Source organism: Pseudomonas sp. SWRI111, from assembly GCF_014268555.1.
GTDB lineage: Bacteria > Pseudomonadota > Gammaproteobacteria > Pseudomonadales > Pseudomonadaceae > Aquipseudomonas > Aquipseudomonas hamedanensis.
The window spans coordinates 346030-403700 of the sequence record NZ_JABWQQ010000001.1; the positions used below are offsets into that span (position 1 = coordinate 346030).

Annotated in this window: 46 protein-coding genes and 3 pseudogenes (2 of these 49 only partly in view); 27 read left to right on the forward strand and 22 right to left on the reverse strand. The window is 55.1% G+C overall.

Annotated elements, in window-relative coordinates:
• On the forward strand, positions 1–578 hold the 3' portion of the coding sequence (locus HU755_RS01415; RefSeq protein ID WP_186630324.1) for an HAD family hydrolase. 67 nt of this gene lie to the left of the window's left edge; the window shows 578 of its 645 coding nt (coding positions 68–645); the start codon falls outside the window, past its left edge; its stop codon occupies positions 576–578.
• 100 nt (positions 579–678) lie between these two features.
• Here the strand turns inward: HU755_RS01415 and HU755_RS01420 are convergent.
• Together HU755_RS01420 and HU755_RS01425 are read right to left on the reverse strand one after the other, a co-directional pair.
• Positions 679–1125 (reverse strand): annotated as a pseudogene (locus tag HU755_RS01420) (substrate-binding domain-containing protein); the annotation flags it as partial.
• 713 nt (positions 1126–1838) lie between these two features.
• Positions 1839–6320: a sacsin N-terminal ATP-binding-like domain-containing protein gene (locus HU755_RS01425; RefSeq protein WP_186630326.1), complete on the reverse strand. Its 4482-nt coding sequence runs from the start codon at positions 6318–6320 to the stop codon at positions 1839–1841.
• A gap of 182 nt (positions 6321–6502) precedes the next feature.
• On the opposite strand from HU755_RS01425, the gene HU755_RS01430 reads away from it, so the two are divergent.
• Positions 6503–7207 (forward strand): hypothetical protein, encoded by a 705-nt coding sequence (locus tag HU755_RS01430; RefSeq protein WP_186630327.1) that lies wholly within the window; start codon positions 6503–6505, stop codon positions 7205–7207.
• Entirely contained in the window at positions 7198–8166 is a 969-nt protein-coding gene (locus tag HU755_RS01435) for a hypothetical protein (protein ID WP_186630328.1), read from the forward strand. Before HU755_RS01430 ends, HU755_RS01435 begins: the two co-directional genes overlap by 10 nt.
• A gap of 267 nt (positions 8167–8433) precedes the next feature.
• Here HU755_RS01435 and HU755_RS01440 read toward each other — a convergent pair whose 3' ends face one another.
• Together HU755_RS01440 and HU755_RS01445 are read right to left on the reverse strand one after the other, a co-directional pair.
• Positions 8434–9072, reverse strand: a complete 639-nt coding sequence (locus tag HU755_RS01440) for a hypothetical protein (protein WP_186630329.1) — start codon at positions 9070–9072, stop codon at positions 8434–8436.
• Positions 9073–9183: 111 nt separating this feature from the next.
• The gene (locus tag HU755_RS01445; RefSeq protein WP_186630330.1) at positions 9184–10167 is read right to left on the reverse strand and encodes a tyrosine-type recombinase/integrase; all 984 of its coding nucleotides are present in this window, start codon (positions 10165–10167) and stop codon (positions 9184–9186) included.
• 163 nt (positions 10168–10330) lie between these two features.
• Here HU755_RS01445 and HU755_RS01450 point away from each other — a divergent pair, with 163 nt between their 5' ends.
• The 3 genes from HU755_RS01450 (at position 10331) to HU755_RS27385 (ending at position 12425) form a co-directional block, all read left to right on the forward strand.
• Positions 10331–11320 (forward strand): DNA-binding protein, encoded by a 990-nt coding sequence (locus tag HU755_RS01450; protein ID WP_186630331.1) that lies wholly within the window; start codon positions 10331–10333, stop codon positions 11318–11320.
• A gap of 109 nt (positions 11321–11429) precedes the next feature.
• Positions 11430–11849 carry a GMC oxidoreductase gene (locus HU755_RS01455; protein ID WP_346655421.1) on the forward strand — a complete coding sequence of 140 codons (420 nt, stop codon included), beginning with the start codon at positions 11430–11432 and terminating at the stop codon, positions 11847–11849.
• Between the two features lie 351 nt (positions 11850–12200).
• Entirely contained in the window at positions 12201–12425 is a 225-nt protein-coding gene (locus HU755_RS27385) for a hypothetical protein (RefSeq protein ID WP_238349933.1), read from the forward strand.
• A gap of 120 nt (positions 12426–12545) precedes the next feature.
• Here the strand turns inward: HU755_RS27385 and HU755_RS01465 are convergent, their stop codons facing one another.
• Together HU755_RS01465 and HU755_RS01470 are read right to left on the reverse strand one after the other, a co-directional pair.
• Entirely contained in the window at positions 12546–13829 is a 1284-nt protein-coding gene (locus HU755_RS01465; RefSeq protein WP_186630332.1) for a hypothetical protein, read from the reverse strand.
• A gap of 335 nt (positions 13830–14164) precedes the next feature.
• Positions 14165–14341: pseudogene (locus tag HU755_RS01470) on the reverse strand (carbohydrate porin); the annotation flags it as partial.
• On the opposite strand from HU755_RS01470, the gene HU755_RS27665 reads away from it, so the two are divergent.
• On the forward strand, positions 14279–14530 hold the full coding sequence (locus HU755_RS27665) for an SDR family oxidoreductase (RefSeq protein ID WP_346655419.1): 252 nt from the start codon (positions 14279–14281) through the stop codon (positions 14528–14530). The pseudogene HU755_RS01470 and the gene HU755_RS27665 sit on opposite strands and share 63 nt — an antisense overlap.
• A 605-nt stretch (positions 14531–15135) precedes the next feature.
• Here the strand turns inward: HU755_RS27665 and HU755_RS01480 are convergent.
• Entirely contained in the window at positions 15136–16044 is a 909-nt protein-coding gene (locus tag HU755_RS01480; RefSeq protein ID WP_186630334.1) for a hypothetical protein, read from the reverse strand.
• A gap of 129 nt (positions 16045–16173) precedes the next feature.
• Between HU755_RS01480 and HU755_RS01485 the strand changes: the two are divergent.
• Positions 16174–16425 (forward strand): annotated as a pseudogene (locus tag HU755_RS01485) (aminotransferase class I/II-fold pyridoxal phosphate-dependent enzyme); the annotation flags it as partial.
• A 583-nt stretch (positions 16426–17008) separates the two neighbouring features.
• On the opposite strand, the gene HU755_RS01490 reads toward HU755_RS01485, so the two are convergent.
• Complete coding sequence (locus tag HU755_RS01490) at positions 17009–17263, reverse strand: hypothetical protein (protein ID WP_186630336.1); 255 nt, start codon at positions 17261–17263, stop codon at positions 17009–17011.
• A gap of 399 nt (positions 17264–17662) precedes the next feature.
• On the opposite strand from HU755_RS01490, the gene HU755_RS01495 reads away from it, so the two are divergent.
• The 3 genes from HU755_RS01495 to HU755_RS01505 all read left to right on the forward strand — a co-directional run bounded on the left by HU755_RS01495 (position 17663) and on the right by HU755_RS01505 (position 22917).
• A complete protein-coding gene (locus HU755_RS01495) occupies positions 17663–19729 on the forward strand; it encodes an AAA family ATPase (RefSeq protein WP_186630337.1) in 2067 nt (688 codons plus the stop codon).
• Positions 19726–21714, forward strand: coding sequence for a UvrD-helicase domain-containing protein (locus tag HU755_RS01500; protein WP_186630338.1), 1989 nt, complete (start codon positions 19726–19728; stop codon positions 21712–21714). Before HU755_RS01495 ends, HU755_RS01500 begins: the two co-directional genes overlap by 4 nt.
• 93 nt (positions 21715–21807) lie before the next feature.
• Positions 21808–22917 (forward strand): hypothetical protein, encoded by a 1110-nt coding sequence (locus HU755_RS01505; protein WP_186630339.1) that lies wholly within the window; start codon positions 21808–21810, stop codon positions 22915–22917.
• A 128-nt stretch (positions 22918–23045) separates the two neighbouring features.
• On the opposite strand, the gene HU755_RS01510 is transcribed toward HU755_RS01505, so the two are convergent.
• Positions 23046–23996 carry a hypothetical protein gene (locus tag HU755_RS01510; RefSeq protein WP_186630340.1) on the reverse strand — a complete coding sequence of 317 codons (951 nt, stop codon included), beginning with the start codon at positions 23994–23996 and terminating at the stop codon, positions 23046–23048.
• A gap of 273 nt (positions 23997–24269) precedes the next feature.
• On the opposite strand from HU755_RS01510, the gene HU755_RS01515 reads away from it, so the two are divergent.
• Positions 24270–24962: an ImmA/IrrE family metallo-endopeptidase gene (locus HU755_RS01515; RefSeq protein ID WP_171884528.1), complete on the forward strand. Its 693-nt coding sequence runs from the start codon at positions 24270–24272 to the stop codon at positions 24960–24962.
• Between the two features lie 134 nt (positions 24963–25096).
• Here the strand turns inward: HU755_RS01515 and HU755_RS01520 are convergent, their stop codons facing one another.
• The 4 genes from HU755_RS01520 to HU755_RS01535 all read right to left on the reverse strand — a co-directional run bounded on the left by HU755_RS01520 (position 25097) and on the right by HU755_RS01535 (position 29381).
• A complete protein-coding gene (locus tag HU755_RS01520) occupies positions 25097–25465 on the reverse strand; it encodes a histone-like nucleoid-structuring protein, MvaT/MvaU family (RefSeq protein ID WP_186630341.1) in 369 nt (122 codons plus the stop codon).
• 222 nt (positions 25466–25687) lie between these two features.
• Complete coding sequence (locus tag HU755_RS01525; RefSeq protein ID WP_186630342.1) at positions 25688–27736, reverse strand: DUF3732 domain-containing protein; 2049 nt, start codon at positions 27734–27736, stop codon at positions 25688–25690.
• The gene (locus HU755_RS01530; RefSeq protein WP_186630343.1) at positions 27733–28194 is read right to left on the reverse strand and encodes a three component ABC system middle component; all 462 of its coding nucleotides are present in this window, start codon (positions 28192–28194) and stop codon (positions 27733–27735) included. Before HU755_RS01530 ends, HU755_RS01525 begins: the two co-directional genes overlap by 4 nt.
• On the reverse strand, positions 28191–29381 hold the full coding sequence (locus HU755_RS01535; RefSeq protein WP_186630344.1) for a hypothetical protein: 1191 nt from the start codon (positions 29379–29381) through the stop codon (positions 28191–28193). Before HU755_RS01535 ends, HU755_RS01530 begins: the two co-directional genes overlap by 4 nt.
• Before the next feature lie 386 nt (positions 29382–29767).
• Between HU755_RS01535 and HU755_RS27390 the strand changes: the two genes are divergently transcribed.
• On the forward strand, positions 29768–30085 hold the full coding sequence (locus HU755_RS27390; RefSeq protein ID WP_238349934.1) for a hypothetical protein: 318 nt from the start codon (positions 29768–29770) through the stop codon (positions 30083–30085).
• 702 nt (positions 30086–30787) lie between these two features.
• On the opposite strand, the gene HU755_RS01540 is transcribed toward HU755_RS27390, so the two are convergent.
• Together HU755_RS01540 and HU755_RS01545 are read right to left on the reverse strand one after the other, a co-directional pair.
• Complete coding sequence (locus HU755_RS01540) at positions 30788–31300, reverse strand: hypothetical protein (RefSeq protein ID WP_186630345.1); 513 nt, start codon at positions 31298–31300, stop codon at positions 30788–30790.
• 185 nt (positions 31301–31485) lie between these two features.
• Positions 31486–31833 carry a hypothetical protein gene (locus HU755_RS01545; RefSeq protein WP_238349935.1) on the reverse strand — a complete coding sequence of 116 codons (348 nt, stop codon included), beginning with the start codon at positions 31831–31833 and terminating at the stop codon, positions 31486–31488.
• A 276-nt stretch (positions 31834–32109) separates the two neighbouring features.
• Here HU755_RS01545 and HU755_RS27400 point away from each other — a divergent pair, with 276 nt between their 5' ends.
• Together HU755_RS27400 and HU755_RS01555 are read left to right on the forward strand one after the other, a co-directional pair.
• On the forward strand, positions 32110–32325 hold the full coding sequence (locus HU755_RS27400) for a hypothetical protein (protein WP_238349936.1): 216 nt from the start codon (positions 32110–32112) through the stop codon (positions 32323–32325).
• Positions 32326–32653: 328 nt separating this feature from the next.
• Complete coding sequence (locus HU755_RS01555) at positions 32654–32872, forward strand: MbcA/ParS/Xre antitoxin family protein (RefSeq protein WP_186630346.1); 219 nt, start codon at positions 32654–32656, stop codon at positions 32870–32872.
• Positions 32873–32944: 72 nt separating this feature from the next.
• Here HU755_RS01555 and HU755_RS01560 read toward each other — a convergent pair whose 3' ends face one another.
• The 3 genes from HU755_RS01560 to HU755_RS01570 all read right to left on the reverse strand — a co-directional run bounded on the left by HU755_RS01560 (position 32945) and on the right by HU755_RS01570 (position 37362).
• Entirely contained in the window at positions 32945–34822 is a 1878-nt protein-coding gene (locus HU755_RS01560; protein ID WP_186630347.1) for a chemotaxis protein, read from the reverse strand.
• Positions 34819–36579, reverse strand: a complete 1761-nt coding sequence (locus HU755_RS01565; protein ID WP_186630348.1) for a hypothetical protein — start codon at positions 36577–36579, stop codon at positions 34819–34821. The genes HU755_RS01560 and HU755_RS01565 overlap by 4 nt, the downstream gene beginning before the upstream one ends.
• A 459-nt stretch (positions 36580–37038) precedes the next feature.
• Positions 37039–37362 carry a hypothetical protein gene (locus tag HU755_RS01570; RefSeq protein WP_186630349.1) on the reverse strand — a complete coding sequence of 108 codons (324 nt, stop codon included), beginning with the start codon at positions 37360–37362 and terminating at the stop codon, positions 37039–37041.
• Between the two features lie 834 nt (positions 37363–38196).
• Between HU755_RS01570 and HU755_RS01575 the strand changes: the two genes are divergently transcribed.
• Positions 38197–38559 carry a hypothetical protein gene (locus HU755_RS01575; protein WP_017135702.1) on the forward strand — a complete coding sequence of 121 codons (363 nt, stop codon included), beginning with the start codon at positions 38197–38199 and terminating at the stop codon, positions 38557–38559.
• A gap of 523 nt (positions 38560–39082) precedes the next feature.
• Here the strand turns inward: HU755_RS01575 and HU755_RS01580 are convergent.
• The 4 genes from HU755_RS01580 to HU755_RS01595 all read right to left on the reverse strand — a co-directional run bounded on the left by HU755_RS01580 (position 39083) and on the right by HU755_RS01595 (position 44942).
• On the reverse strand, positions 39083–40393 hold the full coding sequence (locus tag HU755_RS01580; protein ID WP_186630350.1) for a hypothetical protein: 1311 nt from the start codon (positions 40391–40393) through the stop codon (positions 39083–39085).
• A gap of 1174 nt (positions 40394–41567) precedes the next feature.
• Complete coding sequence (locus HU755_RS27405; RefSeq protein ID WP_238349937.1) at positions 41568–41729, reverse strand: hypothetical protein; 162 nt, start codon at positions 41727–41729, stop codon at positions 41568–41570.
• Between the two features lie 284 nt (positions 41730–42013).
• Positions 42014–43870 carry a hypothetical protein gene (locus HU755_RS01590; protein WP_186630351.1) on the reverse strand — a complete coding sequence of 619 codons (1857 nt, stop codon included), beginning with the start codon at positions 43868–43870 and terminating at the stop codon, positions 42014–42016.
• A gap of 55 nt (positions 43871–43925) precedes the next feature.
• Positions 43926–44942: a LecA/PA-IL family lectin gene (locus HU755_RS01595; RefSeq protein ID WP_186630352.1), complete on the reverse strand. Its 1017-nt coding sequence runs from the start codon at positions 44940–44942 to the stop codon at positions 43926–43928.
• Positions 44943–45821: 879 nt separating this feature from the next.
• Between HU755_RS01595 and rfaH the strand changes: the two genes are divergently transcribed.
• The 11 genes from rfaH to HU755_RS01650 all read left to right on the forward strand — a co-directional run.
• Complete coding sequence (gene rfaH / locus HU755_RS01600) at positions 45822–46355, forward strand: transcription/translation regulatory transformer protein RfaH (RefSeq protein WP_186630353.1); 534 nt, start codon at positions 45822–45824, stop codon at positions 46353–46355.
• Positions 46356–46391: 36 nt separating this feature from the next.
• Positions 46392–47552: an outer membrane beta-barrel protein gene (locus HU755_RS01605; protein WP_186630354.1), complete on the forward strand. Its 1161-nt coding sequence runs from the start codon at positions 46392–46394 to the stop codon at positions 47550–47552.
• A 12-nt stretch (positions 47553–47564) separates the two neighbouring features.
• Positions 47565–48098 (forward strand): polysaccharide biosynthesis/export family protein, encoded by a 534-nt coding sequence (locus HU755_RS01610; RefSeq protein ID WP_186619755.1) that lies wholly within the window; start codon positions 47565–47567, stop codon positions 48096–48098.
• 2 nt (positions 48099–48100) lie between these two features.
• Positions 48101–50422 (forward strand): GNVR domain-containing protein, encoded by a 2322-nt coding sequence (locus tag HU755_RS01615; RefSeq protein ID WP_186630355.1) that lies wholly within the window; start codon positions 48101–48103, stop codon positions 50420–50422.
• A 147-nt stretch (positions 50423–50569) separates the two neighbouring features.
• Positions 50570–51961 (forward strand): undecaprenyl-phosphate glucose phosphotransferase, encoded by a 1392-nt coding sequence (locus tag HU755_RS01620; RefSeq protein WP_238349938.1) that lies wholly within the window; start codon positions 50570–50572, stop codon positions 51959–51961.
• 68 nt (positions 51962–52029) lie between these two features.
• The gene (locus HU755_RS01625) at positions 52030–53370 is read left to right on the forward strand and encodes a UDP-glucose/GDP-mannose dehydrogenase family protein (RefSeq protein WP_186630356.1); all 1341 of its coding nucleotides are present in this window, start codon (positions 52030–52032) and stop codon (positions 53368–53370) included.
• Between the two features lie 13 nt (positions 53371–53383).
• The gene (locus HU755_RS01630; protein ID WP_186630357.1) at positions 53384–54088 is read left to right on the forward strand and encodes a WecB/TagA/CpsF family glycosyltransferase; all 705 of its coding nucleotides are present in this window, start codon (positions 53384–53386) and stop codon (positions 54086–54088) included.
• Between the two features lie 2 nt (positions 54089–54090).
• Positions 54091–55173, forward strand: a complete 1083-nt coding sequence (locus HU755_RS01635) for a glycosyltransferase (RefSeq protein WP_186630358.1) — start codon at positions 54091–54093, stop codon at positions 55171–55173.
• Positions 55170–56282, forward strand: coding sequence for a glycosyltransferase (locus HU755_RS01640; protein WP_186630359.1), 1113 nt, complete (start codon positions 55170–55172; stop codon positions 56280–56282). Before HU755_RS01635 ends, HU755_RS01640 begins: the two co-directional genes overlap by 4 nt.
• Positions 56279–57592, forward strand: a complete 1314-nt coding sequence (locus HU755_RS01645; RefSeq protein ID WP_186630360.1) for an O-antigen ligase — start codon at positions 56279–56281, stop codon at positions 57590–57592. Before HU755_RS01640 ends, HU755_RS01645 begins: the two co-directional genes overlap by 4 nt.
• Positions 57593–57609: 17 nt before the next feature.
• Positions 57610–57671 carry the 5' portion of a glycosyltransferase gene (locus tag HU755_RS01650; RefSeq protein ID WP_186619760.1) on the forward strand. Its footprint extends 892 nt past the window's final position, so the window shows 62 of its 954 coding nt (coding positions 1–62); it begins with the start codon at positions 57610–57612; the stop codon falls past the right edge of the window.

The window sequence follows — 57671 nt, forward strand, 5'->3', positions numbered from 1 at the left end:
ACCGACAGCTCCTGCGCTTGGGCTCCCAGCAGGGCCGAGTTGCTGCGCGAGAAGACATGCGGTGGATCATGACCAATGACTGTGAGGTTGCAGAGGCTGCCGATCATTTCGGAATTCGACTCACACCCGCTCAGCTTTCATCTGTCCAGGATGCGCTGGATCGAGAGCTTGAATCACTTAATCTTTTTCAGGATGCTGAGCCGGCGATTGAGCAGCTGCGCAGCCACGGGGTGAAAGTCGGCATTTGCTCCAATTTAGCGGCCCCATACTGCAAATCCGTAAGGTTGCTTATTCCTGGACTGGATGCCTATTGCTTTAGCTCCGAAGTGGGCCTGATGAAGCCAGATGCTGGGATCTACCTCAGCATTTGTCACATGCTTGGCTTCGCTTCTGATCAGTTCTTGGGCGCCAGCCCTGAGCGGGTAGTGATGATCGGAGACTCTCGAAAATGCGACCAGAACGGCCCGCGTCAGATTGGCATCGAGGGCTTTCATCTTGATAGGGCTGGGGCAGGGCGCTTTGGTAATCTACTACGGTTCGCGCACGTGATGACCGATACAACAGGCCTCGACCAGTGAGAGAATTCTAGTCTCACAGCGGGATAGTCTCACCACCTCTTCGCCCGTACTCTCATACAGCAATGATCTTCGGCCCGAGGTTATGCGCTGCCAGGTGGGATCAAGAAAGCTTGTTTTTCAGTTGCTCAATAAGCCACTGGCCTGCGGGCCCAAGTGGACGATCGCGCGACCAGACGACATCAATCTCCACGCCCCGCGGATAACCAGGTGCCTTGAGCTCTACCAGGTCTCGGCCGAATCTTGCGACCAGATGGCGCGGTAGCTCAGCCCAGCCGAAGCCTCCGACTGCGAATTCCATCAATGTGAGGTAGTCAGGCGCAGACCATGCCAGCCCTCTACCGTCCCTGATACTCGGCGCGTAGGTCTTGATGTAGAGACGCCGGACGGACTCAAGCTCCTCCAGATTGATATTCTTAGCCTTCGCCAAACTATGGTGCTTGCTGACATAGAGCCCAAACTGCGAACGCTCTGGCAGGCGTATGACGGTGACATCTGCGGGGTATGAGGGTTGTGCTGCGAGAATGCCAATATCCACCATGGCCTCCTGGCAACGTATGCCAAAAGCCTCCGCCTATCGTTGCTGATTTGGCAATCGCGGCGTGGCCTGGCGTTATCCAATAGCGCGACTAGCCGGGTTCCGGAGCTGGATTTTCAGTCACTTCGAGTGGTCGATGACGGCTGGCCCCACCATTCACCGTGCTGAAATTTCATTACATCCAAATTTTCCTGCTCTCACCTGTCTACGCCTTATCGCTCGCAGGTGGGAGCGTTGGCTCCCGGGGTGGATGCCTTAGCGCTCGGTGCGGGATGTGAAGTGAAGTGATGAAGCCCGATCAGGCCATCTATCAGAACTATTTTGCGGCGCATAGGTGGTATCAGCGTCCTTTAGAATTCCCATTGCCTGAGCGGCCGCAGGGTGGCCCCTGATCGGGTTGGGCTCACCCTTACTGTGAATATTTCTGTCCACTTTCAAACCCTCAATTTCGCCGCGGAGTGCGTCAATTAGGTCAAATAGAAGAGCATCCGGTCGTGAGCAACATCAATGGACTCTATTCCACCTGTTGGCTCACTGAACGCCTAGGGTTGGAGGGCGTCTCCAGCTTCCGCACGGCACGCTACTGAGATAAGGGCAAGAGTGCTTTTCAACTGGTGGCGACTGCCAGGGCGATCCTCGCTGACCCGAACCTCTCATCGCCACTACAGACCACTCTCTACGCCTGGTCGCCAACGGTGGTCACCCCCTTGTACTACCCCGGAAAATCAATCCATCGACTGCCTCAGAATTAATGCTGCGCCCCTTGCCAGCCCGCCGATCGAGACTGAACCCTTCGGCGTCCAAGGAAAGTGTCTCGTTGGGTTTATGTAGATCCGAATCTCAGTTTCGTATCCTTCCTCCAGTCCCGACACGATGACCAGATAGAATGTCGATGTACTCTCGTGCGCACGACGAAATTCTGCCTCGGTAAGCATGATCTCTGAGGGGGAGCCGCGGGCAAAAGATTTCATTTCAACGAATGTCGATTTGTCTAAGGCACCATCTGCCCCGATGCCGCGATACGCCTGCAGGTCAGCCAGGACAGCGTCTTCCCGCTGGAGCACTACCTCGATGTGAGCCCACGCCTTTGCTTGCAACTCTGCCGAGGAATACTGCCGATGGGCGCTCTCTGGTACCGGTTTGGGATTGGGGCGCGGCCCAGTCGTCGGAGGGGGCAATAAAGGCTTCGTACTGCGTTGCTGGGGGCCACTACCAACTGACTCATCCGCATCCTTGATCACGGTGGTAAAGGTAAACTCTTCCGGTAAAGGTTTCAGTCGACGGGTAGGGGGTGTATTGAGTTGACCGTTGCTGCCACCTGTGGCACTTGAGTCGCGCTTGATGATCTTCCGCTTGCCTGAACTTCCAAGCCGCTCGCGCTCTTTGATCAAGGTATCCAGGTCAGTATCCTGCGCTTCGGTTGCCAGTGTTATGTCTGGTGTGAAAAGGCAGTCTTCGCTAGCTGACCAGGCTGCACCCCACGCAAGCGCGATGGCGCGCACCCGGTCGCCACTTCCGAAACTGGCGATCGCTGCTCCCCCGAAATCGACTCTTCCGATCAACCTCACATCGTCAAAATGTACTGCACAACGATGGGTGTCCGCGTGAGCGTGAACGGACAGAGGGACGGAGCGCATGCCTGTGGGGGTGGCGTTCACAATAAGTTGTCCTGTTGGGTGCAAGTGCACATCAGCATTGTCAAATCGATCCCAAGGCGACATGGCTGTGTACGAACGTTCATCTTCGCGGGCGAGGTCAGTTTTTAAGATGCGTAGTGCGCACTGAAAGCGTGAACGAATTTCATCGGCGGCCAGAGTGCTGTTTGAGCTAGGTAATGGGGCGAATGGCAGTCGTTCCACGCTTGCAGCCCGTAGGAAATTAGGAATGCTGTCCGGCGCGCAGGGTGGCTCCCACAATGTGATCTTCGTGGAGTCGACACCCTGGTAGTTGCAGTGATACATAGGCCGTTTGGTTGACCATGTATCGTTTGAGCGAAGAGGCACGGTATTGAGGCTTCGGCGATCTGCCGCGGTTGCCTTCTCCAGTAACCCATCCATGTGCCTGTAGATGTCGATCAACAAGGCATCCAACTGGGGCTGATACTCCATTTTTGCCAAAGATTCCAGCTCGCGAACGCAGCTCGCCAAATCAGGGCTGCGGATGCCCAATGCGTTCCAGAGTGGCATGAGTTGACGATCATGGAGCACAAAGGGTTGTCTGGCATGGAAGACGTCTTTGCCTGCAAAAACTCCCCTGGGGCTGAACCATTGCTTGCTGTCACGCTGGGTCGTAACGCACGGCGCTATCAGTCCCCGTGCCCGGGATAATCCAAATTTTCCCCTCAAGCTCGCGATCGGTATGTCCCCAATCATTGACGCTTGGGATAGGGCCGCAACGCTCTGAGGGCAGTGCCCTGCCAAGGCTTTGTAAAGGCGCATTAGATTCGCTTCATCAGGACTGTTGCCATGGCGCTCGCGCTCAAGAGCTGCCACCAGACCGGAGACGGGCGGATTGACTTCCATGTAAAGCGCGCGAGCGAACTCACTGTTGGCGTCAGCTTCATGCAAGCCATCGGCGAAGTTCGTATGGTCTTCGTACATGGCGAACGTGACTTTGGTTTCGACGACCAAGGTTCTGGGTATGCAAAGCGAGCCCGCAAGGTTGGGAAACCATGGGCTGTCAATCAGTCTGGCAAGCCAGGTGGTGGGTACCGGAGAACTGTCGGTTCTTCCGTTCTCACGGTAGGCGTAGGTTCGACTTTGCGACTCCAGAGATGGCCAGCTCGCGTCAAGGCAGCGGAAGAGTGCAATAGCTCGATCCGCGGCAGTTAGAAGGGTTCGAGGCGTACTCACCGCTCGCCTTTTCTTACTCTTTTGCAGTTCCGTCGACGGGATAGCGCTTTGCAGAATGTCCTGCAAGACAGCATCCAGATCAGGAGAAGTAAAATCGCGCCTCAGGCCCCCTTTTGCTCTGCCAAGATAGGTTCGCGCGGACTTGTGTGAGGGCAGCATTGAGGGTGGAGTACCGGTAACTGCGGCAACGAGCCGAGGCGAGGTCTCTGCCCCCAGTAGACTTAGGAACCGTTTCACACCACGTTTTCTGCTTGTGGTCAGGTGATCGACTGAGTTGCCCTCGTTTTTTGTACGCTTGGTCTTGAACAATTCCGAATAACTGGCGGATGCCCAGAAGATGCCAGGAGTCGATGCAGCTGCTTTTGACCAGGCATCCTGAGAGTCGGCGATAGACGCCGGCAGATAAATCTCGACTGGCGACCTCAGCGATTTCTGCTGTTTGACCTGGCCGCCGAACTCAAAGCTGAAGGATTCGATGAGTAAGGCTACGCCGACCTCATAGCCCAGAGTGCTGGACTTGGTATCGACATGCTCGAAAAGGTCGCGCAGATCTAGTAGATCTTTCTGCTGTGCAGCCCAAGGCGCGTCCGCATATCGTCTGGCGAAAGCCTCCAGCGTGTGCTGCGCAGATAGCTCGTTCTTGTAGTTCGCATTCTCCGATAGCCAATCAACTAATGCGGCATAGGGTGGGGTGAGGAGCAATGGGTGGACGATCTCTGTCAGCGCGTGGCGCAATGCAAGGTCGTTCTCTGGACTCTGGCTGACCAGCCAGCTATCTGCCTCCGAGTCCCAAATGGCTTTCGCTCGAGCGCCGTTAGCCAGAGGTACCCACTTGGTGCCTAGCATCGGATCTTCGTCATAGCTCTCCAAGCAGCGCAGAGCCATCTCCATAAACCACTGCGCAGGTTTTTGCGAGAAGCCATCCGCGTCACAGTGAGTGAAAACGTCCTGCAGACTCACTGAGTGCGAAACCGAAAGGTTGTCTAGTACCTCTCGCCAACGGCCCAGCGGGTCTCTCATCCCGACGGGCAGTATTGGCGCCTCGCAGATTTCCACGTGGTCGGCATCGGTTAACAGTTCATCTATCGAAGCATCGCAGTACGAAATCTGGCTCAGCGAATAGCGCCCATCAATCAGTGTTGGGCATGTCTTGAACGCCTCAATGGCCTTGACCCACTCTTCGCTGAACAGCTTATTGAGCCAGTCAGAACTGCTATCTGTCCTAGCCCCGAGAGGCACCACATGCCACGCAAGAGTATTACGCTGCTGTGCCAAGTGGATTGCCAATGCGCCTATGATTTGGCCAGAGGCCTCCGTAAGCCAGTGGTTCCATGGCCCTTGGATCATATCCTCTCGCGATGTAGAGGGATCGAATTGAGCATCCACAGAGAATGAAGTATTGGTGTGGATTTTCGTGGGAAGGGCTACGTGCAGGCGACCACGAGCATTACCATCTAGCGGTAAGGCAATACCGATAGGGGTGAAATCACCCGTAGCTTTTGCAGCCCGCTCCTTCCCTGGGGGTACTTTTACCCTGCAAACGAAGCGCTCCCACCTAGCGTCATCAATCACGAATGTGAAGTGGGTGACCTTGCTTGGCTGCTTTCCTAGCGTCACAGAGAATTGCCGCGGTTGTTCGGCGACCTGTATTGCTAGCTTCTTAAGCACAGTGTGCTCGTCCAGATCGACCAGGCTTATGGTTCGTACGTGATCCAAGAAGATCAGGTCGCTGGGTTCCCAGTCGTCAAACCAATGCGTCAGCGAGGCAAGGCTGTAGTCCTGGTAGAGATCAACCGTAATCAGCGTCTGGTCGTCGAGTGGATCGTAGAAGCCTTCTATGGGGCTGGCTTCCTCCACTCGTGCCACATGATCATCTCGCGATCCAAAATGAAACGGGGCACTGTGCACAGATAGGTGTTCACCCAGCTGCGTCAGTGTCTTAAGTCCGATGCCGAACCGTCCCTTGAGCTCAGCTGATTTCTGTTTCGTTGAGTAGAAGGGGTAAATCATTGGTACAACATGGGTGAGCTCAACCGGCAGGCCGTTGTGAACGATGGCCAACTGTTTGCGGTTCTCAACGGTGCGTACGCCAAATTGAACGCAGCTTGCCTTGAGATCATCGGCATTCTGAATAACCTCTCGTAGCCCTTGGTAGGGGTCGGTGTTGAGCAGCTTTGCGCCTTGATTACCGCCTGTTAACAGTGTGCTCAGAATCTCCGGCTGCTTGAGCTGCAGCTTCACGAACTCCTCAATCGCAGCGTTCGCATACGCTTTTGTCCGAAGGGTTGGCTCGTTGAAAGTCGAAGCGGAGTGGAACCACGCTGCAGCGTGTTGACGTCCGAGTTGCTCATCCATGAAAAATGACCCCGTGCAGGCATTTTGAGATCGCTCGATCATAGACCTCGGATCAGAATCGCTCCATCCCTACCTTTGAGCTGCAGAGAAGACACCGTAGGAGCGACCCGCTAGAATCTGGATAACTTATGGTGGCTCAACGCGATCATCGCGGGGCCGGATCAAAATCCTACGGAGGTAACATGGAGTTCGTTGTTCCGCGGAACAGATCTCTGGTCGACCTATTGTCGAATGCGTCAAGCGCCGACCTGGACGTCTTGGCCGACCTGATAACAGATAACGGCAAGGGAAGGGTGGCCCTCGACAGCAAGGTCAAAACCACCATCATCAGCCGAAAAAGCCAGGGCAAGCTCCAATCTATTCCAGAGGTGATGGAAGCCGAAATCCGCTCGTTCGGGAGCAACAGCATCGCCACACTATTCAGATCTAGTGGAGTGGACTACACGGAACTCGCGACAGATGTGGCGAAGAAACTTGATGGAAAACCCGGCTCCTCCGATGACATCTATGCCATCGAAGAGCAGATTATTGGCCTGGCGGTCAAGAAATACATCGGGGATGAGGTGTCCGTGGACTATCGGGATGTCGCAAAACTATCGGCATACATCGCCCAGATTGTTAGAGGGTTGATCTCCGCAGCGGGCGCTATCGGTGGTATTGCGGCTACCGGTGGAGCTGCAGGCATGGCGGGGGCTATAGGTGGGCGCCTGCTTTCGCTCGCAGCCCCTCCGTTGGCGATTGGCGCTGCCGGGGCTGCAATCTACCAAGCCACCTCTCCTGCATTTCGCATTACCACTCCCGCGGTGCTCCAGGTGGCCAAGATCCGCCGCACCCGATATGAAGTCGATTTTGCTGATTACACAAGGAAACTACGCGCATGCCTGTGATGAATGAGGAGCTGCTGCGCTCTCTTCCGAACCTTCCTGATATCTTGGCCAAGCTCAAAAGCGGGGAGTACGATTTATTTGGGGGTGTAGTTCGCCATGCCAAAGGTACCGAGAAGGGCGGGCAGATTGTTGGGCACCTCCTTTTTCCCGGGGATAGCCAACAAACGCATGCGCAGCTCCAACAGCTCCAGGATGCCCTGTCGAACGGCATGGGTTCGCTCCAGACGGGCATGGAGCACCTTCAGCAAAGCATGAACGTGCTGCAGAGCTTGCAGACAGCCAATCTGGTCATGACCGGCCTGAACCTCGCGGTGACCACTGCGGGTTTCGTGATCGTATGTCAAAAGCTGAACAAGATCAGCGCGCAAATCCAGGCTCAATCTCAGACCATTGCAGAGACTTGGAGGCTGGTCAGTGAGGCTCATGAGCGCGGTCAGCTAACGGATGAAGCGCAGTTCCGATCCTTGCTGCTTTCTGCCCGGCAGTTCTGTGAGGAAGGTGATGTTCAGCAGCTCAAAGCGCTCATTCCTGACTTCCATAAGGAGTATCAATTCACGAAGCTCGTGCTTGAGCGTCATGCCGCTATACCTGCAAGCGCCACTCAACGCCTGAGTGACGTCAAGTTACTGCAAGATCGCTTGATCAACCTTGGCCTTGCGTTATCACATGTTCAGGCAAAGTCAGGTGCGGTGAAATACGCTCACGAGTCCCTCGCCCAGCTTGAATCGGACATCCGCGTGTTGAACGCGCAACGCGTTGAGGGACTGTCCAGTGATCGTGCCACTGCGTCCCGGATCACCCATGAGCAATTTGCTGGCCTGACGAACTTCTTGCAACACGGAAAACAGATGCTGCCCGCGCTGGCCTATCAAGCCGAGGTCATCGCGCTGGAGTCTAGGCATCCAGGCGTACTGCAGCGGGCATCCGGGTCGAAAGAAATTATGTTCCTGGCAGCCTGAACCAATTAACCTCAGAGCCAGCTTTGCAGGGTTGGGGGCGAGGACGGTTGTATTCGATAGAATACTATCTACCACCTTCACCGTTTGAGGCGATTCCGAGCAAGTACTCAAAGTAGCCCCTGACAGCGCCGGATAAGACGACGCCGATGGTCACGGAAATGAGTGCGCTGTGAATCGCCCCTGCTGCGTACGTCACCACCTAAGAGCGCATGCCCGATAGCTCGCATTTCAGCACGCTAGCCGTTGCTAGCCATTGCTAGCCTTAGGTCACAGCTCCTCGAACATCAATGTATGCGGTTCGAGTGTCCCATCGAAGGTAAAATTTCGCTGCTGCCAGATAACGTCGATGAGATGAGGATCTCTCGCTTCTCGAAGGTTTTTCATTTCTGCTAGCTGCTCGTCGATAGCCTTGCCGTGCTCAGTTGTGAGTAAGTTGGCCTTGACTTTACTTATTGTGATTAGCATTGGCATTGAAGGTTTTTCGAACAGTTTTGTTAGCGGGTGCGCGCAATGGAGCAATTGGCTTGCGGCATCAGGATCCACCGATTTAAGTTCTTCATATGCCCAAAAAATATGCGAGATTATCTCAGAGCCTTTAGGGCTTTTTGCGTACATTTGGGCCGTCTGCCGAGAAGCAGAAAGGTAAATTCCGCCATACCTGAAGTTGAATCCACCACCAGTTACGTTCTGATCAATCATCGCCTTGACGATAAAATCATTCATTTGCCACCAGGTACTCTTACTCTTCTGTGCATCAAGCAGTTTTGCAAGCTGCTCCAGAATTTCGAAGTCGAACAATGAGGGATCGCGTACCGCACCAAGCCCCTGCTTTTCAATGGAATCTCGGTAAAGTGTCGACGTCCCGTGATAGAGGGGGAAAGTGAGGTAACCATCTTGGTCGATCATAAGGCTTTCCTATTATCTATATTAGTCATTGCGGTAAAGCAGGATTCCATTTAGGTACGCTCATAACCCTATGGGAATTTCAGGGGCAACCTACGCGCAGGATCAAGAATCTCATCCATCCAGTTTTCTGATGAGCCCACCAAACTGTTGAGCCGGTTCCACATAGCGCAGCGCGGACTTCAGGTCGCTCCAGCCAACGTACTCCATGAGCGTTTTGATGTCCCAGCCTGAGCTCGCGGCCCAAGTGGCAAACCCGCGTCGGATTGAATGAGCACTGTAGATTCCGGACGGCAAGCCGCACCTATCCAGTGTGTCGCGAAGCAGGGGAATAAGACTATGGGCCGCAATCGGGCGATCACTGATGTTGCCCCAGCGATCAATCCTCCTGAAGACACCACCGCGGGTTAGGCCGGCTGCTTCAATCCAGTTCAGGTAAGCCTCGACCGGGCAGAGTTTGCTCAACGACGGAGTCTTGTACTCGCGGCCAATGTTCTGCCGATCCCCTTTACTGAAACCCAAGTAGAACCTGATACCTACATAGCGCTCAGCATGCGTGTTCTCGATCGTGAGCCTAGCCAACTCGTCTCCGCGGAACCCCCTCCAAAAACCGATGGTGAGCAAGGCGATGTCGCGGGTCGCTTTGAGAAGGGCGGCCATGTTGCCGGCTGCTCTTGCCTGAGCAACCTCATCCTCCAGGTGCGCCACTGCTTTTTCCAGGTGCAGTAACGCCAGAGGAGCTGCTTGCTTCTGCTGCACGGGGTACACCGCCCGGATGCCTTTTAGCAACTGCCTGACCTTAGGCGCTTTAGTGGGGTCGGGGAAGCCGTTGCTTTGATGCCAGTTTGCGAGCGCAGCCAAGCGTTGCTTCAGCGTGCTCAGCGCCAGCTGGTCGGCGTATTCAGCGATGTATCGCACCACGGACTCAGCTGTGGTGGGCAGGAACCCGCCCCAGGTGACTTCGAAATGGGAGAGGGCGGCAGCGTAGCTCTTCGACGTGTTCTGACGAACGCTCGCCTCCAAGTATCTGTCCGCCTTGCTGACCACTTCAACCACCATATTTACCCATCCCAACCTTCGGTGGCTTGCCCTGGCCATTTGTACCGCCTTTCAGGCCATTTTACCCCCACTACTTAGGCTAGCAAGCTATAAACCTCGATTATATCTTGCCAGTTGTCGGCAACTTTTCAGCAAGGTTTGGTTTTTTCGTATCATGTAATTGCATGACATGTGACATGGCACGAAATAGTCTGGAGGGCGTATGGCGCGAGGCGGCGTAAACCTAGCGGTGGTGCAAAAGGCGCGGAACAGCCTGCTAATGCGTGGTGTGTATCCCAGCATCGATGCAGTTCGGGTGGAGATTGGAAATACGGGTTCAAAGACCACGATCGCTCGGTATCTAAAGCAACTGGAGTCACCAGGATCAGAAGCGAGCCCTCGTGAGCGTATGAGCGGCGCGCTGCGCGGGGTCGTCGAAAGCTTGTTGGATCAAGTCCAGGAGGAGGGCAGCCAGGCCTTTCTTGAGGCACGAGCAGAGTTCGAGCACGAGCGTAAGCTATTGGTCTCCCGAGCCGAGGCACTTGAGAGCGAGCTCGATGAACTCAAACTCCGTTTCAGGGCGCAGGGAGATGTCTCGGCTGCTCAAACTGAAGAGCTCAAAACCACTCAGTCCACACTGCAGACTGAGATCACGCGCAACGCCAGACTCAGCCAGAGCTGCACTGACCTAGAGGTGCGGGTGCTAGAGAAGGATGGGCAGATTCAGTCCTTAGAGCAAAAGCATGCAAGCGCTCGGGAGGCCCTCGAACACTATCGTGCTTCAGTTAAGGAGCAGCGAGACCAAGATCTGAACCGCCACGAGTCCCAGGTCTATCAAATGCAGCAGGAGCTGACCGTCCTTCAGCAGACGCTCATGGTTAAGCAGGAGGAGATCTCCCGTCTGATAAGGGAAAACGAGCGCTTCATTGCTGAAAATCGCCAGCATGCCAGGGAAGCCTTGCAACATCGTGAGGCTGTCGAAACCCTGCGGGGTGACCTGGGCATTGCCAATGCCGCTACTGCCCGCGCTGAAGGTGCTAAGGAACTGCTCGCTAGCCAGTTGGAAGCCAAATCTAAACAGGCCGGTGACGCTCAGTCGGAGGTTGCAGCCGCGAAGCTGAGGGAGGAGGGGCTGGCACATAAGCTCGCCAGCGCAGAAGCAGAACTTATAGCGTTGCGTTCATCTAGCGAAGCGGATGGCTCAAAGGCTTAATGCTGATAGCCTTCAACAGTAGTGCAGCGCGGAGTGCATTTGTACTCCTTCGAGGGTTCGTAGCTCGCGATCCGAGCCTGGTGGTACCTGCGCGAAACCAGCGCCAGCCATATCCTCAAATTTCAGGCGTACGAGTACCTGCAAATCGCCACCGCAGGTGTCATCGGTCAGTGCCGATGTGGGCAAGTCACCATTGAGATCGTGGCGCAGCAACCCTGGCGGGTGGATTGCCAGCCCAGGTAAGCAACAGCCGTTGACGGACGAAGAGATTCTCAATGCCGTCGCGCCCATGGGGCACCCCATCGGCAGCTGTAAAATGGGGCGTGCAAATGATCCTGAGTCAGTCGTTGACCCGCAGTGCCGCGTGATTGGCATGGAAGGACTGCGAGTAGTCGACGCCTCGATCATGCCCGTCATTACCAGCGCCAACACCAACCTGACCACCATCATGATTGCCGAAAAAGCGGCTGACATGATCTTGGCCACCACTGAATCACGAGCCCTGGGCCCATTCGGGCCTGGGCCGTAGCGGGTGAAGCAAATGATCTAAAGGCAAAGCGCGCGACTACGTAAGAACTAAACGGCAGTTCAGGTTATTTGTGTTGTGGGCCTTAATTGTGTAAGGGCTGAGTTGAAGTCTTTACTGGCTTTGCACTTGGGGAATAAAGTTTTTAAATTTGCGGAATTTATCACGAATACAAGTGACGATACGCTTACAAACTCAAACTAACCAATCTGGCGAGGCGCCCATGAAAGATGAAGTTGTCTGTATTTTTACCCTGATTCTGGATCCCGCCAACTTTCTCGCTTATGGGAAGCTGGTCGGCAAGCTTGTTGCGACCACATTCGAGGAGCCAGGGGGCTGACCTACGAGTACAGCGTGAGCGAAGAGCGCTCTGTTGTACATGTCATCGAACGTTACAAGGCAAACGCCGTGTTCTCACACTTCGATAATAGCTTTGCACCATTTGCCGAGCGGGTGCTTGCACTTGTCCAGGTAGCAGGGGTGGTAGTCTATGGGCATCCGAACCCTGAAACTCGGGAACGCCTGGAGTCATTCGGAGCGGTATTCATGGAGTCCTTCGACGGTTTCACCCGCCACTGACTGTTCAAATTGCTCAGCGCATGAGCCTCTTGTATTTAAACCACGCTTGAATCAGCATCGCACACGGGGCTGAAAGCATGTTTGTGAAAGGCTTTCACCACCGCTGGTCAAATCAGCACCCTACAAGCAAGCATCTCCAAACTCTTCCATTCGACGTTGGCCGGCTACCAAATCTTCGTATAGCTCATCCAGATCAATATCTTTTAGGATGTTGTTGGGGTTGACGTTGAAATGATACTGGCTGAGGTCGCCGAGAAGGCTCGGCGGTAGATGAAAATCCGAGAAGGTCAAAGGGTTCGGCCGCCGCGCGAGCTTGTCAGCATTGAGCGCGGCAGCTTGCGCCAACACCCGAATATGAGCTGACTTGCTTTTTTTGAGGATTGCCTCAGAGTTTTTAATCGATTGCTGTGCGCTTTGTATGTACGTATCAATAGGTATTCCTAGCGATACGAAAGACTCCGCAAGTCCCACGAGGAAACTTTTAGGGTCGCCTAGGCAGTTGTTGGGTAACTGCATCGTAAGTAAGTAAAATAGCATTCCATGGTTGTTTAGCTTCAACGCATATTTTATGTTTTTGTATTGTGGCCCGTTCCTGTCAAGGTTATACCTGGCCAGGAAGGCATCGAGATTTTTGGCGGCGGCCCTGAATACCTCCGGCGTTGCATTGAGCACGAGTCTCGAAATGATCCCGCTGCAATAGAGGGCCAGCCTCAAGTCTTCGCATTTCTGTCTGTCTGCAAGCAATAAGGCGCAGACCGAGTACTCCGCAAGCTCCGGGTTGTAGATAGACTCAACAAGAGATTTCCTGAGAAGATTCTCTTCGACTACTTTCTCAACGCCCAGTCGATTAATGAGCCCGATCTTGACTTCGACTTCCTCCGCCATGGCGGAGTTTTCAAGCAAAGAGATCATGGAAATCGGAGTACGAGTAATCCCTTCACCTTGAGAGTTATAAAGCCGTATAAAGGCAATGGGCCTTTTGCCTGGCTTTCCGTCAGGCGTAAACTCTACGCCGCTTGTCACTGCGCATTCCCAGGGCGGCTCTGTATGAGATGCCTTGTCAAGTGTTGCGTAATAGGCTGGGAATTTTAGACGTTTACTATGATCATAAAAGACTTTCATGTGATAAAAGTCTTGCTCATTGTCGACAGGGCACTCATATGCATTTTGCATAAGTACTAATCGATTCATCCCCCAAACAGTTGCCGTCGCGTCTAGGAAGTGAGCGTACTCGTGAGCGATCAAGGGCAGCGCTTTCGCATGACGCTCGTAATCAGAAAAGCTTAGGGGTGCCCCTTGAGTGTCATTAGATGTTAGGCCTTCAACATGATAAGTTTCCAGGCTGTCAAGAGAGACTATATTTGTAGAAAAGTCGAACATACCCAGTGTGTCAACTTTTTTCAAGCAGTTCCAGCGTGCACTCGTTCTGCGGAATTCACTAAGCGACATACTCATCCCTGTAGTAAGTAGAGGTGGTGACATGTAAGGGAAAGCGTATTTTACCACTTGACCAGTGGTCAGGAGAAGGGGGCGCGGAGAGGGTGTCTTCATCAACTACTAACCACTTACAAGTCGAAACTGCCCAAGGAACAGTTTTTCGGGGCCAGCAGCGAATGCCTAGCAAGTAACCACTTCAGCACAGGGCTGTAAGAGGTTGCAGCAGCAGGAAGGTCTAGCAAAAAAAGGCGCAGCGTAGCTGCCCTAATACCTGCATCAGGTCAATTCAGAGGTCGGAGCGATCAGAATTTTGTGTGGAGCTTGATGCCGGCAACCAGGGCAGTGTCGACATGATCCGTGCCGCCCGGGTGGACAGCGTATTGAAGGTTCGGGCGAACCGTCAGCCAGTCGGTGACGTGGATTCCGTAGTAGATCTCGGAGTTGTATTCAGTGCTCTGGATTGGCGTGAAGGTCGGATCAACATCGAGAAAGGAAAGCCACTCCCGGGTGGTTTTGAGAAGTACCTGGCTGACATGAAGGTACTGCATCCCTTGGGCATTGGTGAGTCTGATGATTTCGCGTACGCAGTTCTCTATCTGGCGTCAGATGAGTCCAAATACATGACAGGGAGCGAGCTCGTCATCGACGGAGGTTATACGGCTCAGTGATGTCGACTGAGTACAACGTCAGCGCGTATGCCTGGGCATTCCACCAATCATCTCGCTTGTGAGCATGCTCGCCATCGGGCTTCGCATACTCGGCATCGGCAGCGAACACTGGCTACGGCTCGGTCATGATATTGGTTGAGCGCTCCTACTCAACCAGCCCTGCTCAGTTTGCACTCCTTGGTTTTTTTGGCTGTTCGCATCGTGCGGGTGCGAGCGGCCTTTTTTTCTGGTGGCCACACTAGTTAAGCTTCTGCCTGAGTATGCGATTCCAATGCGCTCTCTTAGCCTTTGAGTTGTGCAGGTCTCGGCAGACCCAAGATCGACAACTGCCCTTGGAATACCCAGAGGTTCAAATGGGTAACCATGGAGAGGCTCTGCTCAGTGCGACAATAGCCGGCCTTGGTGTGTTGCTGCAGCCAGCTGAACTGGTCGTCGAGGCTTTGGAGGCAGGCACCCCTGGCGGAGCTCTTGCCTCAGTACACAATCCCAGCACGCCAGCTGTATCTGGTTTACGCACAGGACAGGCGGATGACACCGGAACTGCGGAGCTTTGTCGACTTTGCAGTCAAAAACTTCGGGGGGGGGCGTGAGGATCAACGTCGATTTCACCGTAAAGGCCGCCTCAGATCTGCAAGCAGCAAGGGGAGCATGCTCTCTTCGTCCGCCGTTTCAATGAAGCTAGTCACCCGCGATAGAGTTTCGAATTTTTCGATCAGCTGAATCAGCCTGTTGGCGAAATTTTTGTGCTCTATTCCCGGGACTGACTTCTCTATGAGGATATTTGAGTGGCGTGGAGAATTACTGTTGGCCAGCATGACAAAACGTTGTGTTCCTTGGATTGAGCAGTACCTGCCGTCATAGTGCGCATAGTATTCAAAAAGGTCGCTGTCTTTCATCAGGAATGCTTCCAGCAATACTGAGTTGTCCGAGCTCCCGTTCGGAAGCAACGTGTCTTGCAGCTTACAACGCAGCATTTCGATCGCTTCGTGAATCTGTGGTTGCAAGCGATAAACATTTGATTTGGTTTGCGGATGAAGGGTGGTTCGCGCGAAGAAGTGGAGGGCAAAAACTTTAATGTAAGTGTCGCAAAGAGTATCAAGAAGTCTAAATTTATTCTCGATCTGGAACCATTCTTCAGGCTTGATAACGTCTAACTGATTTCGAAGAGCGCCAGCAAACCCAGGGACGGAATTTTTTGCCTGAAGATTAATGTCTTTCAGGTAGCTGGGATCTTTCGTGTCGCAATAATCTTCGTAGTGAAATACCAGAGTTTTATAACCACCCATCAGCGTCTGAAGGCGCGCGTCATCGCTGAGTGTCTTGATGGCTTCGATGATCGGGGCTGGGTCGAGATTCACAGTGGTCTGTTGAACGTACGTGATGCCGATCCGGCAGATCAGATCATCGACAAACCCACTTCGAGGCATAATGCGACCCTCAGGTGAACGATGGAAGATCTCTCCTAGGTTCACCGGAAATTGCTTACCAACCCGGGACATCATACTTTCAGACACTATTCACCTCTCACACTCTCTGATCCAGAGCATTCACTTAGGCCTGAGTGTACCCAAATGCCCAAGGCGTTCCGAGAGTATTTTCCTGGGCAGCAGTTGCTCCCTCGGGTACTGAACCGTTTCCCGGGTGCCGCCGTATTGGCCAGGCATCCCCAGTTAATGCTGATGACTGATGACGTCTACGAACACATTCGCTTTGACGCAGAAGCACCACCGCACATTTTGCAGGCGGCACCCTCGCTGGCAGATCGCACTCTGGTCGTGAACGGCGTCTCCAAGACCTACGCAATGACAGGATGGCGAATTGGCTATGCAACTGGCCCGTACGACATCATCAAAGCCATGGGAATCGTCCAGTCCCAATCAACCAGTGGTGTGTGTTGAATCAGCCAAGCAGCAGCTGTTTCGGCGCTTGATGGGGATCAAAGTGAGGTGTCTAGTCGGTCACACGCGTATCAAGTGCGCCGAGATGAGGCTAACCAGTTGGAAGTAAAATCTAAAGAGGTTGCTGACGCTCATTCTGAGGTAGCAGCAGCGAAGCTGAGGGAGGAGGGGCTGGCACATAAGCTCGCCGGCGCAGAAGCAGAACTTATAGCGTTGCGTGCATCGAGTGAGGCGGGTGGTTCACAGGCGTAGTGCCGAGAACCTTCAACCAGTGGTACAGCGAAGAGTACTTTTGTACTCCTTCGAGTGTTTGTAGCTAAAGATCCAAGCCTGGTGGTACCCGAGCGAAACCAGCGCCAGCCATACCCTTAAATTTCAGGCGTACGAGTACCTGCAAATCGCCACCGCAGGTGCCATCTGCACAAAAAAATTCAGAGAGTAGGTTTGTATTTGCAAGCAAAGCGAAGGTGGCGGCGAAGCCGCCAAAAAGGCGATCCCCCTACAAGCCCAGCGGCTGCAACCTCATCGTGAGATCATTCAGAGCAGGAAAAAGCTCGAAGAGCATAGAAGCCTATGACACCTAGAAGACTGTGTCAGTCAGCCATTCCAGAGGTTGGCTTCGATCTTCGCTTTTTCTTTTGCTCTCAAGCGGCAGGCTGAGGCAGGAGAGCAGATTTGCGATCGTGCGGGGAGGGAAACCGGGCTCCAGCCACCAGAGCAGGGCGCTGGCCTGGCGCATGAGGTCATGCCGCTCGGCAAATTGGCGGGTATCAAGCTGCGCTGCCTTTACGATCAGGCCGAGCAAGCGCTGGGCGTCGCTATCCACTGAGTCCATAAGCCCCCCTTTATTTGGAAGCATGTGTCTCTGCGGAGCATCGTGCTCTGCACGTCTTACCACCGGATCAAGCAGGCTGGTTCAATAAATCGAATATCGCAAGACAACCGGTCGGATCGCGCCGTGTTCGCTGGCGTCGGCGTCCAGCTGAAAGCCCCATGCAGCCTATTCGACTGTCCCGTTCGGCTTTCCTGTTTGGGGCGCCACGTTCCGATCAATGGCCAGGCGGATGAGCCTTGGGAGGGGCTGGGGGGTAGGGCTTTACTAGCTACCAGCATTGGGTAGCCTCCGGCAGGATTTCGTGGCATAAAGCTATTACATCCAGGGACGAATGATTGTCGCTAGGCTGGCGCTGGGCCAACCCACTCCCTGCCACTGAACAAGGATGGGAGCAGCGCTGTGTACCTTTCGGCTTTGAAGATCGAAAATTTCCGCCAGTTCGGCCATGGCGATCACGCGTTGGACATCCAGTTCAACGAAGGCGTGACCGCCCTCGTTGGTGAAAACGACGCTGGCAAGACGGCGGTCATCGACGCGATCCGCTACGTGCTGCAAACCCGGGATGCCGAATATCTTCGATTACAGATCGAGGACTTCCACATTGCCAGCGATGGCACTCAGGCCGAGACCATCACGCTCAGGTGCACCCTGGAAGGGCTGAGCCCCGCGGAACTGGGTGCTTTCGTTGAGTACGTGACGTACACCGGTGGCGTGGGGCGTCTTTATGTGCATTGGTCAGCTCGTCGCGTTGTCGCCTCAGCCTCAACCCGCAAATGGGTCGATATTTCGGTGCGCTCGGGTGAAAAAGGAGAGGGGCCTTCTCTGGACGTGGGTGTACGACAGCTGCTCGCCACTGCATACCTGAAACCGCTGCGCGATGCCGAGCGAGAAATGTCACCAGGCCGGAATTCCCGGCTGTCCCAGGTATTGAGCAGTTTCCCTAATATTGAGGCGGGTAACGCGTTTGATCCCGCGGCACTCCCGACCGACCTCACCGATGCAGAAGCCCTCAGCATTGCCGGCATGGGGGATTTCCTTCGTCACTTGGTGAACCGTCACGGCGCTATCGTCTCCGCGCAGAAAGAGATCAACGATACGTACCTTCGGCCTCTATCGCTGGCTGGCCAACCCCTAACCAGTCGCATCGGCTTTGGGGAAGCTGGAACGGATCCCGCCAAGCTCAAGCAAATCCTGGAACGACTGGAGCTCGGACTTCTGGATCATGCCACTGGAGAGGCGCGTGGTATCTACGGGCTGGGCTCCAATAACGTGTTGTTCATGGCTTGTGAACTCCTGCTTCTAGGCAAAGAGCCTGACGGACTTCCGCTGCTCCTCATCGAAGAGCCGGAGGCCCACCTGCACCCTCAACGTCAGCTCCAATTGATGGAGTTCCTCGAAGCCGCGGCTAAGCCCTCCACGGGGTTGAGACCGGTTCAGGTCATCCTCAGCACCCATAGCCCGAACCTGAGTTCTAAGATACCGCTGCAGAACCTAGTGCTGATGCAGCGGCAACGAGCGTTCTCGCTCGCCGAGAGTGAAACCTGCCTGGCACCTGATGATTATCGCTTCCTGAGCCGGTTCCTTGATGTGACCAAGGCGGGGCTGTTCTTCGCCAAAGGCTTGCTCGTCGTCGAAGGTGATGCAGAAGCGATCCTCCTACCGTCAATTGCACATCGGTTGGGTAAAGATCTCACCAAGCACGGGGTTTCGATAATCAACGTGGGCGGTGTCGGCCTGCGGCGCTATTCGAAAATCCTGCAGCGCAAGGACACGTCCAAGGGCGAGATCACCGTGCCCACGGCCTGCATCACCGATATGGATGTGATGCCCGACTGTGCGCCAGAGATCCGGGGCCTGAAGGGGGTCAAGGGGGCGGTTTGGCCAGACATCGCCAAGCGGCGCTGGCGCGCCGAAAAAGATTTCGGTTCCACACCGGGGGACGTTGAAAAAGGCCTGAAGGAACATCGCGAGAAGCGCGGAGAGAGTGACGGGCAATGTGTGCGGACGTTCGTTGCCGACCACTGGACGCTCGAATACGACCTAGCGTTCAAAGGGCTCTCGAAGGAAGTCCATCACGCCGCATACCTGGCCATTTATGAGGAAAAGATCGACGACGGCACGGAAACCAAGGCTAACCTGCTGAAGAAGGCGCAGAAAGCCTTCGAAAATATCCAGACGACCCATGCCTCCGAGGAAGCACGTTGCTCAGCGATCTACAAACTGTTCAATCGGGCGTCAAAAGCGATCGCAGCCCAGCACCTGATCGACTTTATTGACCAACGTTTCGAAAACGGTTCCTTAGATGCCACGAAATTGCGGGGATTGTTGCCAACCTACGTTGTCCATGCGATCGAGTACGCAACCGGAGGTGCAGCCCTGGCTACCACCCCCGGCCCGGCTCACCCGCTCATGGCGACGGCAGCACCGGCAGGTTCTACTGATCCGCTGGAAGAGGCCTCCGAATGACTCTCAGGCAACTGGTTGCCCCCATTACTGACGCAGATGTGGACTGGGTCATCGAGCTTATGGGGCTAGATACGCTGGACGAGCCCCGCCGTGATTTCTTGAAGTCCATGGACACAGTCGACGTGGCGGCCTGTCCTGGGAGCGGGAAGACAACCCTGGTCGTCGCCAAGCTTGCCATCCTGGCTCGCCATTGGAAGAGTCGTATGCAGGGTATCTGCGTGCTTTCGCACACCAACGCGGCCAGAGAAGAGATCGAGAAACGCCTTGGTGGCACCGAGGTGGGCCAACGACTGCTGCGCTTTCCTCACTACATCGACACTATCCATGGCTTCACCGGCCGATTTCTGGCGTCACCATGGTTACGCTCGCAGGGCATTGCACTGCAGGCAATCGATGATGAGGCCACTCACAAAGCTCGCCGAAGGGAGCTGTCATATCGTGAACACTTAGGTGCACAGGCTGCCTTCGAGAAAAAATTTAAAAGCCTTCACAACTTGCGAGTCCGGTCTGCCGATTTCGATGATCCACTCGGCGATGAAGACATTGGTTTTGCGCCACACACGGCGACCTACAAGAGTGTGGTGAAATCATTGAGCGGCGCGGCGAAGGCCGGTTACTTCTGCTTCGATGAGGTATTCGTGTTAGGGCACGCCTTACTCGACCAGGAGCCGGCCGTGGGCGGTGCATTGCGTCTGCGCTTCCCGTGCGTGTTGATTGATGAGATGCAAGACACCCAACCAGACCAGGCGGATGTTCTTCAACGGGTCTTTCCTCATGATGACCCAGATGTCCGCGTCATTCGTGTCGGCGATCCCAACCAAGAGATCTTTGAGAAAAAGACACCCTTGCAGGATCCCTTCCCTGATCCAGGGCGTCAGTTGGAGATTGCCAGCAGCTTCCGGTTTGATCAGGCCATCGCATCGATCGCCAATCCGTTCGCGTATGTCCCAATCACGAATGGACTGATCGGACTTCGTGCTCCACGCGCCCCGGGCAGTGTCCCCAACACGATCATCGTCTTCCCTGATAACGATGCAACGGGTGTGTTGGATGAATTCGGCAAGCTGGTGCTGGAGCACCTTCCGGCGGAGTCCCGAAAGGCAGGTGTGTTCGCCGTCGGTGCTGTACATCGGCTTGAGAACTTCAAGGCAAACCAGTACCCGAAAGCCCTGGAGCATTACTGGCCATCCTACCGGTCTGACACAACGAAGACATCGTTCAAGCCTCGTACCTTTGCGGAAGGCGCACACGTTGCCAGACGTACCGCGATGAAAGAAGCCACAGCTGCTCCCGCAGTTGAGTTGTTGGCTTCATGCTTGTTAAACCTCGGCACACTGGCGTTCCCCGGCAGCTTGATGCAACTGAGAGGTCGACACCACACCGCGGTGGAGGAAAAGCTCACCGCGAAGCCGCAAGCATTCGCACAGTATCGAGAGTGCCTTCAGTTGATCCTATTCGGGCCGTCTGAAATGACCGAGCAGGATTGGCTCACGACCATTGCTCCGAGAGCGCTGCTGGTGGCAACTGCGCTTCATGATGCTGAAGGTGTGGCTGTGGATCTGCAAGGTCACCAGTATCTTGCTTGGGAATCAGCCCCAGTTGCCACTGAGGCCAGCGAAAGTGGCGGCTCACTGGTCAACACCTACCGGTTCCAGGATGGTACCGATGGCGTCGACATTCGTATGTCATCCATCCATTCGGAAAAGGGCAAAACTCACGCGGCTACGCTGATCCTGGAGACCTTCCGGAAGACCCACTTTATTCAGAAGCTCATGCCATGGCTCGAATGTCAAAAGGCAGCGGCCAAGCGACCACCGGACAGCGCCAAGAAGGACATGATGCTGATGTATGTGGGGATGACTCGACCATCTCAAATGCTGTGCTTGGCTGTCCGCAAAAGCAGCATGGGCGAGGGGACAACGGGAGAACAACGAAGGGCTGCGCTAGAGGCCGCAGGATGGTCGATTCTGGAACTTGCGACCTGAGGCAAACCACCGCACCGCGGTTACGCGCTTTGTAGCGCGAACACCATGGAACAAATACTTACAGATCTGACTGTGCACTAGAAAGGAAGACTAATGCTGATCACCTCCGCAACGCCCCAAGAGCTCGTAGACTGGTTCCACACCAGGCAAGAAGACCAGCGGATCATGTGCGTCATGCTGGCGCCGGAATTGGAAGACCAACAGAAGCTGAAGGAGTTGACTCTCCGCTTTGCAGCGGCAGACGCTTGGCTCGGCAGTGAAGTAGCTTTCATCTTGCTTGATCCCAACGGAGATTCAGCTGTGGGGCTCAACCGTGGCATGGGGGAGGTAGGGGCGTTTTCAGGCACCGCTTTTCCGCTGCGCGACACCACGGGTTTTCGAGATCTGACAGATGACTGGGCACACCATAGAGAACATGTGGCGCAGACATCAGCACGCGGGATGGCAAGGTTCGTCCCGGAGTTCATGGAGATTTTTTGGGTAAACCCCCAAGACCTGCCTTGCCTATCATTGGTCGTTCAGGGGGTGGACGAATCCATTGTTCTCTCCTTAGGAAAGGACTGGACTGTCGACGACCTAAAAGCGCTTCTGCAAAAAATCCGCAAGATTGTGGATGACGCCCCGAATTTCAAAAAAGAAATTTCGAGTATGGCAGGCTTGCTACCCCAATCCTTGGAGCGAATCCAAGATCTCGTCAACAGCATCAGTGCAAAGGTAGCTCAGGCATCCAAAATCTTGGATCAAGTGCTTCGTCGGCATAATGGGAACGATGACGATCGTCAAATGGTGGCGTCGTATGTAGGTCAAGGCTGTCAAGGACGTGAGATTCTTGAAAGCGTCCTCGCGCGGTTCTCGTTCAAGGATTCTGAGAAATTCCTCAGGGACGAACAGATCACGCGCTTGTTGAAGCTGGCGGATGAACTGGATAGCCGTCGGGCACCACTGATTGAACTGCAACGGGGTGGGCTTTTTATCCCATCAGTCGCAGAGCTGGCCCAGCATTGGGTTGAAAGCCGTGACAAGTTGTTCGAAGAGCTTCAAGGCCTTTTACCAGCTAAGCAGGTCGCCACTACCCGGATCAACCGCAGCCAGCTGACCCGGCTCAAGTCAGTCCTGGAATTTGTGAACACTTCGGGAGATGTCGTGGGTAAGGCGGTTGCTGCATATGACTGGATCACCAAGCTGACGGGGAAGGGCGGCTAGCCTGAACGCTACGACTGGTGTGCCTTGCAGGTAACGCTTACCGGGGGGCTTGAGCGCGTCGGGGCTGGCTAAGCAGCACAGCCCCGAACACTTTCAATCAGGTGCTCGGGAGCGGTCTAAGGCTCTCGCTACTTGTCATACTTGGAGGGCAATGGGCAGTCGTAATTGACGTCAATCATGTCCAAGTTCTGCAACTCGAAATTGGCATAGCTTGTTCCATTTGACGTACGGACTTTGGGCTGCCCGTACACAAACACGAACGCGGTCGGCTTGGACTCCTGGGAGATCTTTGAAAGCCTGGTCGCCATGAGGTTCTTGAGCTTGTAGCGCTCAACGAGCTTGTCCGAAACGAAGCTTGAGGTCGTCAGGCTTTCGGCTCCGCGCATCAAGCATTTCTTGAACTTGATCCGGTATGCATCGTTTTTTCTGGTGCGGTCAATGTAGGCCCAGCCGTAGTAGATGACAGGGTGGTCGGGGAGGTCATTCAGATCCTGCTCCCAAATGCATTTGAAAATACTGTCGTACGCCACATCCTGCCCGGCAATGTTGATGCGGCGAAACTCCAAGGTGTTGTCGGATCGATAGCGAATGTACCGACTGACCACTGAGCGGACGGAATAGATGGGGCCAACCAGCCCTGTTTCACCCAGCTTGGCAGTGTAAGGCCTGGTGCTCTTAGCGCGTTTTTTCGCTACATGCACATCGGCCGCGGGATCTTGGGTAGGTTCGTCATAGTACGAGTCAGGACGCTCAAGCTTGAACACGTCCACAATGGACTGATCGACTGTTCTGCCCTCCTGCCCGTCAGGGCCGTTCGGCTCCACCTCCAAGTCGATTCCCTTGCCGTTCACGATCCCGCATGCCTCACTATGGTCTCCGTAGACCTTGAAGTGTGGCACCACCCGCATGCTCTGAACGTCCTTATCCAGATTCGCACAGGTCACCTGGGCTGAGCAGTCAGCTCCAGGGCAAACGAAAGCTCGTTTATTGGTGATGACGCCTGCCCAGAACAGGTCATAGGCTCGATCAGGATCGACAAAATCTCCAGCCTCTACGCTAAACGCAACATCCAAAGCCATGTTTCCAGTAAACCTCCTGTAATCCGTCCACCGCCACTACGGGGCATCCAACCGCTCAAGCCCCCCTCAACGGCGATCGCCGCGACCGAATCCTCGCACACTACGTGACGCTCGGCGATCTGTAGCGGTGGCAAAATGCGATCAGCAGGATTTCGACATAGCAGGCTCATTCTACCGTTCATCGGCAAAACCTATATATTGGGTTAGGCAAATATTGAAAGCACTACATATTGAGCTAGATTGTACTTGAGAGCCTACATCTGGTGTTTTGCCATGAACGAAACCCATATCGAGAAAGCAGCGACTGACCTGCTCATGCAGATTTACCGTGATCGCCGTTACCTGTGGCCAGATCAAGATATTCCGCCGATGATGATGCGCAGCCCCCGGATCGCTGCCATGGTCTGCGGCTACGACTACCATGAGCATCCCACCCTGGGAGACACCCAGTTCAACAGGCATAACACCGGTACTCGCATCGCAGGCCTGATTGACCGTCAATCGAACAAGATCGCCGTCGCGACTGAGTTTGGTGACAAAGTCCAGCTCTTCACCGGCGCGCATGAGATCGGCCACCTTGTGCTCCACGAAGACACTGTCATGCACCGCGACCGCGCTTTTGACGGCAGTCCTCTGCAAGCACCACGTGCACCTGCAGAGCGACAAGCCGATCGCTTCGCCGCCTGCTTCCTCATGCCTCAAAAACTGGTGAGGGAACGGTTCGAGTTCATGTTCTGCTGCAAGGGCCAATTGCGCTTCAGCGACGTGATTGCCTATCACCTCGACCCCAACAATCCGGATCGGCTTCTCTACTCCCCGAAAGAGTCGGGAGAACGTGAGCTGGCGCTGGCGCGATGCACCCGATTTAACAACCAGCACCTGGTGTCACTGGCCCAGCAATTCGGTGTCTCGGACTCGGCGATGGCCATCCGGCTCAAGGAGCTGGAGTTGGTGCGGTGGCCTTAGAGCGGGCAGGTAACTCTGGCCATACTTGAAACGGGTAGTGGCGGGGGTTGTAGGGTCTCCAGGAAAGGCATCCACTTTTTGGGGTAAATAAAAATAGGGCACTCACGAGGCCCCTTATCTTTGCTTCTGAAGGGTTACTTAGCTAACCAGCTCTCGACTTCGTCGGCCCCATGCTGGCTTTTCCACTCTTTCAAGGTCTTGTGGTTACCACCCTTGGTCTCGACGCGCTCGCCTGTGTGAGGGTTTTTGTAGACCTTAAGCTGACGGGGCTTGCGGCTGGACTTTTCAGCCACAGCAGCTGGTGCACGTCGACTGGCAGATTGTGGGTCAAGAATGGCTATGATATCGCGCAGGCTGTAGCCGTACTCCGAGAGCAGTCTACGGAGCTTTTTTTCAAATTCGATTTCGCGCTTAAGGCCATCATCGTTTTTGAGGGTCTCAAGTTCGGCCAGCTGAGCAGCCAGTTGTTGCTCCAACTTACGGAATTCGGCGAGTCTGGACATTTGATGCTCCTGTCTATGGTGCGTCGAGTATAGGGGTGGGGCTACAGGCCATCAATGCGCAGGTTCAAGGCGATGGCTGAGGCCGTAAGCCCCAGCGCGTCCAAGCTACGAGAACATTTCAGCGCTTGTTTCAAATGTCTGCAGCTTGAATGAGACACTCACTGCGTGGTCATCATGCCATATCACGACGACCGTTCGTCACGCTGGTTAAGGTCGACCTCATTAAGTATCCTGGCTTACCTCGCCTTCGGAGTCTCCCACTGGCGGGGGAGCCTGGTCAGCGATGAATCCACGATCTCGCCAGCGACGACGAACAAATGAGTTGAAGTCGTAGGGATCTTCAAGATCCAAATTATCTGCGTGGTCTGAGACGATGACCTGTGGCATCAAGCCTGTTTCTGCCTCTGTTTCCACACAGAACTCCGCCAGCTGACTGAACATGTTGTTCACTGCCACCAGATCTGCATCCTTTTTGTCGGATCTGTTTGCTGCCTCGGAGGCTTTCGTAGCCTCGAATGTTTTGTGCTTATCCAGCGCCGGGAAGTACACCTGGGTAGGTTGGTCGAGGAAAAGAATTGGCGGGATTTTGCAGTCTCGGTCGTGGTGTAGCGCAAATTGATAGTGCAACGCCATGAAGAGCGCCAGATGGGAGTAAAGCCAATTCGCGCCACTGCCCATGGAGCGCAGGTAAACCCGCTTCTCATCGCTTTGCTGGTACCAAAGCTCAAATGTGGTGAGGTCAAATTTCAGCTTGCAGGGTGTGTAGGTTTCTTCGAAATTGAACCTGTCACCGTATCGAGCAAGCGCTGCATCAATTTTCTCAGAAAGGGCGGATACCTTGGTCTCTACGTCGTAGGCCTTGATCAACCGTTTGAGCTCTTTCACCTCTTCCCTGAGCTTGAGCTCTTGTTCGCTGAGCTCAATGCCCGATTTCAGCTTTTGATTCCTCAGTCCGATCTCCAGCTCCACCTTGACCGAGATCGCCTGTTCATTGGGGTTCTTGGTCGTCGTGAGCTTTTCGAGTTCGGCGTCGAGGGGGGCGATGGCAGCCTGGATTTTAGCGAGCTCGTCGTTGAGTTTACCGATCTGTTTGATGAGGGCGCGCTCTTCGTCGGCGTAGCTCTCTACGGCATAGCTTGAGAGGTTTAGCTCGCCATTGAGCCAGGTAATGGCGTCGAAGAGCTTACCTGCCGCTACAGCGGGTAGATCGGTGTGAGAATCACACATCGGGCAGTGGGTATGTGAGATCTGAATCGATTTCGGCGTCCCGTCCGCCCGCATAGCCTTGGTCAAACTCTTCGCAGATGTTATCGATTCACGCACCTGAGCAAGTTGTCGAGTAGCTGCCCTTTTCTTCGGCAAGATCACGGCAGCGGCATCCTCGTGCGCCTGACGTTTTGCCTCAATCGAGTCCGACTGGAAATTAATTCGCACCGCGCGCTGGGAAATTTCTTCTAGATACTTTTGGGGTTTGGCGTAGAGCTCATCTGCCGTGGCGTTGGTGAGCGGATGACCTGCCAGGGCATCGTAGGTATCAAGGAGGTGCTGGTAGTGTTCGACAACCTCTGTCTTTTTCTTCGCTTCTCGAGGAATCTGATTCTGGATTTTCTTGAGCGCATCCTCGGCGACATTCAGCTCTTTGACTTTGTCAAAATAGTCTTCATGCACGAGCCCCATCAGGATTTTGAAATGCGCGATGGCTTGCTCACGCTTTTCCTTCTCATCGAACCGATAAAAGACGGCATGCTTGTTGGCCACCAAATTTTGGTGTTGGAGCATGAAGCTTGCAAATGTGCGAATTGAAGGCGTGGGCAATTTCGCCCCGGGAACATTCAGCCTCCACGCCTCCTCATCCACGTTCTTGAGGGTAATGTTGAAATATCGGCCGAGTTCTTTCTTGAAGCGTGCCTCAGGATACTGATGGCGCTCCTCGGTGAACCGTTCTGGGGTTTCCTGTAACGCTTCGAGCAAAGCTTGATGAGTACCTGGCCATTCCGTGAGGTAGCAGCCACCATCCGAACTGGTTCGGGCCGCCACCAGTAGATGGCTCGGGAACTCAAGCGCGATGAGGTAGATCTTGGCCCGTTCGGTGATGCGTCCCACGGGTATGGTATTTTCACTCGCACCAAGGCAAAAATCGAAAATTTCCAAGATCGCGCTTTTACCCGTGGAGGATGCGCCAGTGATGATGTTCAGCCCACGCTCAAAAGGGACGTGATGCAGCTGGTTGTGAGTATCCACCACGCCGATGTAACGCAGAAAACAATTCATAGTGATTTGAGCCCTAACATCCTGTAAATCGTAACGATATGCTCTGTCCCAAAGATGATAGCCAGGCGCTCAGCCGCCTTCATGATCCTTGGATTAGCATTCTCTGCTCTGTTCTCATCATGTAAGGTCACTCCCAACCGCTGGTCGAAGCCGATGCATCCCTCGGCGGACAGGATCAGTAGGCACTCGTTAGTCAGTGACTTCATTTGCTGGACTCTCTCGACCAGCCCGGCCAACCTCTCGCGCTTTTCGCACATGGTTCGCAGCGAGCTGGTGCTCTTGGCCTTGTGGAGAAAATCTTGAGTAGGTGGATACAGCACCAGCGGGAGAATGAGGTAGCTCAGCAGCACATCCTGTTCAGTAGTCTCTCTGTGGTTGTAAAACTGGTAGATGACGGGCGCCAGCGCGAGGGGCGATCGCTGCAGCGTGTAAAGATGGTCGAATGGGCGTGCATTCATTCGTCCCATAGCCTCCAATGAAATTCTTCATTTCGGGTGCCAGGCTCCTCATCCGCCAGCAAGTGATAGATGCCGTTTCGGAAGGTTTGAGGAGTGTCCTGGAAACTACACAGGGGAGTAACTGGCGCGGCGCAGCTCTCCGAGAAAAAAAGGCGGGAAGCCGCCAGCTTGGTCGACCTGTCTGAATGTGTGTCAAGTTTTTCCATGGCCGAATCTCTCGCCCAAAAAGCGGCCTCGTGATGATTATCTTGGTAACGTGAAATATCTTCTGGGCTAACAGAGCAGTCCCGGATCATCCCGGAGACGTGCTCGTGCGCCTCAAGCAAGTTCAGGGTGGCGCGTGATAAATGTTTCTCCGCTCCGATCTCGCTCAGCTTGCGGGCAAACCGCCGGCTTCGCATGTGAGGCTCAGCTGCCTGACGGCTGATTAGCTCGGTGTTGATAGCGGGGAAGGTCACCGGGCCCACCATGTGCCGCTTGGTAAGCTCTTGGAGCTTGCCGTTGAACTCGCGCCCCTTGATTTCCCAGCCCTGGGCGATACGGCTGGCGTCCATCATGAAGCCGAACAGGTCATTGACGTAATCATCTTTCCGGTTCGGGTTGATGCCGCCCAGTTTCTCTTTTTTGTACGCGGCGATAAGGGCGGCCAGGTTTTGCTGCTCTGGCAGAATCCGAATCTTGGGGATAACGGCGAGGAGTGACTCCCGCATCTCCGTGCTTAAGACAGCTTTGCGTTGCGAAGTGAGCTTACCTTGCTTGGGACTAGCGCCATCAGAGGGCAGCTCCGACTCCTGCTTACGTGACTTGCGCTTGCCTATCGCCGCATTGATGGAGGTGAGCAGACCTAGGCGTTGGGAAGGGTCGCTCTCGTTCCATCGACTAAGCGTTGATCGACTGCCGAAGCTTTGCGTCGTAAGTAGGACTAACTCCTCAAACCGCTCATGATCGAACGCCGGCTTGAGCCAGTTATGCAGAGTATTCCAGAAATTGGTATGCCCGTCGGTGAGGTCGTCTTCCCACATCTTGACCTCTACAGCGCCCTCCCGATCGACGGCAACATCGCCAAATACCTCGATCCAGAGGGATTGATCATCTTCGAGCTTGTGACAGTACTCGATGGCGACGTGGATCTGGTACTTGATGGCTTCGAAGAGCTTTCGGGCTTCAAAATCGATTGTTGACTGCATGGCTAACCTAGCGGGTGCCCGAAGCACACCTCATTATTGTTGCCATGAGGACGTTCGGGGGATGGTGAATCCGAGGCTACTGCGCGGCGGCTCATGCATATTACCGTGACCTGTGGCAGATGGCCATTTTGGATCCTGATTGAGCTGCCTGTTCGGCCATTGCAACACGCCAAGTTAGCACTGTGCACTCGGACATCCTTGGACAGGGGCGGCAGGTCATGCGCAGCGAGCGATGGGGCAAATCCCAAACTACCTATACGCCAGTCAAGTCCTGTGGGCCCAGATAAATGATGTCGATCGTGCTCGTGTCTTGCCGTGTATCTCTCCGGTGCAGCTTGTGAGTCGTCTGTGATGTCTTTGAAGTATCAGCTCACGAGATCTGCTTGATGCCCCATACGACACCAGACGGTCGCTACTTCGTTGTCAAAGGTCAGTTATGGCGCTGCAGCAATCCCGCGCTATCTGATGACCAGCGCCAGCAACTGGTGCAGGTGCTGATGGAGGCGCGGAGAGCCGTCAAAGTAGCGAAGGCAACAAATCATGCAAATCAGTTGCGCACCGCTCGAGCAGAAGTAGATCAGGCGAAAAGGGCACTAGGGGAGAGGGGCCCGGTATGGTGGAGTGACGGCAGCCCGGACTACAACCGCCACAAGGCTGTTAACACGCCCTATGCTGAGTGGTACCGTTCATTGCCCGAGCCGTAGCGATCAAGCGCGCAGAGACAAAGATTTTGAACCCACCTATTGCTTGACGCTCGCCGCTACTAGTTCCGCGATGCCTTGTCGCACGGCGTCGATGTTGTCGTCGAGAGTCGTCAGAGCACCATTCACATTTCCTACCACACTGCTTGCTCCTCGATCACCAACCCATTTGGCTAGCTCTTCGACGGCGGCGCGTAATGCATCCTGGTTATGGCTGAGGCGCTCAAGGACTTCAGCGGCTGTCCTTAGCTCTTTCATGAGTAGCGTGTCTTGGTAAGGTTGGCAGCAGACCTTGTATCACGGTAAAGCAGGCGTCTTGGTATTTCATGAGGCCCCTGATTGCTATCCCTGCCTTGGGTGAGAGGGCCCCACCTGGTGGAATGAAGGTAGCCCAGACTGGTTGCCAGAGGACGAACCAATACGAGGGCTGGTATGTCTCCTTGCGAAATCCTACCTGATGCTCAATCAGTGTGAGGGATGAAAGCCTCAGGTTGGTCGGAGCAAGTGATAAGCGGGCTGCGTAGCGTAGCGAGTCTGCATGGGCGCGAAGAGCTACTGGCTGAACTGGCGCGGATGGGCTTGGGCTGCGCAGATACCCGAGCCTGACAGTTAATACGCTACCTCAACGACGCCGGGTAGGGCAGTCAGAACGGCGGCCTATTACCAAGAGGAGCTACATGCCAGCTACATCACTGGCATTTTTTGCTACTGCGCAAAAGCAAGGCGGTGACGGGCAGGCTGACCAACAAAACTGACGATATCAAACTCAGAGGGTTGCGTCTCGCCTGCGTTGATAGCGGCCAGCCTCGCTTGAACATATTCGTCCCAACCAGGATTACAGAATTGCGTGTCCGGCCAAAAGTTGTGTGCCTCGTCTTCCACAAACTGCTTGGCCAACGCTCGCTGTTCCGCACCAACCAAACACCAAGCGGCAAGTATTCTATCGTTCCAAGTTGCGGAGGTCAGTAGATGTATCGCAGCAAAATTCCCTAAACACAATTGATCGACTTCTTGATTGAAAGCCAACATCGCATTTAACTGGTCTAGGTAGGAACCTTTGGCCATAGAATCTACCGCCGTAAAGAACCAGCCTATCGCCTGGAATTGGCTGAGACTTACGAGACGTTTGTGGGCGGTGGGCAGACGATTCCTGCTGAACCACGTTTTAGTTCTCGTTCTAGTTTTGGTGGGTGGAGCATGTATATTGCTGACGGACATTTTCAGCCTCCTGGACATTTTATTTAGACTGTACGCATATAAACCATCGACGGGGGTCTGCATACTTCTTTAGAATGCCTTTGGAGCCAATTGGCACGCAATCAAATACAGTGCTCGCTAGAGAAAGTGAAGCGATAGCGCGCGTTGCCCGAGAAGCCGGCGCCGATACTAGCGCCGGCGCTCTTTCACTTCTTCGGTTTGAGCGGTGCAAAGTCAGTGGCCAGCTTGTTCCAGTTCGCGTTAACCCACGCGAGTACTGTTCCACGCCCAGGAGAAGTGGACTTCAAATGCTCCTTGACCATCCATTCAATTCGCTGCCTTGCCGTTTTTTTAATGTCAGTTCCGCTCCCGTACAGGAATTCAGTACCGTCGTCAGACATCCCGATTTGGTTCAGAAAACGCTGCATCTCATACCCCTCATTCCGGCTGAGATGATTTCCATCGTCGTGAATCAGCTTGGGATTATCGCCGTTGCTAGCCTTCCATTCATATTTGTACTGCAGGTCTTCACGAGTTAATACTGGCATGATCATTCGCTTTCCTATACCCGGATATTGGGGCAATCCTTAGCTGGTGGCAAAAGGCCCATCTTTCAAGGTTGCCGTTTCGATAAGTCGGTATTTGAGCGCACCAAAGGCCTTCGGAGCCCATTAGTGGTGGTGCAAGCACTGGGACAAGTACGTAAATCGCCGCTCGACGCCTGGGTTCACGATTTCTGTGCCGCTCGTAACGCGGCAGCTCATGGCCCCGCAAATGGTGAGAAGGGAAGCATCTGGCCTCGCCATAACCACCTCATTTTCTCCGCCTAGTTGCTGCCGCTGATCGTCAAAAAGCTACTTGTCCAAGCAGGGCTTTACGAGTTCACCGCCCAAGATAAGGTCGCGAGGGCGGGCTTTGAGACCTTCCTGGCGCACGATCTGCTGGCCTTCACCGACAAGGACGAGAATAAGGTTTGGTGGCAAATAGCCGAGTCTGAGCTTTATATGCCTCTGTTTGCTGAGCAATTGCAGCGAGCAGGCGAATGACGACAAGGGTGTTGTGGACTTGAGTCAACGCGTGCTGATACGCAGTGGGATACGGGGAGCGAATCCGGGAGAGAAGTGAGATCTCGCTTGAAACCGCCCTTGACCCGGTGTGTAAACCAATTTTTTGATGTGTAAACCACCCAGCTTTACACGTCAAGAAACTGGTTTACACATTTTCTGAGACGCCGGCCTCAGGCCAACATAACCACCTGCCGGGATCTTAGTAATAGGCACGCCTGAAACTGGCACCAGGCTCGCCTATAAGGGGGAGACATTGAGCGGATGGCGATGGTGTAGTCTAGGATCAGACCGCAGAAGGAGCGTACTCATGAGCACCTTGTCACCCGATCAAAACGACCGTTACCTGGAAGTACTAAACGCCGCAAAGAGCCTGTATAACGGCGATTGTGATGCAGCCACGCGCTGGATGTCACGTCCGTTGCAAGCCTTTGGCGGCAAGGCTCCTGCCGGTATGGTCACGACTAGACTAGAGACTGACACGGTTATCGAGTTTATCAGGCGCTTGGAGCATGGGTTTGTTGCGTGAGTAACATGCGGTGCGCCCTCTAGCCCTCGATCCCGCTGTCGGTTCGGGTGCGTCCATGGCATGAGTCGGCGTTCAGGGCTGGCCCGGCCACTCCCCGGAATCAGCTTCCCAAGTCGGTATCGAATCGAAATTAATCACAGAATCTCCGCCTGATCTAAGGTCTGCGCCCGCCCGGCGCGCAGACCAGTAGGCCGAGTGAGCGCGGACGGTGGCGATACGAGACAGACAGTTATCTGAAACAGGGTGTGGGGCAAGATCCTCCCTGATCACCAGTGGTAACCAGAGCTGTGGCGGCAGGGGAAGCCGACTGTTACGGCATGCCATTACGAAGACCGGCCAATGGTCTAGGCGTATAGCAGACAAGCCGGTGTAGTGTCCTTCTTCAGAACACTCTTTCAAAAGAATATTCCTAGCTGCAGCGCCGTCAGCCGTGATGGGTATGTCACACAGCGCTAAGCCGTGCGATGGATTGCTGCGATACAGGGCGGCCTCAGTCTCAGGCCCCGGCATCCAGAGCTGCTGATTGCAATGTTTCATCTCGCTTCGTATGAATTGAGCGAATTGTGCACTAGCCTCCGTTTCGCCATTCAAGGTGGCCCAGAGCAGTGTGATCGGAATCAGAGCGCTGCCCTTCGTATGCTGCGCCCGATATTCTTTTGTCCTGGCCTCGGGATGACGTATCAGTTCCTGATAGCTCCCGTGGATAGTGGGGTATTGATAATGCCTTGTGAAATTGAATTCGTAGTGGGTCAAAAGCTCATCGCAGTAATCCTGCGCATGACTGCGCCAGTCACTCATCATCGACAGGAACATCAAAGCACAACTGACCTCGATCACCTGCTCATCGGCAACAGGTGAGAATAACGCCCGATTGTTATTGATGAGCTCGACAATATGCCGGGCGAGTCTGGATGCTTCCTCTGGCACCTCGGAGGCGCCAAGTACGCGTATCCCATCAGCGTCCAAATGAGGCCACAAAACCCATAGACCCCTGACCGCGATACGTCCCAGTATCTCAAACAGCTTAAGGTTGATGTCCACCGCGCTGTGAGAGTTCACGGAGCTGGCCAGCGCATCGCGCCTGGCTGCCAGTGGTAAGATCTTAACCTCCATTAGCTCCGCCCATATCTTAGTGTGCAGATCCAGTAGCTCGCTGAAGGTCAACCCAATCCGAGTATGTCCGATCGACGCAGCCTCAATGTCAGCTTTGACCAGCTCCCAAGCTCGCAGAATGACCAGTTCACTGGCTCGGTAGGGGGCCTCGAGGTTCTCCTGCGTGCGCGCCCAAACGAATAGCACCGAGAGGCAGATATACATTTGCCGCAGCGTGGCGAGCCGCTGGGAGGCGTCCAGGTTATCCACCTCCGCGAGTCCTTCAATCAACGCGGTGAAATGGCGAACAGAGACATCAGGCTCATCAAGCATCGCTATGGACTTCTGAAACCGAGACTGAAGAGTCTTGCTCACGTGCTGGTGCTGGAGCAATCCGTCGGCGAGCAAGCCCGCCATGTAATCGCCATTCCACTCCTGAAAAGAAATTCGCTCATCGGTAAGCCTGCTGATCAAGCCTGTCAGGTTGTCCCTCACAGCCTCTTTCACACTACCGCCGAAGCACAGGCAAATCACGATCTTCAGTGACTCGTACTGTGCAGAAATCCGCTTGGGAATGTAGACGTCAATGATGTCGTTGATTGAGGTTCGCACTCCCTGGGGTACCGCATCCCACTCGGCCCGGGTCAAATCTCCCTGCTTGATTGTGAACAGATAAAGCTTTTGCTCGCCGCCCACCTCGGGGCTGATAGCGGCAACGTCTACCCCAAACTGGCGTGGCCCCGTCGATGGACGCGAGATCACGTTGAATCCGAGCTCGCTTAAGAGATCAGGCAAAACGACGTCCAGCTCATTGCGTTCGCGGAGCGAGGCGAGGTACTCACGGAAGACGAGTTTCATTGCGATCGCTTCTCGTACAGAAAGTTGAGGATCTGGAGCTCCAGCGTGGAGGGTTCTAGAACCGAATGCCTCGCTAACTGGAAGGAGTGTTGGATAGTGGCGAGCGACTGTTCCATGCGGCGCATAGGCCCGGTCTCACCTTCGGCCATACCCTGCGGTGGTGGGATTTCCGGTATCCAGCTGGCCATGCCAGTGCCATAGAGCAGTAATTTCTCACTGCCCAGGCTCGCTATGAATGAAGATTTGCGGGCCTCTACCATCTGACTTTGCATTTCTTCATTACGTCGATGATGCTCCAGCTGACGCTCGCGCTCCGAGGGTTGCAACTCGAGGATGTGTGCGTTTCCGAGGCCATCCAGGTACTTCTGTAGCTCCAGCAATACTTGATCGACTGCCTGCGAAGCGGGATCGGAGGCATCAGCCGCTATCTCGTCCAAATAATCCGATCGCAAGCCTGAATAGTTGATCAGAACGGGATCGAACAGAAGGGACTGCAACGCCACCTTGGTTGCATCCATGGCGTTACGCATCAGGCTGACTATCAGGGATGCCATGTAAACGGGCTTCGAGAAAAAGACTCCAAGCGCTTTGCGCGCGATGAACAAGTAATCGCTATCTGCGAGATCCATCGCCAGGCGGAAATCAAACGTGAATATTCGACCCTCACTGGCTGCAAATAGGCCTCGCCTGAGCGCCGTGGAGAGGCGCACTGACCCTGACTGAAGCCAAGACACCACCCACTCGTCCAAGACTGAATCGTCGCCGCTCTCGAGTTGATGTAGCACAGAGCTGAAACGTGTGAATGGGACGCCGGGGTCATCGAGGATGAACTTTTCGATCACCTGGCGAGCTTCCAACACCTCACCGTTCCTGATGACCCCAGCCAAGACGATATCCAACAGCTGGATGATTTCATCCTCTGGTTGACCTGACGCTACAAGCGCAAGGAGATCACGACGGACTTGGGCACTGTACGGATTGGAGTTGCCCAGCAGCTCACGAGCTATCGTCTGTTTCGCCGTCAGAGTGACAGGGCTGGCAGCTTGCGTGATCAGTTCGTACGTTGAGTGATGAAGTTCCGACGGGGCATCCTTGTGCCATGCAAGCGCCAAAGTGAGCAGGGCGTCCCGCACTGTTGTTTCGGTCTCCCGCTCGACTACAGCGGAGAGGGTATCAACCAAACCAGCATCACGGCTTCGTACTTCAGCAGATAAATTACAGAGAGCTCTGGCAGCCTGGGTACGCTGAGTGGCATCTCCATTGTTGAGCAACTCTAGCGCCTGGCCCAAATAGAACTCAGCATCGGAGTTCAGGCCGGCGCTGATGCATGCTTGGACGCAATGAAATCGCTGAGTAAGCGGGGCGCCCGCTTTGATAAGGTGGAGCAACTCAACAAGGCGCTCTTGCGAAGCCTGGCACCAGTTCATTATCACCATGTATGAGGAATGGCTGAGCATGGGGTCATCTTGAGGGTTTGCTCCAGCCATTAGCTCAAGCAAATCCGCACAGCTCGTAGCGAGTGAGCCCAACGCCGGCAGAAGAATTTCAGTCGCGTGGTACCGGTCGTTGCCCTCAGCCCAGGACAATTCAGGCAGAGGCAGCAAGGCGCGAAGATCGACCTCATTTGCGTTATGAGCATCGATCAAGGCTTGGGAAAAGGGCGCGCTGTCATACCGCCAACTGTCCTTGAAAATCAGATCAAGCAGACCGCCGTTTGCCGCGGCCCCGATGATGTCATCTCGCGATGGGGTGGTCATCTCAACTCCTTGCAAGCAATCCATTGCTCAGGCATCGCCGAGCTCGTGATCCTGATGGTACGAGCTCGGCGAGAAAGAGGCGAGTGGGCAGCATCTGGGCCCGGTTGAATTGCATATGAATCCCCGCTTTGAAGCGGGCTTTGCGCGAGACATCATTCGCACTCAAAACGAGCGCCAAGCTCAAGATGAGCCTGCAAAAAGCGACTAGGACTGACTCGATGCAATTCGCTTAGCGGTCAAGCACAAGCTCCTCGCAAGCTAAGAGCGCCAGGCCATTGCTGTATGTTGAGGATGGAAGACAATCGGCCCCAGATCACGACTAAATGTGCCTTGGTTCAGAACAGCCGTGCTGAAGGCTGAGTCTTATCGCTCGCCGGGGAGGGCGCTCAGAACGGCGGCACGCGAATATCATTTCCGGTGGCGGAGATGGCATGACAGCTGAATCAGGTGCCTTTAATGCTAATGAACAAACTCGAGACGATCCTGGGCAGGCTGGCCGACACAATCGACGATATCGAACTGAGCATTCACCGTCTCGCCGGCATTGATAGCGGCGAGCCTTCCTTGTACGTGTTCGTCCCAAACAGGATCACAAAACCGCGTGTCCGGCCAGAAGTTATATGCTTCGTCTGCTACAAGTTTCTTGGCAAGCGCTCTCTGCTCCGAACCAATAAAACACCAAGCCGCAAGAACTCTATCGTCCCAGGTCGCGGACGTCAGAAGGTGTATTGGAGCGAAATAGCCCAAAGAAAATTGATCGACTTCTCTGTCAAATGCACACATCGCAAGAACCTTTAGCCATAGAGTCTACCAAAGTGAAAAAACAACCTATCGCTTGGAACTGACTGAGGCTTACAAGCTGTTTATGAGCGGTGGGCAAACGTCTTCTGCTAAACCACCTTTTGGTTTTGGTTCTAGGTGCTGGGGCAGTTAAATTGATGACGGACACTTTTCTGCTTTCTCTTTGTTAGACTGACTCTAGACGTGACGACTCTTCATGGGAATCTGTTTTTATTTATAATCCCTATGGAGCACGCGGTGACGCAATTAGAGAATCCGGCATGCTAGGGAGCGAAGGTTTGTCTCATATCAAGCATGCTTGAGAGGATTGGCTGAGCAGAAGTGCCGAGGATACACCTCACCCTTGAACCCATATCTCGCTCATATAGCGCCTTCACCATCTGCAGGGCCTTGCCATTCGAGCCTGCGCATTGGCGAGTCAGCCCGGCTACCGCTCGTCGACAAATGCACTCAAATTTTGCCGCTTATTAAACATAAATTGACGCTTAGCGGGCGATGCGAAGACGTAACAATAAAAGCCATAATAGCTGCTTAAAACTGCACGTCTCAAAAGCGTAAAACGAGAAACTCTGCGCAGCCCTAGGCTGAAAGCTTCGAGCTAAAGGCTTTGGCTTTGCCTAGAGGAATGGTCTCAATATATAGAATACCCGTTCCTAATTTTCTGAGGGGAAGCTATGCGTAGCCTGATCTCTCCGAAATATCTCAGCAGAGATAAAGGTAAAATATCAGAGACCTGTTGCAGCTTCACTTTTGACAAAGTGTCATGGAACTCTACGCTGCCATAGCCGATATCTACTATTTTATATGGAGGTGGCTATGAAAATCGCCGATACCAGACCCGTAGTCGATGCCTTTACACTGGACGTCATGTTGTACAATGATGACCACTCTATCAAACTGGGCCGCCCGACGATGACTTTAGGGTTTGATCCGGCATCCCGCGAAATCAAATGGTTCAAAGTGACATTAGGCAGGAATCTGAAACATCCGGTAGGAGCTCGTACTCTCCCTGGGCATCGGGTTCCCGCTACAATCGAGCGCGCTATGAATTGGATTGCTAAACGGCTCCACTCTTGGGAATTGTCACGGTCAAATAAAAGCGACTCATTCTCGGACGGACTTACGCTCGCTAAATTGGAGCAGTGGCTATCAAGTGAAATAAAAAAATACCCTAAATAGGTTTGGCTAACATCGAGCCCAACTCAAAACAGCCATGGATGGCGCACAGGGATGTAATAAAATCTCCGCTCCTTGCCAATAGTCTGCGCCAAACCCTCAAAAATCAGCTCAGAGGCCCTTCCAAGTAGCCCCATAAACTTCGCCAATTCTGACTTTGGATCTCACTACAGCACAGTGCGTATCCATGGCTTCACGCCAAGGAGGCATTGAAAGGGATGCCACCTGAGCGACCTAGCAAGCTGATCTCATTGAGCTCAACGTGAGGCATTCTAGATTGCTTCGGCGTGCAACCGAGGCGCGGGGATTTTTTGCTGAAGCTGCGTGAGCTACTAAGTCGGATGCAGTTACCGAGACGCGGCATCTCAAGCTGTCATTAATGCCGGGGAGGGCGGTTGCAATCTTGGCGCAGACATGAGGATGGAGCCTCAGGGCCAAGACCCCGACGAAGTCAGGCTTGATTACATCAGCCATGCGGAGCTTGGTTCTCCTAGGTCTGGATTGTGCCGGTGGTGCATGCTCGCAGTCAGAGAGACGGCCCACCTCCATGCCGATGCAGCCACTGACCCGCCGGCAGATTTTTGCAGATTCCAAGATCTGGCCAAACACTCTCGTCATGATGTGGCTCATCGATACTCACCGCGCTCGGCACCCAGCCAGCCGCCCTGGCTGACTTCCTCAGCTCAAGGAACGTGACCGATGCCCCGGGCTGCAAGTGATCGCAACTGCGCCAAGGGGAGCTCCCTGCGAGCGGACTTTGCTGCAGTCGCGTCAAAATGGTGGTCGTGAACCTGCAGAATAGGTCGACCAGGGTGTGGCCCGAGTAACCGCCGGTACCATCCATTAACGGCAGCAGCAGGCTTTGCGGGGAAACATCGGAATTCTGGCTATGCCTGAACTTGGCATAACGCCGGAAATAGGCAGCGAACGGAGGAGCCAGCGGATAGCGCAGGCGAGGGTAGTGAGGGCTTTCAAACCATCCTGGTGAAGTCTGACTTGATCCTGCCTTTTGATCGTCGGCCTCGCCGGCTTTGAAGCTTGAGAAGGTCAATCTCAGCGCCGATGATGACCCCAACGCGCGCAGAGGGACGTCAGAATAGATGGCCATGGCTGCGACGAGAAGCCATGACTCCCATTGTTTATCGCTCTGGGCCAACGAAGTAGCCGTCGACATCAAATCTGACAGTTGCGCGGGCGTGAATATCGTCCGGGTTTTCACCTGGCGAACCTCGAAATCTCGCGATTTCAGAGCATCGAAGGGATTCATCGGGGTTGTGGTTCGCAGTGCATATAGGTAGTTGAAAAAATCCCTCCCACTACGCAGGAACATAGTTCGGTGCTGAACGGTTCCAAGTGCGAAATCTGACCCTGTCCCTGGAGTGGATGTCGACGTTGAGGCGGAAATGTCTGCCAGCTGCTTTCTGACTATCGGCCGCCAGTTGTTATTAATTGGCTTGACCGCGAATTCTGTCTTGGTCTTCAGCAAGTAGCGCGTCCCGCCAGTCTTCGAAATCCATGAGTTGGGCAGACGCATGACGAAGCGCATGAACTCCCTGGCATCCGTTTCTTGCCACTCCAGGAACGGCTTGTGCCGAATAGACCAGCTCCAATGCATCATCGTCTCAAGCACTGGGCACACGATCTTGTAGTGCCTTGGGCTGAACTCAGGCCGTTGGCATTGCTTGGCGAGGAAGTTGATCCCGAGGCGCCACGTTTGAAATGCCTCCAGTGCGGGGTCTAGGGTGTCGAGCCGTGCGCGGACGTCATTATTGATGGGGCGTTCCAGGCCTTGGTGGTCGGTTAGGAGCACAATCGGCGGGAACAGCGGATACGGCACGAAGGAATCCGTCGGCTCGGCTGGCCCTGGCCCTGACGCTGGCGATTCGGACGGCGGGCTCGGCGCCAGCTTAGGGCGTGGTTTGCGCGCCGGGTTCTTAATCGATGTCCGCGCTGACTTCATCATGGCGCAAAGCTCCTCAGCCGCGGGTTGAGCGACTGTTGAAGGAAAGCCTTAATCATGGCGGCGGCCGTAAAACACCCTGAGACCACTAGGAACTCAACGTGGTCAGATCACCGGCTGCGGCTGCCTGTAGGCGTTCTAATCTGGCAGCCTGGCCCAAGCTGCATAGCTGCCAGAACTTGGCCGTGGAGTGCCAGCGCATGGATGTAAATTGTAGACGCCGAAGGATGCTGACAGATGCGGAATCAGATCTAGACCGCTTGAGGTGCGGGGATCAATGGTGAATAGGCTTGGGGCTGACTCGAGCGCTGGCTTACGCGATGGTGCCGATCGTCGTGCAAAGCACAGGCATGACAGGAGAAGACTAAACTTGGGCAATCGTCGGCTCAGTTGAGTGAAGCTTCAATTTCTACCGTAGATCGAGAGCTTTGGCTGAACTAGACGATGTGATTTCGGATGGGGTGTCTAGCCGCTGAATTATGGTTTTCAAACCGGGCAAGCAGGGATGGCGGGGCTGGTGAAGCTGAGGAGGTACAGGAGAGATGGAGCGTAACGGATTGATTCGAGGGATGTATGGTCAATTCAGGCAAAGTCTGGTTTTCGGGGGCTGGTGACACTGCAAGGGTACGTAGCGCAATATATGATTTAACATAATATACATTATGTGAACCGCCATATACGGAGCTGGGGGGCTCTGGCGGTCAGATTTGAAGCTTGAGACCGACTGGTTGACGAGTCATTTTCTCTAGCACTGATCCAGGTGCGGCGCGAGCTTCAACACATCGAAGTCAACGGATTGAACCGAGTTGGCTTCATATGGATATCGAGTGCCAACGAAAAGCTTCGAGCTAGCCGTGATCCATTTCTCCAGTTGAAAGCCTGGAGCCAATCTCTCCGACGTTTCACGCAGCTGGTTTGCCAGCTCAATAGGAATAGCGTTGTAGAGATCGATCAGACCATGCCTGTTTCCTGGTAAGCCGGCGACCAAACGCAAATGTACTTCAGGATCATATTCAGACCGTGGAAATCGACGGTCAGCCTCAACAAGGAATCACTTGAGAAGCAGCTCAGACGCAAGCGCCGAATTCATCACGGCTGGCCAGTAGCGCTGGAAATCGCCGTTTGAAGCACCTTGTTCGAGGATCTGTGCGGCCCTCAAAAAAGCACGCGCTTCCTCGATAACCCAGGGACTTGGCAAACGCTCATAGTCCATAATGCATTGTCTTTTGTGGTGAATATATCGACGGCTAAGTATGAGCTAACCCTAGGTCATTGGGTGAGTTGCCCTCCTCCATTCCTAATAACAATTAAATATAACTAAACTAAATGGCTCTTTGATTGAGTTATATGGCTACCAATAACTTCGATCAGTTAGTGGATGCCGTATCTATATGTGTCACTTGTGTTCTAGGAAAGCCGCACCTGTTTGGCGATATGGACAGTATCGTCACCAAACAGGTGCTTAGGGCTAGTTACGTCGTTTTGTCTATAACTGCTTTATTTCAGCACCTCCTCCGCAATATCAGGAAATGCGCGGGTGGTAATATTGGCATAACCACCCGGATCGCCTTTATACAGCAGGGTCAGCTTGCCTTTGTCCTCTAGACGACCTTTGGCAATAAATCTTCGCGACACGCCTCCATTGATTTGCCGACCACACAAATAAACATACCCTTGCGAGTCAAAAGTAATGCCGGTGAACTGGGTTTCTGCGCCAGTCTCTAATTGTTCAAACTGGAACAAGTAGCGCGTTAGCCATGAAGTGGTTGACGACGTGTCCTCCACAACCCATAGGCGCCCCTGAAGGCCGATAAAATAGGCGCGATTGGCTGAGTCGAAAGCCATGTCGGTGACTTTCTGGCTGTCGGCACGCCCAAATGCCACGACGCTCTCTCCCGGTCCAGGTGTGACCTGCAGGCGGTGACTATCGCTCCTTTTCATATTTAATGTTGCAGGGTCATGCTGATAGTAATAAACCTGATTGACAGAGTCGGTAAACATAAAGCCAGTGTCGTCTTTACGGAATGCCATGCCATCAATTTTCTTACCTGACAGACCGGGAATTTCCTCCCTCTTGCCGTCTTTCTCCCGATAGGCTTTTCGCTGGTTTGACCAAAAGTAATAGGAGTACCCATCAGTCGTAAGCGCGTTGCTTTGTCCGATATTGCGATTGTTATCAACGACTTTCTTAAGGATTTTGCCGGTTTGTGGGTCGTGACTGTATATATCCGAGCCATCTTGACTATTTTCATTGATAGCAATCGCGAAGAGTTCGTCGATTTCAGTGTATTGAGGGGACGCTGGTATTACCGGAGGGGAAATGGGTTGGTCGGGTTGTTTTTGCGTGGACTCATCTTGGGAAGCAGGTACTGGTGGAGGGCTAACCGGCGGCTTTTGAGTCAACGAGTCTGACTGGGGCGCCGGTTCAGGCTTTTTTGCGGCTGGTTCTCCCTCACACTTGCAACCCGTTTGTTGAGGTTTAGCTAGCGGCTTCTCATGGCAAGTGCAATCGCCTGCGCGTTGTGGTCCGCAAGACTCGACCAAGCCTTTGAGTACATCCGCAAGTGTATTTACCGCCCGAACAATATCGGCAGCCTGCTCACAGAGACCGCTGCTCCCAGGTCCAGTATTGTCTGGCTTATCCGGGGTGTCCTTACCCTCCAGCTTATCGGCTTCTTCTTTCTTCTCGTCCACGCTATCTTCATGCGGTACTTTGCTGGCGCAAATAGTATCTTTCAATACCTGGATAAAATCAGCGATACCCTTAGTGTAAATGTAGTGTTCGCCGCCAGTACGCAAGGCCAATCGCTTGTATTCCTTGATCATGGCTCTTTCATCGGCGGGTGTAGGATAAGGCAGAGTTTGATGCGGAGTTCCTAAGTAAGTGTGAACCTTAACCGCGTGATCCAACGCAACACTGATGGCGTCATCACAGGCTTTGATGCGCTCTTCATTGAGGACCATCTCTCCGCCGTACAGACTTTCATCGCCCAATACGAACAGATTCTTTTCCGCTCCAGCGCGCCAATCATATGATTTTATGACGTCTTCGGCCGCGGGTGCCACGTCTTCCTGCGCGGGATTTCCAATCGCCGCGTATTTTCGGCTTTTGATCAGACCGTCATCTACCCCGAGTGTTTCGGTAAGGTAGTTGCGTACGGTTTTATCAAACTTCGAATTGGCAAACGTACCTTCAATGCCGAGAAACTCAACACGGAGATCCGAAGGACAAGCTTTATTCGCTTCTTCGATCGCAGCATTGAGTTTTTCACTGAGCGCGGCCGCTTCATCTCTCATTGAGTCACTGGAGTCGATTAAAAAAACCAGGTCAACCTTTTTGTTTTCAATACCCACTTATTCACTCCTTTAAAGTAAGACCTACTTCAGTTCGGTCGTGCAAGTCCATTGTCTAGCGAGCGGTTGGCCCAGATGTTCTGGCTCTGAGGAATTTCCAGCTACCCGTGCCGACACCTGCCCTGTTCGGAGATGGGTTTGTATAAACACTGTAGCCTTTGAACTTCCGCCCATCGAAATGACCACAAGTGTCCAGGTATCCGCCCTGAGAATTGTTGTATTCGTTTCGCAGGTTAATCGGATCTCCGATATTGATCTGCGTACCGACAGCGCCGAAGAGCACTACCCAATCCAGCGTCTTGTGGCCGGTTTTGTCAAAACCGCGGCTTGCCAAATCCGCACTCGAAACGTTGTAGAGCTCTGGTGTCGAGGCGTGACCATTCGTATCGAGATAGCCGGCTCCGTTTGTATCGTTGTAGGCAGGATTGTCTCCATACAGGTTGAAGAGCCTGATGACGTCGCCACTGCGGACTCTCGAGCCATCTGCCTTGCCAGTGGCTGAGCGGATCAACCATGTATCGATGGGCCCGGCCAGCTCCGGAGTGTCAGCGGTCACCACGCCATGCTTGGCTCCAACTTCTCTGGAACGGTCATGGACAACCAGGTAACCACCATTCCAATCGGCATAACCGTTGAGCAGGCGAACCTTGTCGCCGTATTTAAGTACATCCGCGGCCGACGGGTTAACGGCTGCTTTCTTCTCAACACTTACGTTGAATGAGCCGGCGTTATTGTCATAGTCGCCGGCTACGTCATTGATCAGGAAGGTGAGCTCCCCGTCGACCGGCACCGTCCAACGGAATACTCCTGTATTGATCGGAGTGAGATAGTCAGCCCCTATTTTCATCAAAAGCGCACCGACAAGACCTTCTGGGCACGTCAGGCCCTCGGGCTTGTATGAACCCACCAGGCTTTCATCCCCCTGAGGGCCAAAAGCCCTGCCGGGGCCGCGTTCCACCCACCCTGACGCGATGATCGTAAGGGTGTCTCCCTTCTGGACCATGAAGCCCGTTTTCTGGCCATTCTCCAGCTTCCCATCTACCGCCCCGGACCAAGTATCGGATTTAGGCATAACTTCCTCCCAAGATCTCAAGAACGTTTGAAACTCGATGCATTGTGAAACTCCTTTCCTTGTCTGACGACTTAGTTCATTTTTGCAGGTCGCGGATAAACTATAGATGCACTATCGCCAGATCAGGCAGATTGTTAATTATTGTCAGAAATCCCATTCAGAGCCTCCATCCGCGAGAATTGAACAATGAAGATCCTATAGCTCATTAGTTACTTAAGCTGCGCAAGTAGCACCAAAGTAACAGTCATCGATGCATGGATTTATCGCCTTGCAAAGAGATAAGTGTTTAACCGTGCACACCCGATAAGTCCTGCGGCGCCAGTTCTAATGACTGGTCAGAATCTCTGCTTCCTTCAAGCGAATTGGCGGTTAGTTATAGCCTTGATGGGCGGCCGCGGCTCATGCCTTATAACGAATTTGAAGTAGGTCAAACGTAAAGTTCAGGTCTTTGTCAGTCGGATCAGAAAAATTCAGAAACGCGGCCGCCAATAAAAAACACGAAAAAACAATAGGATAGACGCTAGCCAGGCTCCTACTCGACAAATGGCGTGTTTTTTGACTCGGATCGTTTGACAGACCGTGAAGACTGGCCGATAACTACCAACGTCTAGCTGAACACGGCGCGAGTGCTCTTTTCTCGCTTCCCGAAGTTTCCGAGCTAACCACTTAGCAACCTAACGTAAATGCTGCAACATGCAGACAGTGCGGTAGCTTTGTCTTCGAAAAAGTTCAGCCGCACGTCGACCTGAACAAGTGATTCATTGTTGAAACACTTCAGCGTTACATCATAATAAAAACACACCCTGCCAATTGACTTCTCACAGCCCTGAATAGAGCTTCTGCCTGCATAAACTTTCGAACCTCAAAGAGTTTACCAGCATGCCAGCAATCAGCTCGGATCAACCCAATTGGTACCTGTTGCAATGCAAGCCTCGCCAGGATGAGCGCGCCCACCTCAACCTGCTGCAGCAAAACTACGTGGTCTTCCATCCTCAACTGTTTACCGAGCGCGTCATTCGCGGGAAACGGCAGCGGGTCATGGAATCGTTGTTCCCCGGTTATCTGTTCATCCAACTTAGCCGTACGGACAATTGGGCCCCCTTGCGTTCGACGCGAGGTGTCAGCCGGGTCGTCGAATTCAATCATGGCCCCGTGGCAGTGGCAGAACACGTCATCGAGCATCTGCGCGAACGGTGCCTGGAGTCGGATTCGAATGTCTACGATCGCCTCAAACCCGGAGAGCCGTTGCGAATCATAAGCGGCCCGCTCTCGCCACTGGAGGGGGTATTCCAGGCGCTGCACGGTAACGATCGCGTGTTGCTCCTGCTGCAGTTTCTCAACCGCGAGCAGCCAGTCTGTTTGCCGCTTAGCGTCATTGAACGACAAAAACCAAGCTTTCAATCCTACAAATAACCGCTTGTCTCATGTGCCTTTCTCAGGAGCCATGACATGGCCTTGAAATCACGCTGCCCTGTTGCACTGATCATGGCCTCTTTCTACCCGGGAATGGCCTGGAGTATCGAGCCGCAAGCCATTAATGTTTACGGATTCGATTTCACGCCGAGCTTTATATTTTCGGAAAGTTATGACGACAACTTTCGCGAACTCGAGGACCGCAAACAGTCCTCCATGATTACCAAGCTGGCGCCCTCCTTCGAACTCAAGGCCGAAGATCGCAACAGCGCCACGCGATTGATCTGGCAGCCGACTCGCTACATCTATCACGACGAGTCTGATGCCTCGAACACAGCGCAACGCGTACGCGCCGATAGCATCATGGAGTTCACCGACCGTCATCGTTTGAAACTCGAAGCCGAATATCGCAAGTACGAGCGCACGGAATCGACGGCGGTCGAAGGCGTCAATGACAAAATCAACAATAAACGCGTCGGCGGCCTTTACACCTTTGGCGCCAAGAGTGCCGACAATCAAATCGAGCTCGGGGCGAATTACGCACAACTGCGCTACGACAATGCCGATGGCATCAATGACGATAAAGAACGCGATACCACCGCCGTCACGGGTACCTGGTACCACCGCATCGGCAGCAATACCCGAGGTTTGCTGGAATATGACCACACCGACTTCGATTATCAGCAGGCGAACAGTCCGCGCAGCAGTAAATCCGACGCCGTATTGGCCGGTGCCGTATGGGATTTCACGGCACGCACGACGGGCAAAGTACGCGTCGGTTATGAAAAAAAGAACTTCGACAGCAGCGAATCCAACGACCTCGACAACCCCACCTGGCAAGTCGATTTGCAATGGAAACCGCGCACGTATTCGACGTTTACCTTTGTCGCTCGCCAGGCACTTGCCGAAGGCGACGATGGTGCGGAGGCCGTAAAGTCGACGTTCACCCAAGTCGGATGGCGACACGGTTGGACCGAACGAATTACCACCGTGGCGCAAGCCGGACTCGGTCGGTATGTCTACGAAGGACAAAGTCGCACCGATGACTTTCAGGATTACAACCTGGCGCTCATCTACGCCATGCGCCGCTGGCTGGATATCGAACTCGGTTATCGCTACCGCGACAACGATTCCGATGCCGACAATGAAAGTTTCACCCGCAACGTGTTTCAGATCAGCTTCAACGTCAGCCTTTAAGAGGGTCTCGACATGAACACACACGCACTTGTCTTGTCGTTCACGCTGGCTGTGGCATCGACTGCCCATGCGGCCGATCCCGGCACTCAATACAAACTGGCCGCCGGCGACGTGTTGCGCATCATCGTCTTCGGTGAGCCGGAGTTGAGCCTGAAAAAGATCCGTCTCAGCGATGCCGGCACGTTTTCCTACCCCTTTCTCGGAGAAATCTCCGCCAAAGGGCTGACCCCTGGGCAGGTTGAAAAGATCATCGTCGATGGACTTAAACAGGGCTATCTGGTCGATCCGAAAGTCAGCCTCAGCCAGATCGAATACCGCTCCTTCTACATCAATGGCGAAGTGAAAAAACCCGGCAGCTATCCGTTTGTGCCGGGCCTGACACTGGAGAAGGCCATTGCCTTGGGCGGCGGTTTGACCGAGCGAGCCTCGATCAAGCGCGTGACCATTTTGCGTGGCGATGGTGGTGCGACCCTCACCGATGACGTGACTCGCAGCACCACGATCGCCCCCGGCGACACCATTTCCATCGCACAAGGGTTCTTCTGATCATGGACAACAGCCTTGGCACCTACGTCGAACGTCCTTTGCAAACGCATGTGCATCAGCACCAGCCGTACAGCGAAGACAAGGACACCCTTGATCTATTGAAACTCTGGAGGGTGATCTGGCGCGCCAAATGGAGCATCGGATGGCTGATCCTGGTGAGCGGTTTGCTGGCGGCTATTGTGGTCTCGAACATTACCCCGCAATACATCGGCAGCACGACCCTGCTGTTCAACGATAAAACACCCCCGCTGATGTCCTTTCAGCAGGTCAAGGATTCGAACAGCAACACCACTGATTACCTACAGACACAACAAGCGCTCCTGCAATCGCGTGATCTTGCCGAGCGCGCGGTGAAAAAACTCGGCCTGACCACTCACCCGCTCACCGACCCGCGCCAGCAACCGAAGCCATGGTTTGCACCGCGTGAATGGCTGGCCGATCTTGATCTGGACAAATGGTTTCCGGGCCTAGGCCTGGAGCGCTGGCTACCGGAAAAAGAAGCCATCACTGAAGAAGATGTATTCAACCAGGTCACGCAAAACCTGATGCTGCACACCAGCGTCAAATTCGTCGGCAAAAGCCAGTTGCTGGAAATCGAAGTCGAGCTGCCGGACCCGGTGCTGGCAGCCGCAGCAGCCAATGCCCTGGCCCGTGGCTTCACCGACAGCCAGCTCGACACCAGCGAAAAGTCGTCGCAAACCACCACGGCGTGGATGAACACACGGCTGGTCAAGCTGCGTGACAACCTTCGCGCGGCCGAGAAAAAGCTTCAGGGCTACCGCGAAGAACAAGGTCTGGTAGACGTCGGCGGCGTGGCCACAATCAGCGCCAACGAACTGGAAATGACCGGCAATCGCATGGTCGATGCCCGGCGCAACCGTGCCGAAGCCGAAAGCGAATACCGGCAGGCGAAGGCTTTGAGCAACGGCGATCTGAGTCGACTGTCCAGCGTACCCGCAGTCTTGAGTAACCTCTTGGTGCAGAAATTCCAGGCCGATCGCGCCATGGCCCAGGCCAAGGTCGATGAGCTGTCGGGGCGTTATGGGCCTAAGCACCCTAGCCTGCTTTCCGCGCAGTCGGAATTGCGCACGGCCACCAGCAACCTGCAGCTACAGGTGCAGCAGGTGGTTGCCGGCATCGAACGGCAATACCAGCTCGCTACTGCCAGTGAGGCCTCGCTGCGTCAATCGTTCAACAGCAACAAAGCGCAGATTCAGGACATTGCCCGCAAGGAATTCCAGTTGCGCGAGTTCCAGCGTGAGGTCGACAGCTCCCGCGCGCTGTACGAAACCTTCGTCACCCGCTTGAAGGAAACCACGGCCACCGCTGACATGGACTCGACCAAAGTGCGGATTGTCGACCCGGCCATCGTTCCCGCTGACCCCAGCAAACCGCGTAAAACGCTGATTGTTGCGATCGTCGCGTTGATTGCTGCGGTGGTCGGTGTAGCGTTGGCGCTGCTCTTCGACAGCCTGAGCAATACCTTCAAGACCGACGAGTCGATCGAAAGCGCGCTGAACATTCCGCTGCTGAGCGTCGTGCCGCTGGTCATGAAGAAAAATCGTCGCCAACTGGCGCGCCTGTTCGAAGACAACGATCATCCGCGCTTTTCCGAGACGATCCGTAACCTGCGCACCTGGCTGATGTTGCAGAGCAACGACATGCCCTCGCAGGTGGTGCTGATCACATCGACGGTGGCCGGTGAGGGAAAAAGCACCATTGCCAACAACCTCGCCAGCTCCCTGACGCCTCTGGAGCGTGTGCTGCTGATCGATGCCGACATGCGCCAGCCAACCCTGTCGCTGAACTTCGATTTCCCGCCTGACAGCCCTGGCCTGGCGAATGTCATTGCCGGTACCGCGCGGCTTGAAGACTGCATTGTTTCGGTGGGCAATCTGGACATGCTGCTGGCCGGCAAGGTCATGCCAACTGCGCGAGATACCTTCGCCGCGCCACGCCTGCCCTCACCTGCCGAGCCGCGTAACGCTCTGCAACCGCCGCCGCAGGATTTGCTCAGCTCACCGCGCATGGCGCGCATGCTTGAAGCGCTGAGGTCGCGTTACCGCCACATCATCATCGACTCACCACCTGCAGAAATGATCAGCGACGCCCTGTTGCTGGCCAAACATGCGGATGCGGTCATTTATGTCGTCAAGGCTGACAGCACACCTATCAGCCAAGTGCAGCGTGGCCTCGCCATGTTGCAACAGAGCCATGTGCCGGTCTTTGGCTCCGTGCTCAACCAGGTCGACCTGCGCAAGGCGCGCAAGTACGGCCATCACCATTCCCGGGCGTTCTATAACTACGATTTCGCGCCCAGGTAACACCGGGCGACTACGCCTGTCGCTGCACCCCGTTCTGCCACTACACAACTCGCTTCACCTCTGCCGAGCCACGGAAAAGCCAGCGGGAGACACCCTCGTGTCTGTCGCTCAGCGCTGACGCATTACTGCTGCCTTGAGGTCAAGCCCATGACACCGCTCTATACCGCCCATATGACGCATCGCCGAGGCCTGACTTTCTGGGGCCAGTGGTCGTGCGCACTGACGTTGGCCACGTCGCTGCTGGTGCTACTGGTTTATTGGCGAGTCGGCCATCTGACCAGCGAATATCGCATCCTGATCATCCTGACCGTGCTTGGCTCAGTACCGATCTACAGCGTCATGCGCGTTTACCACAAACGCTATGGCCTGTTGGCCGGGCTCGGCAGACTACTGGCCGGCTGGTTGATCCTGCTGGCGGTGCTGGCGGCGATTGCCTTCGTCACCCAGACCAGCGCGGTCTATTCGCGCCAGGTCATCATCGTCTGGGCAGTCTTGGGATTCGTGGTCCAGGCGGCGAGTTTCCTGCCCCTGCACTACCTCGCCCGACTGCACTCGCGGCGGATCTGCAACGAGCGTCGCTCGGTCATCATCGGCACCTGTCCGACCGCCCATGAGCTGGCCAAAAAGCTGTCCAGCCCCAACCGCGCGCTGGTGCTGGGCTTCGTCGCCGCCGCCGACGACAGTGGCCCTGCCCCGAGTATCTTGCCGCTGCTCGGCCATGTGGATGCGATCCGCGAGATCATCGCGCGCCTTGAAGTGCGCCGCGTCTATATCGTGCTGACCATGGCACATGCCGCCACCATCGAGGCGCTCTACATCGACCTGCTCGACGTCAATGTCGACGTGGTGTGGATTCCGGATTTTGGCAGCATGGTGTTGCTCAACCATTCGATCTCGGAAATCGAGCGAATGCCGGCCATCTACCTCAATGAAAGTCTGATCAGCTCGCATCCGGCCAGCCTGTTTTGCAAGGATCTGTTCGAACGCAGCCTGGCCGCGCTGGCGATTATTCTGCTCAGCCCGTTGCTGTTGCTGGTGGCGACCGCCGTCAAGCTCACCTCTGCCGGGCCGGTGCTGTTCAAGCAAAACCGTCACGGCTGCAACGGCGAAGTGATCAAGGTGTGGAAGTTCCGCTCGATGCACGTCCACGACGACCGTGAGGTGCGCCAGGCGACCCGCAACGACAACCGCCTCACGCCGATCGGTCACTTTCTGCGGCGCAGTTCCATCGACGAATTGCCACAGCTGTTCAATGTCCTGTCCGGCCAGATGGCTCTGGTCGGCCCGCGCCCGCATGCCGTCACCCACAACCTTTATTACACCGGCAAGGTGCGCGCCTACATGGCCCGCCATCGCCTCAAGCCGGGCATCACCGGACTGGCCCAGATCACCGGGCATCGCGGCGAAACCGAGACGCTGGAAAAGATGCAGCTGCGGGTCGCCCAGGACCTCAACTACATCAACCAGTGGTCGCTGTGGCTCGACATAAAAATCCTGCTCAAGACCCCCTTCACGCTGTTCTCGAAAAACATCTATTGACCCCCTGCCCCACTGCTACCTCCCCCGCCCGACCGTTGATAACCGTCATGACGACCTGAGGTTTGACCATGAATGTGAGCGTATTCGGTATTGGTTATGTTGGCCTTGTCCAAGGCGCCGCGTTGGCGGAGGTCGGGCACAGTGTGCTCTGCGTCGATGTCGACGCTGCCAGGGTCGAGGCATTGAAGGAAGGCACCCTGCCCCTCTACGAGCCAGGCTTGAAAAGCCTGGTGCGCGACAATTACCAGAGCGGCCGACTGCGCTTTGGCACCGACCTGGTCGAGGCCGTGCACCATGGCGATGTGTTGTTGATCGCGGTCGGTACACCGCCTGACGAAGACGGTTCGGCGGATCTTCAATACGTGCTGAACGTGGCGCACACCATCGCGCTGCACATGGACCGTCATCAGATCATCGTCGACAAGTCCACTGTGCCAGTCGGCACGGGCGATCGGGTGCGCGCCCATATCGAACAAGTGCTGGCCGCCAACGACCGCAGCGACCTGACCTTCGACGTGGTCTCCAATCCTGAATTTCTCAAGGAAGGCTGCGCCGTCGAAGACTGCATGCGCCCGGACCGGATCATCATCGGCACCGACAGCGCGCTGGCCGAAGACGTCATGCGCGAACTGTACGAGCCGTTCAATCGCAACCGCGAAAAAATTATCGTCATGGACGTGCGCAGCGCCGAGCTGACCAAGTACGCCGCCAACTGCATGCTCGCAACCAAGATCAGCTTCATGAACGAAATGGCCTGCCTCGCCGAAAGTCTTGGCGCCGACATCGAGAAGGTACGCCACGGCATCGGCTCCGATCCGCGCATCGGTTATCAGTTCATCTATCCCGGCCCGGGCTACGGCGGCTCGTGTTTTCCCAAGGACGTCAAGGCGCTGATCCACGCCGCGACCAGCGTCGACTTTGATGCCCGGGTGCTCAAGGCCGTGGAGGCGCGCAATCAGGAACAGAAAACCAGCCTCTACAGCAAGATTTTCAATCACTTCGACGGCCACCTGAGCGGCAAGACTTTCGCCCTCTGGGGCTTGAGCTTCAAGCCCAACACCGACGACATGCGCGAAGCACCCAGCCGCGTGTTGATGGAAGCCTTGTGGCGCGCCGGGGCCAACGTCCAGGCGTTCGACCCCAAAGCCATGGACGAGGCGCAGCGCATTTATGGCGCGCGCGATGACTTGACCCTCACGGGCACCAAGGAAGCGGCGCTGAAAAATGCCGACGCGCTGATCATCGTCACCGAGTGGCAAGCATTTCGTGCGCCGGACTTTGATGCGCTCAGCGCGCGACTCAAGCAACCGCTGATTTTCGACGGACGCAATCTGTTCGATCCGCAACGCTTGAGCAAACGCGGTTTCACCTACGTCTCCGTGGGTCGCCAGACCCCCGCAGTGATCTGACGGGAGCCGCGCCATGTTGAAACTTGAATTGGTCGGACAGTATTCGCCGAAATTACTTGAGGCCAACCACGCCTATTCCTTCATTAATTTTGCCTCGATCAGCAGCTTCTTCGAGCAGCGTCCGAGCACCATCACGTATTTTTGCGACGGCATGCTGATGTCGACCTTCATGTCTCGGGTGACCGGCAGAACGATCGGCCGGGTCAGTTTTGACTTCACGTCCATCGCCGACCACGTACTGGGCGGTGCCGAGCAGCGAGGCAAACGCGTGTATTTCGTCGGCGCCCGCCAAGCCGAACTCGATCTGTTCATCCTAAAGATCAAGACGCTTTATCCACAGCTGATCATTGCCGGTTACCACAACGGCTATTTCGATGCCGCCGAGGCCGAGGCCATTCGGGCCGATATTTGCCGCAGCGAAGCGAACATCCTCATCGTTGGCCTCGGCGCCGGGCTGCAAGAACAATTCGAACAGGACGTGCTGCGTGCAGGCTTTGAAGGCGTGGCTTTCACCTGCGGCGGGTTCATTCGCCAGGAAGCACTGGCGTCGCGGCAATACTACCCGGCGCTGATCAATCGCCTGCATTTGCGCGCGTTCTACCGGATGTATCGCGAGCCCCACACGATCAAACGCTACCTCATCGATTACCCCAGCAACTTCTTGCACCTGCTGGCCCTGCTCGCGCGACGCAAAGTCGCCATCAGTGTCGGGGAGTGATCATGCACATTCTGTTCACTCTCAAGGATTTCAAATCGGGCGGCGGCGTCGAGCGCGTGCAGCAACGGTTGTCCGAGCAATTTCTCAAGGATGGCCGGCGCGTGAGCTTTTTCGTCATGAACGGCGAAACCCCGGACACCGAAGGCGATCAACGCCACCACAGTGGCGGCGGCAACGGCGTCGTCGGCCTGCTGCGCTCGATCGTGCTGTTGCGGCGGCTCATTCGGGACGAACGCGTCACTCACCTGGTTTCCGCCAAGGAACAGGCCAACGTCTGCACCTGGTTCGCGACGCTGGGCAGTGCCTGCAAGGTCATCTACAGCCGGCACATCGCCCTCGATTGCAAGGAACAGAAAACCGGCCCTTCGAGCTTGCGCCTGCTCTATGCCTTGTATCTGTGCGGCAGCGGCAAAGTGGTCACGGTCTCGACGGCGTTGCGTCAGTCGCTGGTCGGCTTGTTACCGTGGGGACGGCAGCGAATCAGCTATTGCCCCAACGCCGTCATCACCGAACAACTGTTCCAGGCCTCACGGGAGCCTCTCGTTGCCGGGTTGCCCGATGCCTACTGGTTGGGCTTGGGGCGACTGACGCAGCAGAAAGGCTTTCATCTATTGCTCGACGCCTACGCCCTGGCGTTGCAACACCGTGCGCTGCCAAATCTGGTGATTGCCGGCGACGGGCCGATGCGCGACACACTGATCGCACAGGCGCAGCGCCTCGGCATCGCGCAACGGGTGCACTTCACCGGTTTTCTGAGCAACCCCTATCCACTGCTCAGACACGCGCGCCTGTTCATTTTGAGTTCGACCCATGAAGGCATGCCAACCGTGCTGATTGAAGCACTGGCGCTGGGTACGCCGGTGCTGGCCTGCGACTGCGAAACCGGCCCCAGAGAGCTGTTGAATAACGGTCAACTTGGCCTGCTGGTCAAGGTCAACGACGTACCGGCACTGGCCGAGGGCATGCTGCGCAGCCTGACCTCTCGGGATGACGTGGTGACCAACGAAACGACCCTGACCGACGCCCTTCGCCCGTACACCAGCCAGCACGCGGCGCAAGCGTATTACCAGGTATGGAATCAATGAAAAAATTCCTGATCATCCTGCACGACCTCAGCGCAGGCGGGGCGGAAAAGATGATGACGCGCCTGGCCGGCGCGTTGGTCGACGCCGGTAACGAGGTGACCTTGCTGCTGCTCACCGGTGGCGGCGTTAATGCGGCCTACCTCGACCCGCGGGTCAAGACCGTTGAACTGCACTGCCCCCGCAGCGCCCGTGCGGTGCCGGCGCTGGCGCAGTTTCTGCGTACCAATCGCTTCGATGCGCAACTGGCGGTTCTCACTCACGTCAACGTCGTGGCAATTGCCGCGGCCGCGCTGTCGGGCACGCTGGCGCGCCTGCACGTCAGTGAGCGCAATGCCTTTTCCCACGATAAGCACGTCAATCCAGCCTTGACGGTAAGGCTCGCCTACTGGGCGGCCCCGCTGCTGTATCGGCTGATTCCCAATCCGGTGATCTGCGTCTCGAAAGGTGTTGCCCAGGATCTGGTCGATACCACCATCGCGCGTCGCCAGGACGTGACCACGGCTGATAATCCGGTGCTCGACGATGACTTCTACAAAAAACGGCCGGGGCGGCCCAGTCACCGCTGGCTGCTGGAAAAGTCTGGCGCAGTGGTGGTTGCCGTGGGCCGTCTGGCCCAGCAAAAAGGCTTCGATACGCTGATCACGGCAATCGCCGCGCTCCCGACCACCAGCGTGCGCTTGATCATTTTCGGTGAAGGTGCGCTCAGGGCTCAATTGCTGGATCAGGCTCGGGCATTGGGTCTGGCCGATCGTGTCGACCTGCCGGGGTACACCGCCGATCCTTTGGCCGAAGTCGCTGCGGCCGATTGTTTTGTCTTGTCGTCGCGCTTCGAAGGCAGCCCCAATGCACTAGTGGAAGCCTTGGCCACAGGCACGCCGGTGGTGGCGACCCGCTGCCCCCATGGCCCGGCGGAAATCCTCATCAACGGCCTGGTGGCGCCGCTGGTCGATGTCGACGACCCGGTCGCCCTGGCACAGGCGATCGTCCTGCAACTCGGCACGCCGCGCAATTTCAAGCGCCATACCCGGCTTGAGGCGGCCGCCCGGTTTGCCAATACCCGTGCGGTGCAGACTTACCTCACCGCGATGCTCGGGAGCGCTGCATCATGAGCACACTGGCGATCAGATATTCGACATTACGCGACGGCTTCGCCCTGTTCGGCGTGCTGTTTTACATTCAGGTGATCACGTTTGTCCTCGGGCTGGGCGGCGGATTCAGCTTCGGCGATGTCGACAAAGACCTCGAAGGCAGTGTCGCCAACCAAATCTGCGGGCTTATCACGCTGTTGGTGCCGTTGTTTTTCTTTATCCGCCACAAGGTATTCCTGAGCAAAACCTTCTACCGCAGCAACTTCTTTCTGCTGCTGTTCCTGCTTTGTGTCATCGCCTCGATCGGCTGGTCGCATGACCCGATGCTGACGCTCAAACGGGTGATAGCACTGCTCGGCGTGGTGTTTTTTGCCGGCTTCATTGCCTGGAATTACCCGCTGGAAAAAATCGTTTTCATGCTCGGTTGTGCGATCGGTGTGGCAGCGTTCATCGGGCTGATTCTCGCGCTGGTCATGCCCGAGGTCGCGTTCCTGTCCGGAGGCATCCGCGACGGCGCCTTCAAGGGCATCTTTGCCGAAAAGAATGCCGGCGCGCGACTCAACGCGGTCGCTATCCTGCTGCTGTTACCGATGATCCGTCAGGGCAATCGCCGGGCGCTGTTCTGCGCGTTGTGTTCGCTGATCGCTATCCTGCTCGCGCAGTCGGCAACCGGCGTGGCGCTGGTTATTTCCGGGACGGTGAGCTACGCCTACTTCCTCACGTTGATTCGTCTGCGCATCAACCGCTCGCAGTGGCTGTTCTTCGGTTGCACGGTGCTGTTTCTGCTGGTGTGCCTGCTGCTTTACAACCACCTGGCCTGGCTGCTGGAAATCGCCGGTCGCGACCCGTCACTGACCGACCGCACGCTGATCTGGGAGTTGCTCGCTCCGTTCGTCGAGCAACAATGGCTCAAGGGATATGGCTTCGGCGCCTTCTGGGCCAGTCCCGATGCCGATGCCTTCATCACGCGCTGGGGCTACATCGGCAACGCCCACAGTGGCTACATGGAAACCCTGCTCAACGGCGGTGTTATTCAATTGAGCGCGCTGGTGTTGCTGCTGGGCGAAGCGCTGTTCAAGCAATACCGCGCCGTCACCGCCAACCACACGGCCCAGTATCGCGCCAGCGCTCTGGTGATCATCGGCCTGTTCGTCGTCACCAACTATGTCGCCTATGTGATCCCCAACTACCGCTCCGCCGAGTTTCTGGTGTTCTGCACCCTCGCCCTGTCGTTCCGGCATCGGCTGGTCATGTACCCCGCGTCATCACCTGCAACCCAGCGTCAGCGTCCGGCTGGTCAGGCATTTGCGCCTGATTCAGCCAAGGCGTGACACAAGGAGAAGCACCCGTGCGAAACCAAGCCCCGCTTTCAGCGCATACCGTGTGCGTTTTGATCCCCATGTACAACGG

What these genes read in the sequence shown, in the direction of transcription:
- HU755_RS01425 (WP_186630326.1), bottom strand. Translation starts at nt 6,320, where the DNA reads ATGGATGAGCAACTCGGACGTCAACACGCTGCAGCGTGGTTCCACTCC.
- HU755_RS01430 (WP_186630327.1), top strand. Translation starts at nt 6,503, where the DNA reads ATGGAGTTCGTTGTTCCGCGGAACAGATCTCTGGTCGACCTATTGTCG.
- HU755_RS01435 (WP_186630328.1), top strand. Translation starts at nt 7,198, where the DNA reads ATGCCTGTGATGAATGAGGAGCTGCTGCGCTCTCTTCCGAACCTTCCT.
- HU755_RS01440 (WP_186630329.1), bottom strand. Translation starts at nt 9,072, where the DNA reads ATGATCGACCAAGATGGTTACCTCACTTTCCCCCTCTATCACGGGACG.
- HU755_RS01445 (WP_186630330.1), bottom strand. Translation starts at nt 10,167, where the DNA reads ATGGCCAGGGCAAGCCACCGAAGGTTGGGATGGGTAAATATGGTGGTT.
- HU755_RS01450 (WP_186630331.1), top strand. Translation starts at nt 10,331, where the DNA reads ATGGCGCGAGGCGGCGTAAACCTAGCGGTGGTGCAAAAGGCGCGGAAC.
- HU755_RS01490 (WP_186630336.1), bottom strand. Translation starts at nt 17,263, where the DNA reads ATGGACTCAGTGGATAGCGACGCCCAGCGCTTGCTCGGCCTGATCGTA.
- HU755_RS01500 (WP_186630338.1), top strand. Translation starts at nt 19,726, where the DNA reads ATGACTCTCAGGCAACTGGTTGCCCCCATTACTGACGCAGATGTGGAC.
- HU755_RS01505 (WP_186630339.1), top strand. Translation starts at nt 21,808, where the DNA reads ATGCTGATCACCTCCGCAACGCCCCAAGAGCTCGTAGACTGGTTCCAC.
- HU755_RS01510 (WP_186630340.1), bottom strand. Translation starts at nt 23,996, where the DNA reads ATGGCTTTGGATGTTGCGTTTAGCGTAGAGGCTGGAGATTTTGTCGAT.
- HU755_RS01515 (WP_171884528.1), top strand. Translation starts at nt 24,270, where the DNA reads ATGAACGAAACCCATATCGAGAAAGCAGCGACTGACCTGCTCATGCAG.
- HU755_RS01520 (WP_186630341.1), bottom strand. Translation starts at nt 25,465, where the DNA reads ATGTCCAGACTCGCCGAATTCCGTAAGTTGGAGCAACAACTGGCTGCT.
- HU755_RS01525 (WP_186630342.1), bottom strand. Translation starts at nt 27,736, where the DNA reads ATGAATTGTTTTCTGCGTTACATCGGCGTGGTGGATACTCACAACCAG.
- HU755_RS01530 (WP_186630343.1), bottom strand. Translation starts at nt 28,194, where the DNA reads ATGAATGCACGCCCATTCGACCATCTTTACACGCTGCAGCGATCGCCC.
- HU755_RS01535 (WP_186630344.1), bottom strand. Translation starts at nt 29,381, where the DNA reads ATGCAGTCAACAATCGATTTTGAAGCCCGAAAGCTCTTCGAAGCCATC.
- HU755_RS27390 (WP_238349934.1), top strand. Translation starts at nt 29,768, where the DNA reads ATGCCCCATACGACACCAGACGGTCGCTACTTCGTTGTCAAAGGTCAG.
- HU755_RS01540 (WP_186630345.1), bottom strand. Translation starts at nt 31,300, where the DNA reads ATGTCCGTCAGCAATATACATGCTCCACCCACCAAAACTAGAACGAGA.
- HU755_RS01545 (WP_238349935.1), bottom strand. Translation starts at nt 31,833, where the DNA reads ATGATCATGCCAGTATTAACTCGTGAAGACCTGCAGTACAAATATGAA.
- HU755_RS01555 (WP_186630346.1), top strand. Translation starts at nt 32,654, where the DNA reads ATGAGCACCTTGTCACCCGATCAAAACGACCGTTACCTGGAAGTACTA.
- HU755_RS01560 (WP_186630347.1), bottom strand. Translation starts at nt 34,822, where the DNA reads ATGAAACTCGTCTTCCGTGAGTACCTCGCCTCGCTCCGCGAACGCAAT.
- HU755_RS01565 (WP_186630348.1), bottom strand. Translation starts at nt 36,579, where the DNA reads ATGACCACCCCATCGCGAGATGACATCATCGGGGCCGCGGCAAACGGC.
- HU755_RS01570 (WP_186630349.1), bottom strand. Translation starts at nt 37,362, where the DNA reads ATGTGTGCATTTGACAGAGAAGTCGATCAATTTTCTTTGGGCTATTTC.
- HU755_RS01575 (WP_017135702.1), top strand. Translation starts at nt 38,197, where the DNA reads ATGAAAATCGCCGATACCAGACCCGTAGTCGATGCCTTTACACTGGAC.
- HU755_RS27405 (WP_238349937.1), bottom strand. Translation starts at nt 41,729, where the DNA reads ATGGACTATGAGCGTTTGCCAAGTCCCTGGGTTATCGAGGAAGCGCGT.
- HU755_RS01595 (WP_186630352.1), bottom strand. Translation starts at nt 44,942, where the DNA reads ATGCCTAAATCCGATACTTGGTCCGGGGCGGTAGATGGGAAGCTGGAG.
- rfaH (WP_186630353.1), top strand. Translation starts at nt 45,822, where the DNA reads ATGCCAGCAATCAGCTCGGATCAACCCAATTGGTACCTGTTGCAATGC.
- HU755_RS01605 (WP_186630354.1), top strand. Translation starts at nt 46,392, where the DNA reads ATGGCCTTGAAATCACGCTGCCCTGTTGCACTGATCATGGCCTCTTTC.
- HU755_RS01610 (WP_186619755.1), top strand. Translation starts at nt 47,565, where the DNA reads ATGAACACACACGCACTTGTCTTGTCGTTCACGCTGGCTGTGGCATCG.
- HU755_RS01615 (WP_186630355.1), top strand. Translation starts at nt 48,101, where the DNA reads ATGGACAACAGCCTTGGCACCTACGTCGAACGTCCTTTGCAAACGCAT.
- HU755_RS01620 (WP_238349938.1), top strand. Translation starts at nt 50,570, where the DNA reads ATGACACCGCTCTATACCGCCCATATGACGCATCGCCGAGGCCTGACT.
- HU755_RS01625 (WP_186630356.1), top strand. Translation starts at nt 52,030, where the DNA reads ATGAATGTGAGCGTATTCGGTATTGGTTATGTTGGCCTTGTCCAAGGC.
- HU755_RS01630 (WP_186630357.1), top strand. Translation starts at nt 53,384, where the DNA reads ATGTTGAAACTTGAATTGGTCGGACAGTATTCGCCGAAATTACTTGAG.
- HU755_RS01635 (WP_186630358.1), top strand. Translation starts at nt 54,091, where the DNA reads ATGCACATTCTGTTCACTCTCAAGGATTTCAAATCGGGCGGCGGCGTC.
- HU755_RS01640 (WP_186630359.1), top strand. Translation starts at nt 55,170, where the DNA reads ATGAAAAAATTCCTGATCATCCTGCACGACCTCAGCGCAGGCGGGGCG.
- HU755_RS01645 (WP_186630360.1), top strand. Translation starts at nt 56,279, where the DNA reads ATGAGCACACTGGCGATCAGATATTCGACATTACGCGACGGCTTCGCC.